Below are 45,177 nucleotides of genomic sequence, written 5' to 3'. Positions count from 1 at the left end.
CGTGGCGGCGGCCCCCCAAATCCCTGTCGGATTACGGGCATACCGAGCCTAGGCGAGGTACCGAGTGTTGGGGCAAGAGCGCTTTGGTTACTTTCGCGCTTTTCGAAAGTAACCCGCCGTAAGGGCGGAACCAATAGCCGACGTTACCCAAATAACGGATATGTACACCACCAACCCCCCACCCCCACATGACAAGATGAACTCCCCTCAGGTTTACTACTCTCTGAGTATGCTTTCACCGGCTCCCCCGGGTCGGCTCATCTAGGTCACGGAATGAACAAATACACCCCCCACACCTGGGAACCCCACGAGCGCCCAAGCCTCCCAGGTTCACCGTCCACCCCGCTGCACCCCACGCACAAGCGTTGGCTGTTCGCGATGGTCGGCGTGCTGGTGGCAATCACCGGGGGCCTGGGTAACGCGCTGGTCATCGCCAACCTGCAATACCTGCAAGGCGCCCTCGGTGCGACCACCGCCGAAATGGCCTGGCTCCCCGCCGCCTACGTCATGACCAACGTCTGCATGAACCTGCTGCTGGTGAAGTTCCGCCAACAGTTCGGCCTGCGCGCCTTCACCGAAGTGTTCCTGGTGCTGTACGCGCTGGTCACCTTCGGCCACTTGTTCGTCAACGACCTCAGCTCGGCCATCGCCGTGCGCGCAGCCCATGGCATGGTCGGCGCGGCGCTGAGTTCGCTGGGCTTGTACTACATGATCCAGGCATTCCCGGCCAAATGGCGCTTAAAGGCGCTCGTGCTGGGCTTGGGCACCGCGCAACTGGCTTTACCCTTGGCACGCCTGTTCTCCGAAGACCTGCTGCAAATCGCCGAGTGGCGTGGCCTGTACCTGTTCGAGCTGGGCATGGCGTTGATCTGCCTGGGTTGCGTATTCCTGCTCAAACTGCCACCCGGCGACCGCTTCAAGACCTTTGAAAAACTCGACTTCCTCACCTTCGCCATCCTCGCCACCGGCGTCGCCTTGCTTTGCGCGGTGTTGTCCCTGGGCCGCATCGACTGGTGGCTGGAAGCGCCCTGGATCGGTATCGCCTCGGCCTGTTCCCTGGTGCTGATCATGGCCGGCCTGGCCATTGAGCATAACCGCGCCAACCCGATGCTGATGACCCGCTGGCTGGGCAGTGGCGTGATGATCCGCCTGGCGCTGGCGGTGATCCTGATTCGCATGGTGCTGTCGGAGCAGTCCACCGGCGCGGTGGGGTTCATGCAGATGTTGAACATGAGCTACCAGCAGATGCACACCCTGTACGTGGTGATGCTCGCCGGGGCGATTGCCGGGCTGGTGGCCAGTGCGTTGACCATCAACCCGGCGCACCTGTTGATGCCGCTGGTGATTTCCCTGGCGCTGATGGCCACCGGCTCGGTGATGGACAGTTTTTCCAGTAATCTCACCCGCCCACAGAACCTGTACATCAGCCAGTTCCTGCTAGGCTTCGGCGGCACGTTCTTCCTCGGCCCCACCATGGTGTTGGGCACCAAGAACGTGCTGACCAACCCGCGCAACCTGGTGAGTTTTTCGGTGATGTTCGGCATCTGCCAGAACCTCGGTGGCCTGATTGGCGCGGCGTTGCTGGGCACGTTCCAGATCGTGCGCGAGAAGTATCACTCCAGCATGATCGTCGAGCACCTGACCCTGCTCGACCCGCGTGTGGCCGCGCGGGTGCAGAGCGGCGGTTCGGCCTATGGCGGTATTGTCGCCGACCCCGAGCTGCGCAACCTGATGGGCATTCGCAGCCTGGCCACGGCGGCGACCCGTGAGGCGAACGTGATGGCCTACAACGATGTCTTCATGTTGATCGCGATCATCGCGATACTCACCATGATCTGGATCTTTATCCGCAGTCTGTGGCTGATGAGCACCACCCGAGCAGCAGCCACTCCCGTTCAACCCAGCGGCGCACCTTCATGACCGAACCTTCGACCACCACGACCACTGCCATCGCCTCCACCCCGGAAGGCAGCACGCCACCCGGCGCGGTGCCCACCGAGCTACGCCCGTTGCGGGTGCGGATCATCTCGTCCCTGGGCTTTGCCGCGATTGCCATCGTCGGCGTGCTGATTGTGCTGTACGCCTGGCAGTTGCCACCCTTCAGCAGCGCGGTGGAAACCACCGAAAATGCGCTGGTGCGCGGGCAGGTCACGATCATCGGGCCGCAGCTCAGCGGTTATGTGTTCGAAGTGCCGGTGCAGGATTTCCAGTACGTGAAGGCCGGCGACTTGCTGGTGCGCCTCGACGACCGCATCTACAAGCAGCGCCTGGACCAGGCGCTGGCGCAACTGGCGGTGCAGAAAGCGTCGTTGGCGAATGTGGTGCAACAGCGCAACAGCGCCGAAGCCACCATCAAGCTGCGCCAGGCCGCCTTGGTGGACAGCCAGGCGCAGGCGCGCAAGAGCACCGCCGATTTGCGCCGCAACGAAGAGCTGATCAGCGATGGCTCGGTGTCCAAGCGCGAGCTGGACGTAACCCGCGCCGCCAACGCACAGACCCTCGCCGCTGTAGCGCAAGCCCAGGCCAGCCTGGAAATCGCCCGCCAAGACCTGCAGACGGTGATCGTCAACCGTGGCTCCCTGGAGGCGGCCGTGGCCAGTGCCGAGGCGGCGGTGGAGTTGGCGCGTATCGACCTGTCCAACACCCGCATTACGGCGCCCCGCGATGGTCAGCTCGGGCAGATTGGTGTGCGGCTCGGGGCCTACGTCAACTCCGGCGCACAGTTGATGGCGCTGGTGCCGCCGCAGTTGTGGGTGATCGCCAATATGAAGGAAACCCAGATGGACAACGTGCAGGTCGGCCAGCCGGTGACTTTCACGGTGGACGCGCTGAACCACCGCAAATTTCGCGGCACGGTGCAGCATATTTCCCCGGCCACCGGCTCGGAATTCAGCCTGTTGCAGGCGGACAATGCCACCGGCAACTTCGTCAAGATCGCCCAGCGCGTGCCGGTGCGAATCATGGTGGACCCGGACCAGGCCGAGAGCGAGCGGTTGCGGCCTGGGTTGTCGGTGGTGGTCAGCATTGATACGGCGGGGCGATTAAAGAACAGCCCGCCCTGACACAGCCTCTCTGTAGGAGCCGGCTTGCCGGCGATAGCGTCCGAAAGTCTGGTGATGATTTTGAGAGCCCCATCGCCGGTAAGCCGGGCTCCTACAGGGGGCGGTATTTCAGGTTGAAAGTGAGGTGAGTTGACTGGCCTTGCTCCAACAGCTTCAGCCCAGGCCGCCCTGGCAGATGATGAGCATTCACCGGATGACTCACCGGTTCTATGCAAAAGAACCCCAGCCCCGGCGGGCAGTACAGCAGGAAGTAATCACTCCCCGTGGCCTGGCATTCCAGCGTGTAGCCCAGCTCTGGCTGCTCGATCAGGCAATGGCCGTCCCAGTCGCAAAAACCGTTGTCGACCAGGCCGTCAGGCAGGCTTTTCAACTGCTGGAAATCCCAAGCGGTGGGCACTGGCGCCAGCTCCGTTGGCAGCTTGGCGGCGTCGCTCATCCACACCTGTGACGCCTTGGCCTGCAACCGGGTACCCGCTGTGCGCGGCAGATAGGGATGTAATCCCAACCCGTGCCACGCGGGTTTGTCCGCCAGGTGGGTCACCCGCAACGTGATGCTCAGCTCACCGTTTTCCAGGCGAAACCGCTGCTCGGCGCGATAGGCGAACGGTGTGTCGCACGCCATTTCCAGGACCACTTCATCCGTCGCTTGGCTGACCACCTGCCACGCCTGTTGCCAGGCAGAGCCGTGAATCGGCAGCGGGTCGGTCAAGCTATTGGGCGTCAGCGCCAGCCAACCGTCGGGGTTGTCGAAACCCCCTTCGGCAATCCGGTTGGACCAGGGCGCCAAGGGATAGCAGCCCAGCTTGCCTGGCAATCCGGTGCTGATCGCGTGGGCATCGCTGGGCCGCAATAACGGCTGGCCGGTGGTGAGCACCGTCCAGTTGACGATGCTGCCTCCCGTGGCCGGCGCGAGGGTAAGGTGGGTCAGGTTGTCTTGCAGTTCAATCAGCATCAGAGCACCACGCTTGGCAGCCACAACGACAGCGCCGGAATGTAGGTCACGGCCATCAGTACCAGGAACAGCACGCCATAGAACGGCAGCAGCGCCTTTACGGTTTTCTCGATGCTGACCTTGCCCACCGCCGCCCCCACGAACAGCACCGCGCCCACCGGCGGCGTGATCAGGCCGATACCGAGGTTGACCAGCATGATCATGCCGAAGTGCACCGGATCGACGCCGATACCCAATACCACCGGCAGCAGGATCGGCGTGAGGATCAAGATCAGCGGTGCCATGTCCATCACCGTGCCGAGCAACAGCAGCATGGCGTTGATGCACATCAGGATCACGTAGCGGTTGTCCGACAGGGTCAGGAACATCGTGGTGATTTTTGCCGGGATCTGCATCAGGGTCATGATGTAGCCGAAGCTGGCAGCGAAGGCGATCAGGATCATCACGATGGAAATGGTCCGCACCGTGCGATGCATCAGCTTGGGCAACTCGCTCCATTTGTAGTCGCGGTAGATGAACATGGTCACGAAGAACGCCCACAGCACCGCAATCGCGGCGGACTCGGTAGCGGTGAAAATCCCCGAGAGGATGCCGCCCAGGATGATCACCATGGCCATCAGGCCCCAGAGCGCATCGGCGCAGATTTTCAGCGCCTGCTTGAGCGGAATCACTTCACCCTTGGGGTAATTGCGCTTTTTCGCGAAGATCAGGCACAGCACCATCAGGCACGCACTCATCAGCAAGCCCGGCACCACACCGGCCATGAACAACGAGGCAATCGACACCGTACCGCCGGCCGCGAGGGAATAGAGCACCGAGTTATGGCTGGGCGGGGTCAGCAGTGCCTGTACCGAACCACTGACGGTCACCGCGGTGGCGAATTCACGCGGGTAGCCACGGCGTTCCATTTCCGGGATGAGCACCGAGCCGACCGAGGCGGTGTCCGCCACCGACGAGCCGGAAATCGCGCCGAAAAACGTCGAGGCCATGATGTTTACCAACGACAGGCCGCCGCGCACGAAACCCACCAGCACCCCGGCAAACGCCACCAGCCGCCGCGACATGCCGCCCTCGGCCATGATCGCGCCAGCCAGCACAAAGAACGGAATCGCCATCAGCGAAAACTTGTTCACCCCACCGGCCACCTGGATCATCAGGGCCTGGAACGGGATGTCGATCCACCACGCGCCGATCAGTGCCGACAACCCCAGGGCATAGGCCACGGGCATGCCGATCAGGATCAAGGCGATAAAGCTGCCCAACAGAATCAATGCGTCCATATCAGGCAGCCCCTTCGCTTTCTTCAACCAGGTCGAAGCGCACGACCCGACGGTTGCTCTGGTCACCGAGCAAGAGTTTTTCCAGCACAAAAACCAGGGTCAGCAGCCCGCCAATCGGGATCGGCATGTAAGTGATGCCCACACGCAGGGTGGGGATGGCACTCATGAACTGGTTCCAGGTGGACAGGCACAGCTTGGTGCCCCAGATCGTCATGAACAGGCAGATGGTGCCCATCAGCAACTGTGAGACGACACCGATGATCTGGCGTTGGCGGGGCAGCAGGCGGTCGGTGATCATTGCTACCGACATATGCGCACCGGCGCGATAACTGGCAGCGGCGCCGATAAAGGTGAATACCAGCATCAGCAGGATGGCGGTAGGCTCCGGCCAACTCGAACCGGTGCCGAGGACGTAGCGGGCGAAGATGCCCCAGGGGATGATCAGCGCGACCCCCAGTACCGAGAGGCCGGCGACCCAGATGCAGGTCATGTAGATACGGTCGTTGATGCGCAGCATTAAATTCTTCATGGCGTTCACCGTAACCGGGCGCGTCGATGCCGACCGCGCCGGGCCTTGCTAGAGAAGGAGGGCGTTACTGAACGGCGTCGATACGCTGGATGATGTCGGCGTAGGCCGCACCGTACTTGGCGCGAACCGGCGCGGTGGCGTCATAGAAGGGTTTTTTGTCGACGGTGATGAACTCGACACCGGCGGCCTTGAGCTTGGTTTCACTGCTGGCGGACTTGGCGTCCCATAACACGCGCTCGTCAGCCTGGGCGGCCTTGGCGGCTTTTTTCACCATGTCCTGTTGCGCGGGGGTGAGTTTGTTCCAGGTGATTTTCGACATCACGATGGGCTCGGGCAAAATCAGGTGTTCGGTGAGGGTGTAGTACTTGGCGTTCTGGAAATGGTTGTGTTCCAAGAGGGTCGGCGGGTTGTTTTCTGCGCCGTCGATGACGCCGGTCTGCAGGGCACTGAAGATCTCGCCGGTGTCCATGGCGATGCCGTTGGCCCCCATTTCATTGAAGGCTTCGATGAACAAGGGGTTGCCTTGTACGCGGATTTTCATGCCTTTGAGGTCTTCGATCTTGCGCACCGGTTTCTTGGTGTAGAGGTTGCGCGTGCCGCCATCCATCCAGGCCAGGGCGACTAGGCCGAATTCGGAGTTGGTGATCTTGGCGAGGATCTCGTCGCCGATCTCGCCGTCGATGACCTTGCGCATATGCGCCTGGTCGCGGAATACGAACGGCAGGTTGAACACGTTCACGTCCGGCACCACCGGGCCGACGATCCCCAGGCTGACACGGGTCATCTGGATGGCACCGACTTGCGCCTGTTCGACCACTTCTTTCTCGGACCCGAGGACACCGCCGGGGAAGTACTTGAAGGTCAGCTCGCCGTTGCTTTCTTTGGTCAGGGCCTTGCCCATGTTCTCTTCGGCCACAACGGTGGGGTAGCCGGCGGGGTGGATGTCGGCGAATTTGATTTCCAGCGCGTGGGCGGCGCTGCTGAGGGTGAAAAGTGCAGCGGCGAGCAAGGTGCGTTTGAAGTCCATGGGGTTTCATTCCTGTCTTGTTATTGTTGTATTCAAGGCACAGCGATGCAGCTAGAGGGTGAAGGTCGGCTCCGGCAATCCGACAACGCCGGGGTTGAGGGCGAACACGCCGCCGGACAGTGACTGTTGACTCTGGTCATCGCGGATCGAGGTGACGAACAGGGTGTCCAGGCGACTGCCGCCAAAAGCGCACATGGTGGGTTTTTTCACTGGGACGGTGAGGGAGCGGTCGAGGCGACCGTCCGGGGTGAAGCGATGGATCAACCCGGCGTCGTTGGCACAGATCCAGTAGCAGCCATCGGCATCCACGGCGGCGCCGTCGGGGCGTCCGAGGTGCTTGTGCATGTCCACGAACACGCGGCGGTTGGACGGCGTGCCGGTGTCGATGTCGTAGTCGAAGGCCCAGATTTGCTGCACCAGCGGATGGGAATCGGAGGCATACATCGTGCGGCCGTCAGGGCTGAACGCCAGGCCGTTCAAGGTGATGAAACCGTCCAGCTGAGCATGGGGCGGCGCACCGGATGCGTAGCGATACAGGGTGCCTTCTGCCGCGTTCAAGCCCATGTCCAGCACCATGCTGCCGGCCCAGAAACGGCCCTGGCGATCACAGCGGCCGTCGTTCAGGCGCATGTCCTGGCGGGGGTGCTCAACAGCCGCCAGCGGCGTGGCATCCAGGCTGCCGTCGTTGTGCGGGGTGAGCTGGAAGAACCCGGTTTCCATGCCGGCGACCCAGTTGCCCGCCTCGGTGCGCGCGATGCAGGCAAGCATCTGCGGAGCGGTCCAGGCCGCCACGTGGCCGCTGGCGGCGCTCCAGCGTTGCAGGCCACCCTTGGGGATATCCACCCAGTACAAGGCGTTTTCCTCGGGGACCCACACCGGGCATTCGCCTACGGCATTGCGGGCGTCGACGATCAATTCAGCGGTCATGGTCAGTCCCCGAAAGGGCCGGCAGCGCAGAATGCCCCGCCCTGGTAGACCTTGGCCGGGTCATCGGCGGCCACGGGTGGCTGGGTTTCGACCTGGGCGCGGAACACTTCGGAGCTGTCTTTGGGCGCAAAGCCCAGGTGGGCGGCGTAGCGGTTGTCCCACCAGGTGTCGAGGTTATCCGACATGCCATAGACCACGGTGTGGCCGACGTTGGGGGTGTACAGCGCGCGCTCGAGCAACTGAGTCAGGTCGTCGAAGCTCAGCCAGGTGTGCATCATGCGGCGGTTCTGCGGTTCCGGGAACGACGAGCCGATGCGGATGCTGACGGTCTCGATGCCGTAGCGGTCAAAGTAGAAACTGGCCATGTCTTCGCCGTAGGATTTGGACAGTCCGTAGTAGCTGTCCGGGCGGCGAGGGGAGTGGGCGTCGAGGGTTTCACCTTGCTTGTAGAAGCCGATCACGTGGTTGGAACTGGCGAAAATCACGCGCTTCACACCGTGGCGGCGCGCGGCTTCATAGATATGGAAAATGCCGCTGATGTTTGCGCCGAGCACTTCTTCGAACGAGCGCTCCACCGAGACGCCGCCGAAGTGCAGGATGGCGTCGACGCCTTCTACCAAGTGGTGCACGGCCTGTTTGTCGGCGAGGTCGCAGGGTTGCACTTCTTCGCACGCGTCGGCAGCCGGGGCCATATTGGCGATGTCCGACAGCCGGAGTACCTGGGCGTAAGGACGCAGGCGCTCGCGCAAGACTTTACCCAGGCCGCCAGCCGCGCCGGTGAGCAGCAGGCGATTGAATGGAACGGGCGTGGTTGTGGTGGTGGTCATGAGGGTTCCATTGTTGTTGTAGGTTGTCGTATGACTATGTCGAAGTATCGTTATTGATTCCCCACGTTGTCAACGTCCTTCCGGTCAGGTGATGGCCAGAATGTGGGAGCGGGCTTGCTCGCGAATACGGTGTGTCAGTCGACTCATCCGGTGCTGATGTACCGCATTCGCGAGCAAGCCCGCTCCCACAGAGGTTGTGTGTCGACTACAAGTTTGCGCTGGGTCCAAAACCCTACAACAGTGAGATCGGGTAGCTGATGAACAGGCGATTTTCATCAAACTCGTTGTTGCTGAAATCCCGACGCATGGTCGAGTTGCGCCAGCGCACGTTCAGGTCCTTCAGCGCACCGCTTTGCACTGTGTAGGCCAGTTCCGACTCACGGCCCCATTCCTTGCCATCGGTGATCGCCCCGGTGTGCACGTTACTGCCGCTGATATAGCGGTTCATCATGGTCAGCCCTGGAATGCCCAGCACCACGAAGTTGAAGTCATGGCGCACCTGCCAGGATTTTTCCTTGGCGTTATCGTAGCTGGCGTTGTAGCTGTCGTTGGCCAAGGTGCCGCCGCTGGTGCCGTTGACGCGCATCCACACGCTGTCGCCGGTGAGTTTCTGCAAACCCACATAGAAGGTGTTGCCGTTGTATTTGGCCGAGATCAGGGCGAAGGCGGTCTTGTTGTCGAGGTCACCGGCCAGGGCGCTGCCGTCCTCCTTGCCGTTGAAGAAGCCGAGGTTGGCGCCCAGGGTCCAGTCGCCCACGGGCTGGCTGTGGGTCAGGTTGAAATATTGCTGCTGGTAGATGTCGGTGAGTTCGGCGTACCACATGCCGACTTGGGTACGTTTGTCGTTGAAGCTGTATTCGCCGCCGCCGAAGTTGAAACGGTCGGAGGTGAAGGCGGCTTTGCCGTTCATGAACATGTCTTCCATGCTCGCGTCATTACGCGGGCTGTTGCCGCGGAACTGGCCGCCGTAGAGGGTCAGGCCGGCGATCTCGTTGGACGTGACCTGGCCACCACGGAACGTCTGGGGCAGGGAGCGGCCGTCGTCGGAGCGCAGGATCGGCAGCACCGGCATCCATTCACCGACCTTCAATTCAGTCTTGGATAACTTGGTTTTCAGCGCCACGCCCAGGCGTCCGAAGTTGTCGGCGGGGCGGCCGTCGCTGTGGATCGGCAGCAACTGAGTACCGCCGGTGCCTTTGCCGCCATCGAGCTTTTGCGAATACAGGCCCAGCACATCAATGCCGAAACCCACGGTGCCTTGGGTGTAGCCGGACTTGGCGTCAAGAATGAAGTTCTGCGTCCACTCTTCGGCCTTGCCCTGGGGGTTGGTCGGGTTGGTGAAGTTGCGGTTGAAGTAGGCGTTGCGCAGGTTGAGCGTGGCCTTGGCATCGTCGACGAAGCCTTCGGCCGAAGCGGCGAGGGGCAGGGTAAAGGCCAGGCTGCCGAGACCGATAAAACCCAGGCGAACGGAGGAATTGCGGGCGAGTGAACTCACAGTGAAGCTCCCTTTCTTTTGTTGTTTTTATTATTTGTCATACGTTGTCGTACAACATTGAGTGGGATATTTGCGAGGTTTTCAAGAGCTGTCAAGCAGAAGTTATACGATGACTCAATGCAACTTGATTAAAAGCGGGCACGGTCAATGTGGGAGCTGGCTTGCCTGCGATGCAGACAACACGGTCTGGCAGGAACACCGCGGCGATGCCATCGCAGGCAAGCCAGCTCCCACATGGAATTGCATTTCAACCGCTTTTTTTAGCCAGCCATGACCATCGGCGGAAGGGTACCCAGCAGCGAAACGGCGGCCACCGCTGCAACACCCAGCAGCCACTCCAGCATTACGCTGGACTTCAAACTGCCCAGGCGTTGTTCACAGCGCTCGATACGCAGGCGGTTCAGCAGCGCCAACGCCAGCATGCCCAGCACCAGAAATACTTTGATCAACAGAATCAGCGCGAACCCGTTGAACAACGGCGTGGGCCAGAATTGCCCGGTCAGCACGCGCACGTTGATCAAGCCGGTCACCAGCAAACCGGCGACCAGCCCATAACCCACGCCGCTGAACCGCCGCAGGATCGGCTCCAGCGCCAAGGCTTGCGCTTGCCTGAGGATCAACACCAGCAACAGCAAGCCGCCGAGCCAGGCACCGACGCACACCAGATGCACCACTTGATTCAGGATCAGCAACTGGCCGCTGAGCCCATCGAGCATGGCGCCATGGCCCACCGGCGCCAAGGTCGCCAGCAGCAGCGCGATGACCGGCAAGCGCAGTGCCCGCCAGGGTTTGATCAGCAAGATCACCAGCGCCAGATTCAGCAGCAGGTGCCACACCCACACCTGGCCAAAGAAGGTCTTGCCCAGCACCAACTGCACGGTGGCCGGTTGCAGCGCCGCGTCCCAACTGCCTGCCATGCTGGCGGTGATCAACAGCAGCCAGGCCACGCCGGAGAACAATCCCAGCCAGGCCAACCCACGGGTGATGCGCTCAAGTTGCCGGTCCAGCGCCGGCTGCGCTTGCGCGCCGAGCAGCCAGGGCCTGAATGCACAGGCCCCGAACATCAGCAGCACGACGATGAAATGCAGGAAGCGGCACAGCACCAGCAGCGTCGCCATGGATTATTGGCCGACTTTGAAGCTGTATTCACCGTTGCTCTTATGAGTGTCGACCGAGACCGCGTTCCACACCACTTTGTAGTTGCCGGCCGCCAGGGGGGTGGCCGGGGTGACGACCAGGACTTTTTTGTCGGCGTCCGGTGTTTCCAGGCCCTTGATGGCGACTTCGGTGCCGTCCTTGCTCAGGGACACCTTGGTGAAGGTGGCCTCGACGCCTTCGCTGAAGGTCAGGCGCAGGTCTTTAGGCGCGGTGACGCTGCTGTCGGCCGCCGGTTCAGCGCTCTTGAGGTGCGCGTGGGCAAATGCAGCGGAGGCGCCCAGCAGCGAGGCAAGCAGGGCGACGGTGGTGAGGCTTTTCTTGATCAACATTGTTCAATACCTTCAGGGTCAGGGAGTCGGTAGAGCCATGTGCAGCAAGGGAAAGGGCTTGCCTTCGCCATCCAGCGGCGAGCGCGCGACCTGGATAAAACCATAATGCAGGTAGAAACCCACGGCCTGGGGGTTTTGTTCGTTCACGTCCACCGTGAGGGTAGCGTGACGGGCGCGGGCGTGGTCCAGCAACTGGCGGCCAATGCCCTGGCCACGGCGGTCGGGCTCGATGAACAGCATTTCCACGTTGTGTCCGCCGGTGCCGATAAAACCGGCGATGCCGTTCCGGTCTTCATACACCCACACCTCCAGTGCGGGCATGGGCAGGTAGGCATCGCGTACCAGGGGCAGCAGGCGTTGAATGTCATCCTCGGGGAGGAAGTCATGGGTGGCCCGCACCGAGCGCTCCCAGAGTGCGCCCAGCACGGGGTCGTCGGTGGCCACGCGGGGTCGAATAGTCATTGCGATGATCCTTCATAGGGACCGCGATCCTAACCAATCCCATTTCCAGGGGAAAGGTTCGCGTCAGAAGTTTCTTTATGGCCTGTCGCCGCGATCTAGAGCCGATGGTAGTCTTTAAGCCAAGTTGTTGTCAGGGAGCCCTTATGGGCAATCACAAGATCGGGATTCGTCGGGTCAACGTCGAGAAAATCCTGCTGGCGGCGGAGAAAATCTTCGCCGAAAAAGGCTACGGCAGCACCGCCATGGCGGATATCGCCGAAGAAGTGCAATTGCCGCGCTCCAACCTGCATTACTACTTCACCACCAAGAGCGAGCTGTACAGCGCCGTGCTGTTCGACCTGCTGGAAGTGTGGAAGCAGGACGCCCTGAGCTTCGAAACCTTCGATGACCCACGGGTGGTACTCAGCAGCTACATCCGCGCCAAGATGCAACGCTCGCGCACCCGGCCCTATGGTTCGAAAGTCTGGGCCAATGAAATCATCCACGGCGCGCCAACGCTCGGTGAGGCGCTGGATGAGAGCCTGTACGACTGGGCCAAGATGAAGGAAGCGAAAATTCGCCAGTGGGTGGAAGACAAACGCATCCTGCCAGTGGAGCCGTCGAGCCTGCTGTACATGATCTGGGCCTCGACCCAGCACTATGCCGACTTTGATCATCAGGTGAAGATCCTGAATGAGCACCAGCCGTTGTCGGACATGCAGTTCGAGAAGGCGATTCAGACGGTGACGAGTGTGATTTTGCGGGGGATTGGGTTGGAGCCTTGAGCCTTATGGTGACGTAGATGGCCTCATCGCAGGCAAGCCAGCTCCCACAGTTCAACGCATTTTGTCTGAAGGAATGCAGTCAAATGTGGGAGCTGGCTTGCCTGCGATAGCTATCTGAAGGGCTACACCGCCTCCCGGTAGGGATTCCTCGGATCCTGCGTCCAATTCAAAAACGGCTTGCCCGTGTCCATCGGCACCATCTCGATACAATCCGCTACCGGGCAGGTGATCTGGCACAGGTTGCAGCCCACGCACTCGTCATCGATCACCTTGTATTTATGCGTCCCATCCGCCTGTTTCAAACTCGAAATGGCCTGGTGCGAGGTGTCCTCACAGGCAATATGGCAACGCCCACAGCCAATGCACGCCTCCTGATCGATCTTCGCAATCACCTGATAGTTGATATCCAGATACTTCCAGTCCGTCGTATTACCCACCGCCCTCCCGGAAAAATCCTGCAGGCTGTTGTAGCCCTGACTGTCCATCCATCGTGACAACCCGTCCTTCATCTCCTCCACAATCCGAAACCCATGCAGCATCGCCGCGGTGCACACCTGCACCGCACCGCAGCCCAGGGCGACAAACTCCGCCGCGTCACGCCAATTGCCGATGCCGCCAATGCCGCAGATCGGCAGGCCCTGGGTCTGCGGGTCGCGGGCGATTTCGGCGACCATGTTCAGCGCGATCGGCTTGACCGCCGAGCCGCAATAACCGCCGTGGGTGCTTTGCGTACCGACGACGGGCAGCGCGACCATGCGTTCCAGGTCGACGCTGGTGATGGAGTTGATGGTGTTGATCAGCGACACCGCATCCGCGCCGCCGCGATACGCCGCCCGCGCCGCCACGCGGATGTCGGTGATATTCGGCGTGAGCTTGACGATCACCGGCAGCGAGCAATAGGTCTTGCACCAGCGTGTCACCTGTTCCACGTACTCAGGCACCTGGCCCACCGCCGCGCCCATGCCGCGTTCGGGCATGCCGTGGGGGCAACCGAAGTTCAGTTCGATACCGTCGCAGCCGGTGGCTTCCACCAGCGGCAGGATGTTTTTCCAGGACTCCTCGACGCACGGCACCATCAGCGACACGATCAGCGCGCGGTCGGGCCAATCCTTTTTCACCTGGGTGATTTCCCGCAGGTTGATCTCCAGCGAGCGGTCGGTGATCAGCTCGATATTGTTGATGCCCAGCACTTCACGGTTGGCGCCGTAGTGCGCCGAGTAGCGCGACGACACGTTGACCGCCGCCGGGTCCTCGCCCAGGGTTTTCCACACCACGCCGCCCCAACCGGCTTCGAAGGCGCGCACCACGTTGTAGGCCTTGTCGGTAGGCGGCGCGGAGGCCAGCCAGAATGGATTGGGGGCTTTGATACCGGCAAACACAATCGAGAGATCGGCCATTACGCAGCCTCCACATTCAGCATGAGTTGGGCATGGATGGCCTCGGCGGCCAGCTTGCCGTGTTGCACGGCTTGCACGGTGAGGTCCTGGCCGAGGCTGACGCAATCGCCGCCCGCGTACACCCCGGGAATGCTGGTGCGCAGCTGTTCATCGACGAAGATCCTCCCGCCGACACGCTGCAGTTGCTGGGCCAGCGGATCGTGCAGTGCCTCGCTGTCGAAGCCCTGGCCAATGGCCTTGAAGATCGCATCGGCCGCCAGTTCGAAGGTTTCGCCAGTGGGGTGCAGGCGACCGTTTTCCATACGCGTACGCAAGAAGCGCATGCCGCGCACATGGCCCTGATCGTCCAGCAGCACTGCCTCCGGCTGGGCCCAGGTCAGCAGGCGGACCTGGTTGGCCTTGGCGATGTCCTGTTCGTGATGAGTGGCGCCCATGTCCGCCAAGCCACGGCGGTACACGAGGTTCACATCGCGGGCACCGAGACGGGCCATCTGCACGGCCATGTCGATGGCGGTGTTGCCGGCGCCGAGCACGATGCAGCGATCGGCCAGGGGCAGTTGGGTGAGGTCATCGGCCTGGCGCAGCTCGCGGATGTAATCGGTGGCGGCGAGCAGGCCGGGGGCGTCTTCATGGGGCAGGCCGAGTTGTTTGCTGGCGGCCAGGCCGAGGCTGAGGAACACCGAGTCGAATTGCTGGTGCAGCTCGCTCAACGTCAGGTTGTCGCCCAGGCGTTGGCCGTGGCGAATCTCGATGCCACCGATCTGCAGGAGGAAATCCAGCTCCTTTTGCGCGAAGTCATCCACCAGCTTGTACTTGGCGATCCCGTATTCATTCAGGCCGCCGGCCTTTTCCCGCGCTTCGAAGATCACCACGTCATGGCCGTGCAAGGCACTGCGGTGGGCACAGGACAGCCCCGCAGGCCCGGCGCCGACCACGGCGATGCGCTTGCCGGTAGCGGCGGCGCGATGGAAGGGGTGTTCGCTGAAGTGCGCATTGTCGACGGCATAACGTTGCAACAGGCCGATCAGCACCGGGGCGCATTCTTCGGCGTTGTTACGCACGCAGGCCTGCTGGCAGAGGATCTCGGTGGGGCAGACCCGGGCGCAACTGCCGCCGAGGATGTTGGCCGAGAGGATTTTCTGCGCGGCGCCTTGTACGTTTTCGGTGTGGATGTTGCGGATGAACGACGGGATGTCGATCTCGCTGGGGCATGCGTTTACGCACGGCGCGTCGTAGCAGTACAAGCAGCGCGAGGCTTCAAGCTGGGCTTGTCGGGCGTTGAGCGGTGGCGCCAGGTCGGTGAAATGGCTGGCGAGCGTCGGTCCATCCTCAGCGGGATGGGGGAGGTGGGTCAGGGTCTGGATCACGGTGTTGGCCTCACGGTTATTGAGGTGCTGCCTCTGATGGGCATTGGTTTTTGTGTTGCCTGTACTGGCCTCATCGCAGGCAAGCCAGCTCCCACATTTGAACTGTGTGAACCCGATCAAATGTGGGAGGGGGCTTGCCCGCGAAGGCGGCTTCAGCGTTTCACAGCCACTGGCTTGGAATGCGCAGCCCGCTTGCTCAACTGCTCAAACACCGGCGGATACGTCGGCCGCTCCACATACCGCCCGGCACCGCGCTCGGCGCGCAGGTCGCCATCGGCCCAGACCAGCTTGCCCTGGCTGATGGTGTGGCTCGGTACGCCGCGCACGGTCTTGCCTTCGAAGATGTTGAAGTCGACTTTCTGGTGATGGGTCTTGGCGGAAATGGTCCGCGTACCCTCGGGATCCCACAGCACCAGGTCGGCATCGGCGCCCACGCGGATCGCGCCTTTGCGCGGGTAGAGGTTGAAGATCTTCGCGGTGTTGGTGGAGGTCAGCGCGACAAATTCCTGCATCGACAGGCGCCCAGTGTTGACCCCTTCATCCCACAGCAGCGCCATGCGGTCTTCGATGCCGGCGGTGCCGTTGGGGATCTTGCTGAAGTCGTCACGGCCAGCGGCTTTCTGCTCGGCGCAGAAGCAGCAGTGATCGGTGGCGGTGGTGTGCAGGTTGCCGGATTGCAGGCCATGCCACAGCGCTTCCTGATGCCCGCGCGGACGGAAAGGCGGGCTCATCACGTAGCCAGCGGCGGTTTGCCAGTCCGGGTGCTGGTAGACGCTGTCGTCCAGCAACAAGTGGCCGGCCAGCACTTCGCCGTAGACCGGCTGGCCTTTGCTGCGGGCGTAGGTGATTTCATCCAACGCTTCCTGGGTCGACACGTGCACCAGGTAGAGCGGCGTGCCGATGGTCTCGGCGATGCGGATGGCGCGGCTGGCTGCTTCGCCTTCGACTTGCGAAGGGCGCGACAGCGGATGCGCCTCGGGCCCGGTAATGCCCTGGGCCATCAGCTTGCGTTGCAGGTGGTACACCAGCTCGCCGTTTTCCGCGTGCACGGTGGGCACCGCGCCCAGTTCCAGGCAGCGTTCGAAACTGGCGACAAGGGTGTCGTCCGCCGCCATGATCGCGTTCTTGTAGGCCATGAAATGCTTGAAGCTGTTGATGCCGTGGTGGCTGACCAGCTCGGCCATTTCCTCACGCACCTGTTCGCTCCACCAGGTGATCGCCACGTGGAAGCCGTAGTCCGAGGCGGATTTTTCCGCCCAGCCACGCCACTGGTGAAACGCTTCCAACAGGGATTGCTGCGGGTTGGGAATCACAAAGTCGATGATCGACGTGGTGCCGCCCGCCAGGCCTGCCGCCGTGCCACTGAAAAAGTCTTCACTGGCCACGGTGCCCATGAAGGGCAGTTGCATATGGGTATGGGGATCGATGCCGCCGGGCATCAGGTATTGGCCGCTGCCATCGAGTATCTCAGTGCCGGCGGGAATATCCAGATTCGTACCAATAGCCCGGATTAGACCGCCTGCGCATAACACATCGGCGCGGTAACTTTCATCATGGGTAATAACGGTGGCGCCACGGATCAACAGCGACATGTCGAGTTCCTCACAGGCTTGACCGGCTTGTGCCAGTTCTAAGTGTTGTAATGCTGCTTGCCGATGGTCAGTTAATTCCTGTCATCGGTGACAGGAATAGAAACTAGCCCGAGTTTTTAGATTGGGCAAGAAGATTTTTCATAAGCTTATATCTTGATTAACTATCTGATTTATATGAATAAAAATTAAAAGTCACCAAAATGTAGCGTGCTATCACCATTTTGACGCACTTGACAGGTTCTTAAATTGAGCAACATTTCTTATTGCAAATCAGACGCTTGAGACTTGCCTCTTGACGGGGCAGGGAAATAAAAATAATTGTGTTGCACCAGATTGAGTCCTGACAGTTCGGGCAACTTTCACGTTATCTAGCCTGAGTAACGTGGCAAGTACCGAAGGCTCACTCGGAAAGCTGATAAACATCAGCACGTTATATAAGCGGTGCGGGTTCAGTAACGGTTGTCGGCACGGATATTGAGTGCAGTGGCGGCTGGCCGGGCCCGTGATGTCATGTTGTTTACGAGGTACTCCGGCCGCCTGCACCCAACCGCAGGCGAGCAAAAATAATTCGAAAAAACCGTGGAGCGGCCATGCAACAGAACAGATCGCAAGTCATTGAACGCAACGGCCTGTACGAACTCGACGCCGGCCCCGACGTCCTCGACAGCCCGCGCTACAACCACGACATGGCACCGACCAAGGTGCACGAACGCACCTGGAACAAGTGGCACATCACCGCGCTGTGGGTCGGCATGTCGATCTGCGTGCCCACCTACACCTTGGGCGGGGTGCTCACCGCGTATTTCGGCTTGTCGGTGGGCGAGGCGCTGATGGCGATCCTGCTGGCGAACATCGTGGTGTTGATCCCGCTCACGCTTAACGCCTTCCCTGGCACCAAGTACGGCATACCGTTTCCGGTGCTGCTGCGCTCATCGTTCGGCATCCTGGGTTCCAACGTGCCGTGCCTGATTCGTGCGCTGGTGGCCTGTGGCTGGTTTGGTATCCAGACGATGTTTGGTGGGCTGGCGATCCACCTGTTCCTCGGCTCGATTTTCGAGGGTTGGAAGTCCCTCGGCGGCACCGGTGAAGTGATCGGCTTCATGATTTTCTGGTGCCTGAACCTATGGGTGGTGCTGCGTGGCGCCGAGTCGATCAAGCGGCTGGAAACCCTGTCGGCGCCGTTGCTGGTGGCGGTGGGTATTGGCCTGCTGGTGTGGGCGATGCCCAACGTGTCGATCAGTGAGTTGATGGCGATCCCGCCGAAACGCCCGGAAGGCGCGAGCCTCACCGGTTACTTCATGGCCGGCCTCACCGCGATGGTGGGCTTCTGGGCCACCCTATCGCTGAATATCCCGGACTTCAGCCGCTACGCCAAAAGCCAGAAGGACCAGATCCTCGGGCAGATCTTCGGCCTGCCGCTGACCATGTTCCTGTTCGCTGCTCTCGGCGTGATCATGACCGCCGCCTCGGTGAAACTGGTGGGCGTCAGCGTGTCCGACCCGGTGACCCTGATCGGGCATATCCAGAGCCCGGTGTGGGTGGCTGTGGCGATGGCATTGATCATCGTCGCGACCTTGTCTACCAACACGGCGGCGAACATTGTCTCGCCCACCAATGACTTCCAGAACATCGCGCCCAAGCTGATCAACCGCACCACGGCCGTGATCCTGACCGGCCTGGTGGGGCTGGCGTTGATGGGCCATGAACTGCTGAAAAAGCTCGGCCTGATCGTGTCCGACGTAAGCCTGGAAACCGTGTATTCCAACTGGTTGCTGGGCTATTCAAGCCTGCTGGGACCCATTGCCGGGATCATGGTGGTGGACTACTTCATCACCCGCAAGCAGCAACTAGACCTCGCCGGGCTGTACCGCGACGACGTGTACCCGGCGTGGAACTGGAGTGGTTTCATCGCGTTTGGCGTGCCGGTGGTGCTGACCTTGCTGTCACTGGGCAGTGATGCGTTCAGCTGGTTCTACAGCTACGGCTGGTTTACCGGTTCGGCGTTGGGCGGCGTGTTGTATTACGGCCTGAATGCCAAACGCGGGATCAGCCCTGTTGCCGTCAATCCATAAGAAAAATCCAGCTTGAGGAGATCAACCATGAATGCTGCCCTCGACGTCCTGCAAATCAACCGCGACCGCCTGTGGCAGTCGCTGATGGACCTGGCCAAGCTCGGCGCCACGCCCAAGGGCGGTGTGTGTCGCCTGGCCCTTACCGACCTGGATCGCAAGGCCCGCGACCTGTTCGTACAGTGGTGTGAAGAGGCCGGTTGCACCGTGACGGTGGATGGCATCGGCAACATTTTCGCCCGTCGTCCGGGGCGCAATCCGAACCTGCCACCGGTGATGACCGGCAGCCATATCGACACCCAGCCCACCGGCGGCAAGTTCGATGGTTGCTTCGGTGTGCTGGCCGGTGTGGAAGTACTGCGTACGCTCAACGACCTGAACGTGGAAACCGAGGCGCCGCTGGAAGTGGTGGTGTGGACCAACGAGGAAGGTTCGCGCTTTCCGCCGTGCATGATGGGCTCCGGGGTGTTTGCCGAGAAATTCACCCTGGCCGATACCTTGGCCAAGGTCGATGTGGACGGCGTCAGCGTGGGCGATGCGCTGAATGCGATTGGCTATGCGGGCTCGCGGCCGGTCAGCGGGCATAAGGTTGGCGCCTATTTCGAGGCGCATATCGAACAGGGACCGATTCTTGAGGATGAGAAAAAAACCATCGGCGTGGTGCTGGGCGCCCTCGGGCAGAAGTGGTTCGACCTGAAGCTGCGCGGTGTTGAGGCTCATGCGGGGCCAACGCCGATGCACCTGCGCAAGGACGCCCTGGTGGGCGCGGCGGCGGTGGTGGCGGCGGTGAATGCTGCGGCGTTGGGGCATCAGCCCCATGCGTGTGGGACGGTGGGTTGCCTGCAGGCATATCCGGGATCGCGCAACGTCATTCCAGGCGAAGTGCGCATGACCTTGGACTTCCGTCACTTGGAGCCGGCGCGACTGGATTCGATGATTGCCGAAGTGCGCAAGGTCATCGACGAGACCTGTGCCAAGCACGGGCTGAGTTTCGAAATGGAGCCTACGGCGGACTTCCCGCCGCTGTATTTCGACAAAGGCTGCGTGGACGCTGTGCGCGATGCGGCAAATAGCCTGGGCCTGTCGAACATGGATATCGTCAGCGGGGCAGGGCACGACGCTATTTTCGTCGCAGAGCTTGGGCCGGCGGGGATGATATTTGTGCCCTGTGAAGGTGGCATCAGCCACAACGAAATCGAGAATGCCGCGCCGGATGATCTGGCAGCGGGGTGCGCGGTGTTGTTAAGGGCAATGGTGGCGGCGTCGGCGGCAATCGCCAGCGGCAAGCTCGCCGCCTAAGCCATCACCGCCCTCCGTAGGAGCCGGCAAGCCGGCTCCTACGGAGAATGGACAGTGTCAGGAAGAGGGTCGCCAGCCGCCACCCAGCGCAGTCACCAGCCCGACACTCGCCTGCAACTGCCGCGTCTGCACCGCCTGCAATGTCCGCTGCGCCTGTAACGCCGCCGTCTGCGCCGTCACCACATCCAGATAACTCACGGCCCCGGCCTGATAGCTGTTCATCGCCAGCGCTTGCGTGTGCTGCGCTGCATCCGCTGCCGCTTGTTCGTCCTGTGCTTCCTGCTGCAGGTCCCGCAATTGCGCCAGGTTGTCCTCGACTTCACGCACGGCTTTCAGCACCTGGCTGCGGTACTGCGCTGACGCCTCTTCAAACTCGGCCTTGGCCTGGCGTTCGTTGGCGCTTAGACGACCGCCGTCGAAGATCGGCAAATTCACCAACGGCCCCAATGCCCAATAGCGATTGCCCGCGGACAGCAGGTTACCGACCCCCTGAGTCTGCCCGCCAATCAACCCCGTCAGACTGAAATCCGGATACCACGCCGCCTTGGCCACGCCGATGTTGGCGTTGGCGGCAAAGACTCGTCGCTCGGCCGCTGCAATATCTGGACGACGTTGCAGCAGGTGGCTAGGCAATTGCGAGGGTATCCCCGGCAAGGCGATCAATTGCGTGCTCGGCGGTAACGAAAAATCGCTGGCTGCCACACCCACTAGTTCTCCTATGGCATGCTCGGTCAGATTGCGCTGCCCGCGCACTTCGTCCCATTGCGCCTTGGCCTCGGCCAGTTGATTCTGCGCGCGCGTGAGGTCCAGCTCCGAAGCAATCTGCCCCTCATACCGGCTACGGGTCAGCTGCAACGCCTGGCCGAAATCCTCCAGCGAACTGTTGAGAATCCGCGCCTGCGCATCCATCCCGTTGAGCTGCACGTACAACGTCGCCAACTGATGTTGCAGGCTCAAGCGCGCCACCGCCAAATCATCGCCGGATGCCTGTGCCTGGGCATCACCGGCCGCCACCTGGTTGCGGATTTTGCCCCACAGGTCCAGGTCGTAGCTCAGTGAAAACCCTGCGGTATTGCTGTTGTAGACCGACGGCTGCGTATCACCTCGCAGCGGGCGCGAGTCCGATTGGCGCTGGCGCAACGGCTGCGCGCTGGCGGTGATCTGCGGGAACAACCCCGCATGCAACTGGCTGGCATAGGCCTGGGACGCGTCGAAGTGCGCCAGCGCCGCCGCCAAATCCGGGTTGGCCTTGAGCAGTTGCTGTTGCAGGTCATTCAGGCGCGAATCGTGGTAGAGCGTCCACCATTCGGGGGCCAGTTGATCGGACGGTTGCGCGCTGTGCCAGGGGCCATCGCTGGTCTGTTCGCGGTAGCCGGCCGGTAAATCAACACTCGGCACCTTGTAGGCCGGCGCCATCGAGCAGCCCTGCAACGCCAGCAGCATCAGCGCTGCCAGGGGTTTAAGCCTTAGGCGCATGCGCACCTCCGGCGGCATCGGCCAGTTGTACCGGGTCGCCTTCACGCAGGGCGTCCGGCGGGTTGTCGACCACGCGGTCGGCGGGTTTCAGGCCTTGGTCGATGACCAGGCGTTCGCCCAGGTCGAGGCCGATGTGAATGTCCTGCAGGTGCACGTGATTCTGCGCATCCAACACCGCCACCTGTGTGCCTTGGGCGCGGAAGATCAATGCGCTGGCCGGGATGCTCACGCCATGGGTATCCGCCGGAATCGGCAGGGTGGCTTCGGCATAGTCGCCGGGCAGCAACTCCCCATTGGGGTTGTCGGCGACGAACTGCGCGAGCAGGGTGCCGGAACGGCGGTCGATGGCGGTGGAATCACCGATCAAGTGCGCCTTGAAGTGTTCGCCGGGGTGCTCGGGCACGGTCAGCTCGGCTTCGAGGCCTGGGTGGATGACCGCCGCGTAGTTCTGCGGCACAGGCACATACAGGCGCAGTTGGTGGGTGTCGGCGATGTTGAACAGTTCCGGATCACTGTCGGTGTCGGCCTTGATCAACTGGCCGATATCGGTGTTGCGCGCGGTGATGGTGCCGGCGAATGGCGCGCGGATCGTCTTGTAGCTTTCCAGTGCGGACAGCCGCGCATAGTCGGCAGCGGCGGCTTCGGCCTTGGCTTTTGCGGCAGCGGCATTGGAGGTTTTTTCATCGGCCTCCTGGCGCGATACCGAATGGCTGGCGAGCAGGTTTTGCCAGCGGGTAGCGGTGGTTTCGGCCAGGCGTGCGTTGGCCTGTTCCTGTACCAGTCGGGCGTGGGTTTGCGCCAGTTGCTGATCCAGGTCGGGGCTGTCGATCTCGGCGAGAGTTTGCCCGGCTTTGACCTGGGTGCCGATGTCGGCTTTCCAGTCCTTCAAGTAGCCGCTGACACGGGCGTGAATCGGCGCCTTGCTCCAGGCTTCCAGGTGCGCCGGCAAGCGCAGGGTATCGCCGGCGACATTCTGCTGCGGTTGGAACACCATCACCTGCGGGATGGCGGCGGTTTCGGTCCAGGCGGTGACCGATTGTTCGTGCAGCGTGCGGGCATGCAGGCCGTTGGCGACCAACAGGGCGGCCAGGGTCAGGCCGCCGACACCCATGAGCATCAGACGCTTGCGCGAGGGTTTGTGATCAGACGACATGAGGCGTTTCTCCAGCAGTGGCGCGAGTAGGGTGACGGCCGTGGACCAGGCTGAAGACCACGGGGACAAACAACAGGGTGGCGGTGGTGGCGAGGATCAAGCCACCGATCACCGCACGGCCGAGCGGGGCGTTCTGCTCCTCGGAAATCGCCAGGGGCAGCATGCCGATGATCATCGCCAGGGCGGTCATGCACACCGGGCGAAAGCGGGTGTAACCGGCTTCCAGCGCGGCCTTGAGCGCATCGCCATGTTCGGCCAGGCGTTCACGGCAGAAGCTCACCACCAGAATCGAGTTGGCGGTTGCCACGCCCATGCACAGGATCGCGCCGGTCAAGGCGGGCACCGACAACGAGGTGCCGCTGAGGAACAGCATCCACACGATCCCTGCCAGCGCCGCAGGCAAGGCGGTGATGATCACGAACGGATCGACCCACGACTGGAAGTTGACCACGATCAGCAGGTAGATCAGCACCACCGCGCCAAGCAAGCCAAAGCTCAAACCGCTGAAGGCTTCGTGCAACGCATCGATCTGCCCGTGCAGGCTGATCACTGCGCCTTTGGGCCGCATGGACGCGGTGTCATCCAGCACTTTCTGCACGTCACGGGCCACGCCGCCGAGGTCGCGGCCTTGCACGTTGGCGTACAGGTCCAGGGTCGGTTCGATGTTGTAATGAGTCACCACCGCCGGGCTTTGCACGCGGGAGATGGTGGCCACGCCGCCAAGGATCTGCGATTGGCCGTCGGCGCCGGTCACCGGCAGCGCTTCCAGCGAAGGCAGGCTGTCGAGGCGATATTGCGGGGTGGCGGCGACGATGGAATAGGACACGCCGTTGGCCGGGTTGAGCCAGAAGGTCGGTGCCACTTGGGAACTGCCGGCGAGGGAGGCGACCATACTGTTGGTCACGTCACGCTCGGTGATGCCCAGGCCATTGGCGCGCAGGCGGTCGACGTTGACCTGCAAGGACGGGTAGCCGGTGGACTGCTGGATGCGCAGGTCGGCGATGCCCGGTACGTGTTGCAGGCGCCGTTCCAGTTCCACCGCATAGGCGCGGTTTTCTTCATCGCTGCGCCCGGAAATTTTCACGTCCAGAGGGGCCGGGGCGCCGAAGTTGAGGATCTGGCTGCTGATGTCTGCCGGCAGGAATGCGAAATGGCTGCCGGGGAAACTTTCTGGCAGGGCTTCGCGCAATTTCTTTACGTAGTCGGCGGTGGGCGCGTGGTCTTTTTTCAGCGTGACCTGGATATCACCGTCCTGCGGGCCGATGGTGCCGCTGCTGCTGTAGGCCATGTCGATACCGCTGAGCGGGATGCCGATGTTATCGACGATGGTGTCGAGTTCTTCGGCGGGAATCACTTCACGAATCCGCGCTTCGATACGGTCGAAGGCGGCGGCGCTTTCTTCGATGCGCGTGCCCAGTGGCAGGCGCACATGCAAAGCCAATGCACCCGCGTCGGTGGCCGGGAAGAAGTCCTGGCCGAGGCTCGGCAGCAACAGGAACGACGCCAGCACACAGGCCAGGAAACCGACGATGAAGCCCTTGCGATTACCCAAGGCCAAGGTCAGCAGGCCATGGTAGGCGTCGCGGATGTTCGAGAAGTGCCGTTCAAAGCCCTGCTGGAAATTCAGCACCGATTGCAGCACGCGATTGCGTGGTTTCTTGTGCTGCTCACCCTCATGATGATTGATGAATGCATCTTCCGGATGATGCCCGGCGCCTGGCTCCGGCGTGTGCGGCTTGAGCAGAAACATCGCCAGGGTCGGCACCAGCGTACGCGAGAGGATGAACGAGCTGGCCATGGCAAAGATCACCGCCAGGGCCATCGGCCGGAACAGGTAACCGGCGATGCCTTGCAGCAAAAACATCGGCACGAACACGATGCAAATACATAGCAGCGAGACGAACGCCGGGCCAACGATCTGTGCGGCGCCGTCGAGGATCGCGGTCTTCACCGCCTTGCCTTGCTCCAGGTGCCAGTTGATGTTTTCGATGGTCACCGTGGCGTCGTCCACCAGGATCCCCACCGCCAACGCCAGCCCGCCGAGGGTCATCACGTTGAGGGTTTGCCCGCTGACCGCCAGCAGCGCGATAGCCGACAGCACCGCCAGGGGAATCGAGGCGGCGATGATCAAGGTGGAGCGCCAACTGCCGAGGAACAGCAGGATCATCGCACTGGTCAGCAGTGCAGCGATGATGCCTTCCTGGGCCACGCTGCCCACTGACTGTTTGACGAACACCGAGGCATCACCCAGCAGCGAGGTCTTCAGCGACGGCGGCAGGGTCTCGTTGATGCGCGGCAGCATCTGGCGAATGCCGTCGATGATCGACAGGGTGGAAATGCTGCCGTTCTTCAGCGCCGGCATGAGGACCGCGCGGTGGCCGTCGACGCGCACGATGTTGGTCTGTGGCGGCGAGCCGTCGCGGACGTGGGCCACTTGACCGATGGTGATCAAGGCTCCATCGACGGTCTTGATCGGCAGGTCATTCAGCTCATCGATAGCCTTGGGGCTGTTGTTGAGCAGGATTGTGTATTCGTTGGGGCCGAGCTTGGCGGTGCCCACCGGGATGATCTGGTTCTGCAGCGCCAAGGCATTGCCGACGTCCTGGGCCGATAAACCTTTGGCGGCCAGCGCCTGCGGGTCGAGGTCCAGGGTGATCTGGCGTTGCTTGCCGCCCATCGGTGTGGGCATGGCCAGGCCGGGCAGGGCGCTCAGGGGCAGGCGAATGTTGTTCTGCACCAGGTCGCGGATCTTGGCTTCCGAGAGGCTGGGGCTGGAGAACGCCATCTGCAAAATCGGCACCGTGGAGGCGCTGTAGTTGAGGATCAGCGGCGGCGTGATGCCCGGTGGCATCTGCTTGAGCACGGTTTGTGATACCGCCGTCACCTGTGCGTTGGCGGTGCGGATATCCACGCCGGGTTGGAAGAAGATCTTGACGATGCCCATGCCGGGCAGGGATTGCGATTCGATATGCTCGATGTCGTTAACCGTAGTGCTCAGGGAGCGTTCATAGGTGTAGATCACCCGACCGGCCATGGCGTCCGGGGACAGGCCGTTGTACTGCCAGACCACGGCGACCACGGGTATGCCAATGTCCGGAAAAACGTCAGTGGGGGTACGCAGGGCCGCCATCGGCCCGATGATGCAGATGAATATGGCCAACACGATAAACGTGTACGGCTTTTGCAGTGCGGTCTTTACCAGCCCGAGCATGCGTGAAACCTCCGGAGGGAGCAGGATTGCAAACCCCGGCAGTCTTGCCCGACCCACCTAACACGCACCTTTCAGCCAGGTGAAGGAACATTTAGGAAGGGGCTGAAGATCGTTTCATCTGTATTCATTTGTTCTACAAAGGGTGGCTCCTCAAGCTTGTAGCCCATTGGACACATCGTCCTTCTTTGGAGCCCTGCCATGTCACTCAAACCTCTGTTATTGATTCCCGCCCTCGGTGCTGTGCTGTTGTTGTCGGCGTGCGCTGGCCCGATTCCCAAGGCCGACCCGAGCGAAGCGTGGATCGGTCTGAAAGAAGAGGCCCCCAACGACCTGATGGCCGAACGCGTGGACGGCAAGCGCGTGGATGACGGACGTTTCTTTGAAGTGACGCCGGGAGACCATCGCCTGGATGTGACGCTGTTTGAAGAGGAGCCAGGCGACGACAACCAGCAGGACTGCCAGGGCCGGGTCGAGTACAAGGATTTCAAGGCAGGTGAGCACTACACCCTGGTGGAGTCGAGCCTGGGCACCACCGTGCGCGCATCCTTGATGGATGGTCACGGCAAGGAGGTCGCGGCGACTCAGGACTTCAATTGCATGCCTGGCTAGGCGTGATGTACCGCCACCTTATGGGGTTTGGCGGGTGCAGCGGGTTTGGCGTGGGGGTGATGGTGCCGACGGGTGATGCGCAACACCCCCCACAACATGGCGCCGGCTACCGCCAGCCAACCGCAGATCAACAGGACAATCGTTGTTGCAAGGCTCATTAGGGCCTCCTTTCGCCCCCAGGGGGCACACACAGTCTTCTCAATGGACAGTCTAGCTACCTGACGGTTGCCTGCTATTGACCAATGGTCGTGTCTGTCCAACTTCTTTGCTATATCCACGACCTTTGTAGGAGCGAGCTTGCTCGCGAAAAACGTCAACGAGAATGCGCGTTATCTGGATTAACACGGCGCCTTCAGGTTTTTCGCGAGCAAGCTCGCTCCTACATAAACGTGATTGGGCTATGATCGGGGCCCTCACCGGCAGTTGATCAAGAGAGTAGAAAATTGCGGTTACGGTCGAACCTGAAAACATCCTTGTTCCTCGCGTGTGCCTTGGGCCTTGCGGCGTGTTCCTCCACTCCGTCGAGACTGGCGGGCCTGCCGGAGCGCGTCGAGCTCAATGGCGTGCCAACCTTTCGCAGCGAGGCTTACCAAGCCGGTCCTACGTCTTTAGCCAGCATGCTGTCGCAACAAGGCATTGTCATGACACCGGGGCTGTTGGATAAACCGTTGCATCTGCCGGACGGCGAAGCGGACCTTGAGCGCAATATGCAGGTGCTGGCGCGTGAGTACGGACTGATGGTGTATCCGCTGGAGGCCAAGCTGACGGCGGTGCTGGCGCAGGTAGCGGCGGGTTATCCGGTGATGGCGCGGATCGGTGGCGGGCTGTGGTCGGACGCGCACTACGTGGTCGTGGTGGGGTTCAATCAGCAGAAAAGTACCGTGTTGTTGCGCTCGGGCATGGATCGACGTTTGCTGATGAGCTTCAGCGACTTTGAGTCCAAATGGAAAAGCGCCGGCAGTTGGGCAATCCTCACCCAGCGCCCGAGCCAGTTGCCGGCGAATGTAGATGCACAACGTTGGCGCGACTCGGCGAATGCGACGGCCCAGGCCGGGCAGGAGCGGGCGGCGGCGCAGGCACTGAAGGTGTTGGCGGAACGCAAATAAAAAAAGGCGCTATCAAAGCGCCTTTTCTATACCGCTTAGCGACGGGCTTCCGCAGCGTTAGAACGATTCTTCAGGTTCTTGTCGGCCTTGTAGCGCAACGCCACATCCGGTACCGAACCGCTCTTGCCGGTCTCGACCCAATTGCGGATACGGCTGGCATCGGCAAAGTGGGTGAATTTGCCGAAGGCATCCAGGATCACCAGCGACACCGGGCGGTTGCCCATGCTGGTCACCAGTACCAGGCAGTGGCCGGCCTGGTTGGTGAAGCCGGTCTTGGTCAGCTTGATGTCCCAGTTGGCGCGGTTGATCAGGTGGTCAGTGTTGGAAAAGCCCAGGGTGTAGTTGGGCTTGCGGAACGACACGGTCTTTTCCTTGGTGGTGCTCAACTGGCTCAGCAACGGGTAGTGACGCGCGGCGGCCAGCAGCTTGCTCAGGTCGCGGGCGGTGGACACGTTGTGGATCGACAGGCCAGTGGGTTCTACATAATGAGTACTGGTCATGCCCAGCGCCTTGGCCTTGGCGTTCATCGCCGCGATGAACGCTGGGTAGCCGCCTGGGTAGTGGTGGGCCAGGCTGGCCGCGGCGCGGTTCTCCGAGGACATCAAAGCGATCAACAGCATTTCTTTGCGCGGCATTTCGCTGCCGATTTTCACGCGGGAGAACACGCCTTTCATTTCCGGCGTGTCCTTGATGTTGATGTCGATGTATTCGTCCATGTTCTGCTTGGCTTCCAGCACGATCAGGCCGGTCATCAACTTGCTCACCGAGGCGATGGGCACCACCACGTCGGGGTTGCTGGAATAGATGACTTTATTGGTCTGCAGGTCCACCAGCATGGCGCTGCCGGAGGCGATTTGCAGTTTGGACGTGTCACGCGGCGCCTGGGTGGTTTCGGCGGCGTGCGCGAAGGTGCCTGTGAAAGCAAAAAATAGGCTGACAATAGAAAGACGAATTTTCACGCGGATGAACTCGCTAAAAGTAAGGAAATACCGCTCGGGAACGGTTTTTTGATAAATGCCGTTACATTTTAGGAGTATGGATCAGAAACTGTCGAATGTTCTTCTAGAACCCGATGAAAGTTCTTAAAAACTAAGAAAAAACAGGATTTATTGCGGACAATAAAAAGCCCTGCGATAAGGCAGGGCTTTTTCAGTACGCCTGGTTATTAGGCGTGCAGGGTCTCTGCGGCGTACAGGGTATTTTCCAGCAGGCAAGCACGCGTCATCGGGCCGACGCCGCCTGGCACTGGCGTGATCCAGCCGGCGCGGGGCAGGGCGGTTTCGTACACCACATCGCCCACCAGCTTGCCGTCGTCCTGGCGATTGATGCCCACGTCGATGACGATGGCGCCTTCCTTGATCCACTCACCCTTGACCAGGCCCGGTTTGCCGGCAGCAACCACGACCAGATCGGCGCGGCCGACGTGGCCGGCGAGGTCCTTGGTGAAGCGGTGGGTGACGGTCACGGTGCAGCCGGCCAGCAACAATTCCATGGCCATCGGGCGGCCGACGATATTGGAGGCACCGACGACTACGGCGTCGAGGCCGTACAGGTCGACACCGGTGCTTTCCAGCAGGGTCATGATGCCTTTCGGCGTGCAGGGGCGCAGCAGCGGGATACGCTGGGCCAGACGACCGACGTTATAAGGGTGGAAACCGTCGACGTCTTTGTCCGGGCGAATGCGCTCCAGCAATTTCGAGGCGTCCAGATGCTCGGGCAATGGCAGTTGCAGCAGGATGCCATCGATCTTCGGGTCGTCGTTGAGGCCGTCGATCAGGTCGGTAAGGGCCTGCTGGGTGGTCTCGGAAGGCAAGTCGTAGGCTTTGGAGATAAAGCCGACCTCTTCACAGTCTTTACGCTTGTGCGAGACATAAACCTGAGAGGCAGGATCGCTGCCGACCAGGATCACCGCGAGGCCAGGCGTGCGCAGGCCTTGCTGGCTGCGCTCGGTGACTCGTTTGGCGATCTGCTGGCGCAGGCTGGCGGCGATTGATTTGCCGTCGATAAGTTGTGCAGTCATTACGCGTGATTAACCATCGAGAGGGGGAAGAAAAGTGCGCGCATTCTCGCATGCCAAGACGTGAGGGCAAAGGCGCTTGGTCTGCAAATTGCCCTAACCCCTTAAATAAAATCAGTTTTTTTCAAAAAAGATTTGACGGGTTTCGAGGGCGTCTATACTATTCGTCGCACTTGTCGGGCACAGCCTAGCACTGGTTAAGAAGGTCGAGCAGAATAGTGTGTTGTTCTGCAAGGCTGGAAGCACTTAGTTTGTAATCCTCCAAGAGTACAGATTAATCAGGCGCCCGTAGCTCAGCTGGATAGAGCATCCGCCTTCTAAGCGGATGGTCGCAGGTTCGAGTCCTGCCGGGTGCGCCATTAGGCAGCTTTGGCACAAGTAGCGCTATATGGTGGGCGTAGCTCAGTTGGTAGAGCACGGGATTGTGACTCCCGTTGTCGAGGGTTCGATCCCCTTCGTCCACCCCATATTTTAAAAGGCGCCAGATTAATCGTCTGGCGCCTTTGCTTTAAGAGCTTCAAGCGCGGATGTGGTGGAATTGGTAGACACACTGGATTTAGGTTCCAGCGCCGCGAGGCGTAAGAGTTCGAGTCTCTTCATCCGCACCAAATAAAGCTTGGTCCCGTCGAAAGGCAGGGCAGGGCTCAACAAAGAAGTGGTTTGGTTTCTTTGTTAACGCAATATGGTGGGCGTAGCTCAGTTGGTAGAGCACGGGATTGTGACTCCCGTTGTCGAGGGTTCGATCCCCTTCGTCCACCCCATATTCGAAAGGCGCCAGATTTAACAGTCTGGCGCCTTTTTTGGTTTCAGCGGTTCGAACTATCCCGCGACTGCCGGTAGCGGGTCGCAACGGCAGGGCGTTTCGTCGTATTTGTGTATCTCGATGATGCCGCGCTGCCTGCCAGTCCCGTTTGAGGGGGTGGCCGTCAGGGAGATGGCTGACGACTTCTTCTATATATAGAAGGGGCGGCGCAGAGCCCTGGCGTGATGGGTTGTATTTGTCACCGGGGCGAGGTGCATCAGTGCCTTCGTACCGATAAATTGCCGGCTGTTTTCGGGCGTATTTGCAGTAGGGTGACTTCTTGAGTTTGACCCACTAGAATGCATGCCCTTGATTGGGGTCGGAAATGGCCGGCTAACGTCTGTGCAACGAGGAATATCCATGCAAGTTTCTGTTGAAAATACTACTGCTATCGAGCGTCGCCTGAGCATCACCGTGCCGGCTGAGCGCATCGAGACTGCGGTCAACAAGCGTCTGCAGCAGACTGCCCAGAAGGCCAAGATCGCTGGTTTCCGTCCAGGCAAAGTGCCAATGAGCGAAATCAAGCGCCGTTTTGGTGCCGATGCGCGCCAGGAAGCTGTGGGTGATGTGATCCAGGCTTCTTTCTACGAAGCCGTCGTTGAGCACAAGCTGAACCCGGCGGGTTCGCCTTCGATCGAGCCTAAGTCCCTGGAAGTGGGCAAGGACCTGGAATACGTTGCCGTATTCGAAGTCTTCCCAGAGTTCGAAGTTGCCGGTTTCGAAGGTATCACCGTAGAGCGCCTGAGCGCTGACGTGGCTGATGCCGACCTGGACAACATGCTGGAAATCCTGCGCAAGCAGAACACCCGTTTTGAAGTGACCGATCGCGCCGCTCAGAACGAAGACCAGCTGAACATCGATTTCGTTGGCAAGGTTGACGGCGAAGTGTTCGCTGGCGGCTCCGCCAAGGGTACTCAGCTGGTGCTGGGCTCCAACCGCATGATCCCAGGTTTCGAAGACGGTCTGGTTGGCGCTAAAGCCGGCGAAGAGCGCGTTCTGAACCTGACTTTCCCTGCTGACTACCAGAACCTGGACCTGGCTGGCAAAGCCGCCGAGTTCACCGTGACCGTCAACAGCGTTTCCGAGCCTAAGCTGCCAGAGCTGAACGAAGAGTTCTTCGCTCAATTCGGCATCAAAGAGACCGGCATCGAAGGCTTCCGCACCGAAGTTCGCAAGAACATGGAGCGCGAACTGCGTCAGGCCATCAAGTCCAAGGTCAAGAACCAGGTCATGGACGGTCTGCTGGCCGCCAACCCGATCGAAGTGCCTAAGGCCCTGCTGTCCAACGAAGTGGACCGCCTGCGCGTTCAAGCTGTTCAGCAGTTTGGTGGCAACATCAAGCCTGACCAACTGCCGGCCGAGCTGTTCGAAGAGCAAGCCAAGCGCCGCGTCGTGCTGGGCCTGATCGTGGCTGAAGTGGTCAAGCAGTTCGACCTCAAGCCAGACGAAGACCGCGTTCGCGAAATGATCCAGGAAATGGCTTCGGCCTACCAGGAGCCTGAGCAGGTCGTGGCTTGGTACTACAAGAACGATCAGCAACTGAACGAAGTGCGTTCGGTTGTGCTGGAAGAACAAGTTGTGGATACTGTTCTGCAGAAGGCTAAGGTGACCGATAAAGCGGTCTCTTACGAAGAAGCAGTCAAACCGGCGGAAGCAGCACAAGCCGACTGATTGTCCAACTCGTTGGAAATACAACCATAAGCCAGCCTCGCGCTGGCTTATGCGTTTTCAAGACATGACTATTTGGGAGTAACTGCAGAGCATGTTCCGTAATTCCTATATTCAGCAGAACTCTGATATCCAGGCCGCTGGCGGCCTGGTCCCGATGGTTGTCGAGCAGTCCGCTCGTGGCGAACGCGCCTACGACATCTACTCGCGCCTGCTCAAGGAGCGAGTGATCTTTCTGGTGGGCCCCGTAGAGGACTACATGGCCAACCTGATCTGTGCGCAACTGCTGTTCCTTGAAGCGGAAAATCCGGACAAGGACATCCATCTCTACATCAACTCCCCAGGCGGCTCGGTGACAGCCGGCATGTCGATCTACGACACCATGCAGTTCATCAAGCCGAACGTGTCGACCACCTGCATTGGCCAGGCCTGCAGCATGGGCGCATTCCTGCTGACCGCCGGTGCCGAAGGCAAGCGTTTCTGCCTGCCGAACTCGCGTGTGATGATTCACCAGCCACTGGGCGGTTTCCAGGGCCAGGCGTCGGACATCGAAATTCACGCCAAGGAAATCCTGTTTATTCGTGAGCGTCTCAACACGCTGATGGCCAAGCACAGCGGGCGCACCCTGGAAGAAATCGAGCGCGACACCAACCGCGACAACTTCATGAGTGCCGAAGCCGCGCGTGACTACGGGCTGATCGACGCCGTGATCGACAAGCGCCCCGCTTAATATCAGCCGCTCAAAATAGGGCTGGTCGGCATGTCCGACCACTGGCGGGCTTGAAAAAGCCCGCATAAGCCTTCATCTTGTGTTGCAAGCCTATCGGATTTGGATCGAACGAATGACTGACACCCGCAACGGCGAGGACAACGGCAAGCTGCTCTATTGCTCCTTCTGTGGCAAAAGCCAGCATGAAGTGCGCAAATTGATTGCCGGCCCCTCGGTCTTTATCTGCGACGAGTGCGTCGACCTGTGCAATGACATCATCCGCGAGGAGGTGCAGGAAGCCCAGGCCGAAAGCAGCGCGCATAAATTGCCTTCGCCTAAAGAAATCAGCGGCATCCTTGACCAGTACGTGATTGGTCAAGAGCGTGCAAAGAAGGTTCTGGCCGTAGCGGTGTACAACCACTACAAGCGCTTGAACCAGCGTGACAAGAAAGGTGACGAAGTTGAACTCGGCAAGAGCAACATCTTGCTGATCGGTCCTACAGGCTCGGGTAAAACCCTGCTGGCAGAGACCCTCGCTCGCCTGCTGAACGTTCCGTTCACCATCGCCGACGCCACCACCCTCACCGAGGCTGGCTATGTGGGGGAAGACGTCGAGAACATCATTCAGAAACTGCTGCAGAAGTGCGACTACGACGTAGAGAAAGCCCAGATGGGTATTGTCTACATCGACGAAATCGACAAGATCTCGCGCAAGTCGGACAATCCGTCGATCACCCGGGACGTTTCCGGTGAAGGCGTGCAGCAGGCCCTGTTGAAACTGATCGAAGGCACGGTCGCTTCCGTACCGCCACAAGGTGGTCGCAAGCATCCGCAGCAGGAATTCCTTCAGGTTGATACGCGTAACATCCTGTTTATCTGTGGTGGTGCGTTCTCCGGTCTGGAAAAAGTCATCCAGCAGCGTTCGACCCGCGGCGGCATCGGCTTCAGTGCCGAAGTGCGCAGCAAGGAAGAAGGCAAGAAGGTTGGCGAGTCCCTGCGTGAAGTCGAGCCTGACGACCTGGTCAAGTTCGGTCTGATCCCGGAATTCGTGGGCCGTCTGCCGGTCCTGGCCACGTTGGACGAGCTGGATGAGGCTGCTCTGATTCAGATCCTCACCGAGCCGAAAAACGCCCTGACCAAGCAATACGCCAAGCTGTTCGAGATGGAAGGTGTGGACCTCGAGTTCCGTACCGACGCCCTCAAATCGGTGGCCAAGCGGGCACTGGAGCGCAAGACCGGTGCACGTGGCCTGCGTTCGATTCTCGAAGGCGTGTTGCTCGACACCATGTATGAGATCCCCTCGCAGTCCGAGGTGAGTAAAGTGGTGATCGACGAAAGCGTTATAGAAGGTAAGTCCAAGCCACTGTACATCTACGAGAACAGTGAGCCGGCTGCCAAGGCTGCGCCCGACGCGTAAGCGTTTCGCAGTGTCGGTATAAACAAGGGGCCTCCAGGGGCCCCTTTGTTTTTGCGGCGTTTTTTGCCCCAAGGCGTTTACTGCGTTTAACTGCTGGCAATAAGCTTGTTTTTTTTGCATGCAGCCCCCATCTTGGTTTCAAGCTTATTTTTCATCTGTCATAGAGGCGAAATCATGAAGACCACCATCGAATTGCCTCTCCTGCCGTTGCGCGATGTCGTCGTCTATCCGCACATGGTTATCCCGCTGTTCGTGGGGCGCGAGAAGTCTATCGAAGCCCTCGAGGCCGCGATGACGGGCGACAAGCAAATCCTGCTGTTGGCCCAGAAGAATCCTGCTGATGATGATCCGGGCGAAGACGCCCTGTATCGCGTCGGTACCATTGCTACAGTACTGCAACTGCTCAAGCTGCCTGATGGCACCGTCAAGGTGCTGGTCGAAGGTGAGCAGCGAGGCGCGGTCGAGCGTTTCATGGAGGTGGACGGCCACCTGCGCGCGGAAGTGGCACTGATCGACGAAGTCGAGGCCCCTGAGCGCGAGTCCGAAGTGTTTGTGCGCAGCCTGCTCTCGCAGTTCGAGCAGTATGTGCAACTGGGCAAGAAAGTCCCGGCTGAAGTCCTGTCTTCCCTCAACAGCATCGATGAGCCAAGCCGCCTGGTCGACACCATGGCCGCGCACATGGCGCTGAAGATCGAGCAGAAGCAAGACATCCTCGAAATCATCGACCTGTCGGCGCGTGTAGAGCACGTGCTGGCACTGTTGGACGCCGAAATCGACCTGTTGCAGGTTGAGAAGCGCATCCGTGGTCGCGTGAAGAAACAAATGGAGCGCAGCCAGCGCGAGTACTACCTGAATGAGCAGATGAAGGCCATTCAGAAAGAACTCGGCGACAGCGAGGAAGGCCACAACGAAATCGAGGAGCTGAAAAAGCGCATCGATGCTGCCGGCCTGCCGAAAGACGCCCTGACCAAGGCCACCGCGGAGCTGAACAAGCTCAAGCAGATGTCGCCGATGTCGGCTGAAGCCACCGTGGTGCGCTCCTACATCGATTGGCTGGTGCAGGTGCCGTGGAAGGCCCAGACCAAAGTGCGCCTGGACCTGGCGCGCGCTGAGGACATCCTCGACGCCGACCACTATGGTCTCGAAGAAGTCAAAGAACGCATCCTCGAATACCTCGCCGTGCAAAAGCGCGTGAAGAAAATCCGTGGCCCGGTGTTGTGCCTTGTCGGTCCGCCTGGCGTGGGTAAAACCTCCCTGGCAGAGTCGATCGCCAATGCTACCAACCGCAAATTCGTGCGCATGGCCCTCGGTGGTGTGCGTGATGAAGCGGAAATTCGTGGTCATCGCCGGACTTACATCGGTTCGATGCCAGGAAGATTGATTCAAAAGATGACAAAAGTGGGCGTGCGCAACCCGCTGTTCCTGCTCGATGAAATCGACAAGATGGGCAGTGACATGCGTGGCGATCCGGCATCGGCGTTGCTCGAAGTGCTCGACCCGGAGCAAAACCACAATTTCAACGACCATTACCTGGAAGTCGACTACGACCTGTCCGACGTAATGTTCCTGTGCACCTCCAACTCCATGAACATCCCGCCGGCACTGCTGGACCGGATGGAAGTGATTCGTCTGCCGGGCTACACCGAAGACGAGAAGATCAACATCGCCGTCAAATACCTCGCGCCCAAGCAGATTTCGGCCAATGGCCTGAAGAAGGGCGAGATCGAATTTGAGGTCGAGACGATCCGCGATATCGTGCGCTACTACACCCGCGAGGCCGGTGTACGGGGCCTGGAGCGCCAGATCGCGAAGATCTGCCGTAAGGCGGTCAAGGAACATGCACTGGAAAAACGCTTCTCGGTGAAGGTCACCGCCGACTCCTTGGAGCACTTCCTGGGCGTGAAGAAATTCCGCTACGGCCTGGCCGAGCAGCAGGATCAGGTAGGGCAGGTGACGGGGCTGGCGTGGACTCAGGTGGGCGGCGAATTGCTGACCATCGAAGCCGCGGTGATCCCTGGCAAGGGCCAACTGATCAAGACCGGTTCCCTGGGTGACGTGATGGTTGAATCCATCACCGCCGCGCAGACCGTGGTGCGCAGCCGTGCCAAGAGCCTGGGGATCCCCCTGGACTTCCACGAGAAGCACGACACCCACATCCACATGCCGGAAGGGGCGACCCCGAAAGACGGCCCTAGCGCTGGCGTAGGCATGTGCACGGCCCTGGTGTCGGCATTGACTGGCATTCCGGTGCGCGCCGATGTCGCCATGACCGGGGAAATCACCCTGCGTGGTCAGGTATTGGCCATCGGTGGTCTGAAAGAGAAATTGCTTGCTGCACACCGGGGTGGTATCAAGACGGTGATCATTCCTGAAGAGAATGTTCGCGACTTGAAGGAAATTCCTGACAACATCAAGCAGGATCTGCAGATTAAACCGGTTAAATGGATTGACGAGGTCCTGCAAATTGCGCTGCAATACGCGCCGGAGCCCTTGCCGGATGTGGCTCCGGAGATAGTTGCCAAGGACGAAAAACGTGAGTCTGATTCCAAGGAAAGAATTAGCACGCATTAATGTGTTAAAGCCTGGGGGCTTCCTTGACAGCTTTTTAGAGCCCTTGTTATAAAGCGGCTCTTAAGTGTCTGTAGGCCATTCAGCACTGGTTTTTGCTTTCACCAAAAAACTTAGAATCATACTCAATAGATATATAAGGGGACTTAGAGTGAACAAGTCGGAACTGATTGATGCTATCGCTGCATCCGCTGATATCCCGAAAGCTGCTGCTGGCCGTGCGCTGGATGCAGTAATCGAATCCGTCACTGGCGCTCTGAAGGCCGGCGACTCCGTGGTACTGGTAGGCTTCGGTACTTTCTCTGTGACTGATCGCCCAGCTCGCACTGGCCGTAACCCACAGACTGGCAAAGCACTGCAGATCGCTGCTGCCAAGAAACCAGGTTTCAAAGCCGGTAAAGCCCTGAAAGAAGCCGTTAACTAAGCTTCGATCCAGCCTTTATCTACCCAGGTCGAACCCAGGTTCAACCTGGGAGCGGAGCGGCAGCAGACCCCTGTATGCATCGGGTCGCCAAGCCGGGGGGAGAACCAAAGCCCCCGTCCGCTCCGCCAGTTGCGAGAAGGCGCATCCTTGGATGCGCCTTTCTTATATCCGTACTCTACCCACGCTCCACGGTTGCCAATTTCTGAAGTTCAACCGTTTCTGGGGGACGCATGCTGCAAAATATCAGGGACAATTCACAAGGCTGGATTGCCAAGACCATTATCGGGATCATCGTCGCATTGATGGCGTTCACCGGTATCGAGGCCATTTTCCAGGCTTCGGGTAACAGTAAGCAGGACGTAGCCAAGGTCAACGGTGAAGAAATCACCCAGACCGAACTGAGCCAGGCCGTCGACATGCAACGTCGCCAGCTGATGCAACAGCTGGGCAAGGATTTCGATGCCTCCCTGCTGGACGAAAAACTGCTGCGCGAAGCGGCCCTCAAGGGTCTGATCGATCGCAAGTTGTTGCTGCAAGGTGCAGCTGACTCCAAGTTTGGCTTCTCTGAAGCTGCGCTGGATCAAGTGATCCTGCAGACACCGGAATTCCAGGTAGACGGCAAGTTCAACGCCGAACGCTTTGACCAGGTGATCCGTCAACTGGGCTACAGCCGTATGCAATTCCGTCAGATGCTGACCCAGGAAATGCTGATCGGCCAGGTTCGCGCAGGTATTGCCGGCAGCGGTTTCGTCACCGATGCCGAAGTGCTGGCATTTGCGCGTCTGGAAAAACAGACCCGCGACTTCGCTACCGTCAACATCAAGGCCAACCCTGCCGCGGTGAAACTCACCGACGACGAGGTCAAGGCTTACTACGACCAGCACGCCAAAGAGTTCATGACCCCGGACCAAGTGGTCATCGACTACCTGGAATTGAAGAAGTCTTCCTTCTTTGACCAGGTCAGCGTGAAGGACGAAGAACTGCAGGCGGCCTATCAGAAAGAAACCGCCAACCTCGCTGAACAGCGTCGTGCGGCGCACATCCTGATTGAAGTCAACGACAAGGTCACCGACGCGCAAGCCAAGGCCAAGATCGAAGAGATCCAGGCACGCCTGGCCAAGGGTGAGAAGTTCGAAGCCCTGGCCAAGGAGTTCTCCCAGGATCCAGGTTCGGCCAACAGTGGCGGCGATCTCGGTTTTGCTGGCCCTGGCGTCTACGACCCGGACTTCGAAACCGCCTTGTACGCGTTGAACAAGGATCAGGTCTCGGCACCGGTGCGCAGTTCCTTCGGTTGGCATCTGATCAAGCTGTTGGGCGTTGAGGCACCGCAAGTGCCGACGTTTGCCAGCCTGAAAGACAAGCTGACCAAAGAGCTGAAGACCCAGCAGGTTGAGCAACGTTTCGTCGAAGCAACCAAGCAATTGGAAGATGCGGCATTCGAAGCCTCCGACCTGGCCCAGCCGGCATCTGACCTGAAGCTGACCGTGCACACCTCCGCGCCATTTGGCCGTGAAGGTGGCGAAGGTGTTGCGGCCAACCGTGCCGTGGTCACCGCTGCGTTCAGCCCGGAAGTGCTGGATGAGGGTGCCAACAGCACCGCCATCGAGCTGGACCCGGAAACCATCATCGTGCTGCGTGCCAAAGAGCACCTGAAGCCTTCGCAACTGCCGCTGGAAAGCGTCAATGCGGCAATTCGCACGCAGATGGCCAAGGAGCGCGCCAGCGCTGCTGCCAAGGCTCATGCTGACGAGCTGATCGCCAGTCTGCGTGATGGCAAGACCCCGCTGAACCAGCCGGTCGACGGCCAGGCGTGGAAGGTCACTGAAGCGGCTACCCGTAGCCAGGACGCGATCGACCCTGCCGTGCTGCAAGCCCTGTTCCGCATGCCCAAGCCCGCGGCCAAGGACAAGCCGACCTTCACCACGGTGACCCTGGCGGACGGTAGCCTGGTGATCGTGCGCTTGAACGGCGTCAACGAAGCCGCGGCCCCAACGGACGAAGAAAAGGCGCAATACCGCCGCTTCCTCGCCTCCCGTGTCGGTCAGCAGGACTTCGCGGCGTACCGCAAACAGTTGGAAACCAAGGCTGACATCAAGAAGTTCTGATGTCGGTTTGAACAAGAAGCCCCCGGCCTGAAAAGACCGGGGGCTTTTTTATGGGCGCTGGAGTGGGCTGCTCGGATGTGAGGCCCCCGCCGTCCTGCTCCTTTTCAGTTTGCCTGCGGCGACTTTTAGCAGACGTTGGAAGTTCGGGCATTGGCCATGGTCAGTCGCGGGGCACTCTGCGGCATGGCGCAATCCAAGGCTCATCGCCTTCAGGCGTTTGATGGTCGCGTCTATGCTGTCGGCCTTGTCCAGCAGCACCTGCCTGTCCACCTGCAAGGCACCCTCGACCGGGAGCATGGTGCGGATCTCGTCCAGGGACAGGCCGCCAGCTTGCCCAAGGGCAATCAGCGCCAACTGATCGAGCACATCGGGTTTGAAGTGCCGTCGTTCACCGGGCGCGCTGGTCGCGGCGATCAATCCGGTCTTTTCATAGAACCGCACGGTGGAAGAGGGTAGTCCGGTACGCCGGGCCACTTCTGAGATATCCATGATGCATCCCTTGACTTGAAGTTGACTTCAACTTCTATCCTGCCTGTGAACGAGAGTCTCATCAATCAGAGGGCAGGCAATGTTGTCGATGGCAGAAGGGGTCAGGTTGGTATTGGTCGGGGTGGGTGCGACCGTGGTGATGGACGTGTGGTCGCTGCTCCTGAAAACCTTGGGGGTTGCGACACTTGACTACGCCATGGTGGGTCGATGGGCGGGTCACCTCTGTCGTGGCACGTTCGCCCATGCCAGTATCGGCAAGGCGACGCCGGTACGGGGGGAAGCCTCCTTGGGGTGGGTGATTCACTATGCCGTCGGCATCGCCTTTGCGGCGCTGCTGGTGGGCCTCTACGGCGTGCAATGGTTGCATGTGCCTACGGGATGGCCTGCGCTGATAGTGGGCACGGTCACGGTGGTGATTCCTTACTTCGTCCTGCAGCCGGCCATGGGCGCGGGTGTGGCGGCGTCTCGCACGGCCACGCCTTGGAGAAATCGCCTGCGAAGCTTGGTGTCCCATGGCGTGTTTGGTGGCGGTTTGTACCTTTCGGCAGCGGCGCTTGCGCAAACAGTGGGGTAGGTGGATGGCCGGGCCAGTTATTGGGGCGCAGTCTTTAGCGCACCGGCAAAGGCCAGCAACATCAACAGCATAACGGCCCAGGCAAATGCGCCGACGCCCCAGCCCTGCAGCAACACCCCGCCTGCCAGGCCGCCGCCCGCTATGCCCAGGTTCCAGACGGTCACCAGCATCGATTGCGCGGCATCGGCCGACTCGCCCGCCGATTGGGCCAGTGCTGTTTGCAGCAATGCAGGCAACCCGCCGAACGCCAAGCCCCATAACGCCACGGCGACGTAGATGACCGCTGGCAGGTTGATCCAGAACGCCAGCGCCAAGGCAATCAGGCCAAACATCGCGCAACTGATCAGCAGCAGCCCGCGCAGCCATCGATCAATCAGCACGCCAGCCAGCCATATGCTCAATAACGCCGCGAGGCCGAACACCAGCAGCACCTGGTCGATATCGGCAGCCATTCCTGCCGGCCCCAGCAGCGGCGCGATGTAGGTGTAGAGAATGTTGTGGGCCAGTACGTAGGTTAAGGTCACCCACAACACCGGACGAATGCCCGGCAACGTCAACACTTGATGCAATCCCAAGCGTTTGCCTGCCGGTTCGCCTGCGAAGTCCGGCAGTTGCCAGCGCGCCCATGCCAACAGCACCAGCGTCAGTCCGGTCATGATCGCAAAGCTCAGGCGCCAGCCAACGGCAGCCCCGAGGAAGGTGCCTGCGGGTACACCCAGCGACAGCGCCAGCGGTGCGCCAAGCATGGCCACTGCAATTGCCCGGCCTTGCAGGTGTGGCGCAACCATCCGGCTGGCATAACCGGCCAGCAGCGCCCACAGCAGGCCGGCAAATACACCGGCAAAGAAGCGCGCCACCAGGGTCAGCCCGTAGTGGCTGGAAACGGCGGTCACGCTGTTGACCAAGGCGAAGCCGCCAATGGCCAGCAGTAGCAAGGGTCGACGTCGCCAGCCTCGGGTCAGCAGCGTCAGTGGAATGGCCGCCAGCAGTGAGCCCAGTGCGTACAGCGTGACCATTTGACCGACCAGCGCGGGCGATACGGCCAGTCCTTCGCCTATTTGCGGTAGGAGCCCGGCGGGCATGGCTTCGGTGAGGATGGTGATGAAGCCGGCGCTGGCCAGGGCAAGCAGACCGCCCAGCGGCAGTGTTTCGGGTCGGGCGTTTACGGGGGAATCGGTGAAGGCAGTCATCGTGCTCTGTCCATGCAAGAGGGCAAGGCGCCAGAGTAGGGGGCTGTGCCTGGTGGAAAAACAGGCTAAGGTTCCGAACTTATCGGACTTGAATGTCCGCAATCATCAAGGGCCCTTTCATGGACAGCCTGGGCAGTCTTTGCGTATTCGTGCAGGTGGCGGAGACCCGCAGCTTCACCGCTGCCGGGCGGGTACTGGGCGTATCGTCTTCGGCCATCGGCAAAAGCATTGCGCGGATGGAAGAGCGCCTGTGTGTGCGGTTGTTTCACCGCAGCACCCGCAGCATCACCTTGACCAGCGAAGGCGCGCTGTTCCTTGAGCGCTCGCGACGCATCCTGGCCGAGGTCGAAGCCGCCGAGCGAGAGTTGAGCGAAGCCAGCGCCACCCCTCGGGGCAAGTTGCGTATCAGCCTGCCGCAAGTGCGTGGCTTGCTGATGCCGGTGCTCAGCGATTTCATGCGCGCCTACCCGGACATCGAGCTGGATGTGGATTTTTCCGACCGCATGGTGGACGTGATCGAGGAAGGGTTCGACGCGGTGATTCGCACCGGCAAGCCAGAAGATTCGCGGCTGATGGCCCGTCATCTGGGGCATTACCAGTTGGTGCTGGTGGGCACGCCGGGCTATTTTCGCGAATATGGCACCCCGCTACAGCCGCAGCACTTGAGCGACCATGCCTGCCTGCGCCACAAGTTCTGCGCGACCGGCAAGCTGGAGCCTTGGCCGTTGCGACTTGCGCCGGGCGCCGCCGAGCCCGTCTTGCGTGCGCCGTTGATCAGTACCACCATTGAGTCCCTCAACCACGTGGTGCACGAAGGCTTGGGCATTGCCTGCCTGCCGGACTACATGGTCAATAAGGCCGTGCGCGAGGGACGCCTGCAAAGGGTGCTGGATGATCACCTGGAGCACCGCGGCAGTTTCTGGATGCTCTGGCCCTCCAGTCGCCACGCCTCGGCCAAACTGCGCGTGTTTATTGATCATATGTGTGCCGGGCTGTTTCCTACGGGCGGCGTCGTGTAAGGCTGTGACGTTTTACCGACAGGAATGCGCGCGCCAAGGCCGTGTTCTGTTGCACAATACCGCCCGGACCGTTTTCCTCAGGATTTTCAATGTCGACATCATTTCACTTGCGTAGCCTCGGGCTGGCGCTGGTGCTGGCGGGCGCCGCGGGCTGCTCGTCACCCAAGACCGCCATTTATGAACATGAAAATTTCGACGACTCCGGTACGTTTTCCCGTGATTACCCGGTCACTGACGTCGCGGCGTGCGAAGCCGCGCGGCGCGCCTTGCTGAGCCAGGGCTACATCATCACCAGCAGCGATCCGAAACTGGTCGTGGGTAACAAGAGCTTCCAGCAGACCGGCGAGACCCACCTGCAGATCAGCTTCAACGTGGTGTGTGCCGATGATGGCAAAGGCACCAACCATTCGACGATGTTCGCCAACGCCTTGCAGGATCGCTACGCGCTGAAGAAGGTCAACAACTCCGCGAGCCTGGGTGTGGGTGTGCTGGGTTCGGTGTCGATGCCGATCGGCTCCACCGATGACTCCATGGTGAAAGTGGCGAGCGAGACCGTGTCCGCGCCGAAGTTCTACGAGCGTTACTTTGCGCTGGTGGATGTGTTCCTGCCGCAAGAGGTAAAGAAGGCCGAGAACATTCCTGAGAAGCCCAAGGCTGAGCTTGGCGTGCCGGAACCTAAAGCCGCGCCCGTCGCCGAGAAGGTCGAGCCGCCGAAGGAAGAGCCCACGGTGTCACAGCCGGTGGCGCCTCCCGTCGAGGCTGCGCCGATTGCGCCGATTGCACCGCAGGCCGAGCCTGCACCTGCGCCAACCAATCCCGAGCTGCCACCGCCGACAGAAGCCATTCCGCCGCTGCCGACGCCTGCGCAGTAACTCAGACTGCTACGGGATTCGCCTTGTCGACGTTGATCCCGTAGCGGCTGATGGCTTCACTGACTTTTTCACGCCCCATCACGCCGTCATCCGCCAATGCCTTCAAGGTCGCGAGTACGATGAAGTGCCGGTCCACTTCAAAGAACGCCCGCAGGGTTTCACGCGTATCCGATTGCCCGAAGCCGTCCGTGCCCAGCGCTACAAAACGCCGACCGGGAATGAAGGCGCGGATCTGATCGGCGAAGAGCTTCATGTAGTCGGTCGCCGCCACCACCGGCCCGGCTTGCCCGGCGAGGCATTGCTCCACATAGCTCATTCGTGGGTCGCTATCCGGGTGTAGCAGGTTCCAGCGCTCCACCTCATGCCCTTCACGGCGCAATTCGGTGAGGCTGGTTGCGCTCCATACATTGCTGCGCACGCCGAAGTCCTTTTCCAGCAGGTCAGCCGCAGCCATCACCTCGCGCAGGATTGAGCCACTGCCCATCAGTTGCACCTGCGCCTGGTTGCTTCCACTCAGCCGGTACATCCCCTTGAGAATGCCGTCTTCCACCCCTTCTGGCATTGCCGGGTGCGGGTAGTTTTCGTTGAGCAGGGTGATGTAGTAGTAGATGTCCTCCTGTTGCACATACATGCGCCGCATGCCCTCGTGAATGATCACTGCCAACTCGTAGGCAAACGTCGGGTCGTAGGACACGCAGCACGGGATAACCGACGACAGGATATGACTGTGCCCATCGTCGTGCTGCAAGCCTTCACCCATCAGCGTGGTGCGTCCGGCCGTAGCGCCCAGCAGGAAGCCACGCGCACGCGCATCGCCTGCCGCCCAGGCGAGGTCGCCGACCCGCTGGAAGCCGAACATCGAATAGAAAATATAGAACGGCACCGTCATCAGGCCGTGGTTGCTGTAGGACGTACTGGCCGCAATCCAGGAGGAAATGGCGCCGGACTCATTCAGGCCTTCCTGCATGATCTGCCCGTCTTTGCTTTCCTTGTAGTAGCTCAGTTGCCCTGCATCCTGTGGGGTATAGAGCTGGCCCACGGCGGAGTGGATACCGATCTGACGGAACAGACTTTCCATCCCAAAGGTGCGTGACTCATCTGGCACGATGGGCACGATCAGTTTGCCCAGCTGTGGATCTTTGAGCAGGGTGCCGAGGATACGCACAAAGGCCATGGTGGTGGAGATCGAGCGCTCGCCCGTGTCCTTGAGCTGGGTAGTAAAGGCGCTCAGC

The 45,177-nt window shown here is 60.5% G+C and carries 38 protein-coding genes and 4 tRNA genes (1 of these 42 running past the window's edge); 20 read left to right on the top strand and 22 right to left on the bottom strand.

Features of this window, described 5'->3' with window-relative positions:
• Positions 1 to 273: 273 nt before the first annotated feature.
• Both HX793_RS01320 and HX793_RS01315 read left to right on the top strand, forming a co-directional pair.
• Positions 274 to 1,920, top strand: a complete 1,647-nt coding sequence (locus HX793_RS01320) for an MFS transporter (RefSeq protein WP_177094207.1) — start codon at positions 274 to 276, stop codon at positions 1,918 to 1,920.
• Positions 1,917 to 3,062: an HlyD family secretion protein gene (locus HX793_RS01315; protein WP_177094209.1), complete on the top strand. Its 1,146-nt coding sequence runs from the start codon at positions 1,917 to 1,919 to the stop codon at positions 3,060 to 3,062. Before HX793_RS01320 ends, HX793_RS01315 begins: the two co-directional genes overlap by 4 nt.
• 91 nt (positions 3,063 to 3,153) lie before the next feature.
• On the opposite strand, the gene HX793_RS01310 is transcribed toward HX793_RS01315, so the two are convergent.
• The 10 genes from HX793_RS01310 to HX793_RS01265 form a co-directional block, all read right to left on the bottom strand.
• The gene (locus HX793_RS01310; RefSeq protein WP_177094259.1) at positions 3,154 to 4,011 is read right to left on the bottom strand and encodes an aldose 1-epimerase; all 858 of its coding nucleotides are present in this window, start codon (positions 4,009 to 4,011) and stop codon (positions 3,154 to 3,156) included.
• A 2-nt stretch (positions 4,012 to 4,013) separates the two neighbouring features.
• The gene (locus tag HX793_RS01305; RefSeq protein WP_033902005.1) at positions 4,014 to 5,294 is read right to left on the bottom strand and encodes a TRAP transporter large permease; all 1,281 of its coding nucleotides are present in this window, start codon (positions 5,292 to 5,294) and stop codon (positions 4,014 to 4,016) included.
• Position 5,295: 1 nt separating this feature from the next.
• Positions 5,296 to 5,823: a TRAP transporter small permease gene (locus HX793_RS01300; protein ID WP_177050773.1), complete on the bottom strand. Its 528-nt coding sequence runs from the start codon at positions 5,821 to 5,823 to the stop codon at positions 5,296 to 5,298.
• A 64-nt stretch (positions 5,824 to 5,887) separates the two neighbouring features.
• A complete protein-coding gene (locus HX793_RS01295) occupies positions 5,888 to 6,850 on the bottom strand; it encodes a TRAP transporter substrate-binding protein (RefSeq protein ID WP_177050771.1) in 963 nt (320 codons plus the stop codon).
• A 51-nt stretch (positions 6,851 to 6,901) separates the two neighbouring features.
• Positions 6,902 to 7,777: an SMP-30/gluconolactonase/LRE family protein gene (locus HX793_RS01290; protein ID WP_177094211.1), complete on the bottom strand. Its 876-nt coding sequence runs from the start codon at positions 7,775 to 7,777 to the stop codon at positions 6,902 to 6,904.
• Between the two features lie 2 nt (positions 7,778 to 7,779).
• On the bottom strand, positions 7,780 to 8,604 hold the full coding sequence (locus HX793_RS01285; RefSeq protein WP_028616954.1) for an NAD-dependent epimerase/dehydratase family protein: 825 nt from the start codon (positions 8,602 to 8,604) through the stop codon (positions 7,780 to 7,782).
• 232 nt (positions 8,605 to 8,836) lie between these two features.
• Positions 8,837 to 10,099, bottom strand: coding sequence for an OprD family porin (locus HX793_RS01280; protein ID WP_177094213.1), 1,263 nt, complete (start codon positions 10,097 to 10,099; stop codon positions 8,837 to 8,839).
• A gap of 260 nt (positions 10,100 to 10,359) precedes the next feature.
• Entirely contained in the window at positions 10,360 to 11,217 is an 858-nt protein-coding gene (copD, locus tag HX793_RS01275) for a copper homeostasis membrane protein CopD (protein ID WP_177060640.1), read from the bottom strand.
• Positions 11,218 to 11,220: 3 nt separating this feature from the next.
• Positions 11,221 to 11,586: a copper homeostasis periplasmic binding protein CopC gene (gene copC / locus HX793_RS01270; RefSeq protein WP_177094215.1), complete on the bottom strand. Its 366-nt coding sequence runs from the start codon at positions 11,584 to 11,586 to the stop codon at positions 11,221 to 11,223.
• 18 nt (positions 11,587 to 11,604) lie between these two features.
• A complete protein-coding gene (locus HX793_RS01265) occupies positions 11,605 to 12,048 on the bottom strand; it encodes a GNAT family N-acetyltransferase (protein ID WP_016978000.1) in 444 nt (147 codons plus the stop codon).
• Positions 12,049 to 12,191: 143 nt separating this feature from the next.
• On the opposite strand from HX793_RS01265, the gene HX793_RS01260 reads away from it, so the two are divergent.
• Positions 12,192 to 12,812: a TetR/AcrR family transcriptional regulator gene (locus HX793_RS01260; RefSeq protein WP_010209389.1), complete on the top strand. Its 621-nt coding sequence runs from the start codon at positions 12,192 to 12,194 to the stop codon at positions 12,810 to 12,812.
• 122 nt (positions 12,813 to 12,934) lie between these two features.
• Here the strand turns inward: HX793_RS01260 and preA are convergent, their stop codons facing one another.
• The 3 genes from preA to hydA all read right to left on the bottom strand — a co-directional run bounded on the left by preA (position 12,935) and on the right by hydA (position 17,168).
• Positions 12,935 to 14,209, bottom strand: a complete 1,275-nt coding sequence (gene preA / locus HX793_RS01255) for an NAD-dependent dihydropyrimidine dehydrogenase subunit PreA (protein WP_177094217.1) — start codon at positions 14,207 to 14,209, stop codon at positions 12,935 to 12,937.
• Complete coding sequence (locus HX793_RS01250; protein ID WP_177094219.1) at positions 14,209 to 15,576, bottom strand: NAD(P)-dependent oxidoreductase; 1,368 nt, start codon at positions 15,574 to 15,576, stop codon at positions 14,209 to 14,211. The genes preA and HX793_RS01250 overlap by 1 nt, the downstream gene beginning before the upstream one ends.
• Positions 15,577 to 15,728: 152 nt before the next feature.
• A complete protein-coding gene (gene hydA, locus HX793_RS01245; protein ID WP_033902017.1) occupies positions 15,729 to 17,168 on the bottom strand; it encodes a dihydropyrimidinase in 1,440 nt (479 codons plus the stop codon).
• A gap of 590 nt (positions 17,169 to 17,758) precedes the next feature.
• Here hydA and HX793_RS01240 point away from each other — a divergent pair.
• Both HX793_RS01240 and HX793_RS01235 read left to right on the top strand, forming a co-directional pair.
• Positions 17,759 to 19,240: an NCS1 family nucleobase:cation symporter-1 gene (locus HX793_RS01240; RefSeq protein ID WP_016978005.1), complete on the top strand. Its 1,482-nt coding sequence runs from the start codon at positions 17,759 to 17,761 to the stop codon at positions 19,238 to 19,240.
• A gap of 27 nt (positions 19,241 to 19,267) precedes the next feature.
• A complete protein-coding gene (locus tag HX793_RS01235) occupies positions 19,268 to 20,536 on the top strand; it encodes a Zn-dependent hydrolase (RefSeq protein WP_016978006.1) in 1,269 nt (422 codons plus the stop codon).
• Positions 20,537 to 20,593: 57 nt separating this feature from the next.
• Here HX793_RS01235 and HX793_RS01230 read toward each other — a convergent pair whose 3' ends face one another.
• From HX793_RS01230 to HX793_RS01220, 3 genes are read right to left on the bottom strand one after another with little or no spacing between them, the layout of a single operon-like run.
• On the bottom strand, positions 20,594 to 22,012 hold the full coding sequence (locus tag HX793_RS01230) for an efflux transporter outer membrane subunit (protein ID WP_177094221.1): 1,419 nt from the start codon (positions 22,010 to 22,012) through the stop codon (positions 20,594 to 20,596).
• Positions 21,996 to 23,165, bottom strand: coding sequence for an efflux RND transporter periplasmic adaptor subunit (locus HX793_RS01225; RefSeq protein WP_177094223.1), 1,170 nt, complete (start codon positions 23,163 to 23,165; stop codon positions 21,996 to 21,998). Before HX793_RS01225 ends, HX793_RS01230 begins: the two co-directional genes overlap by 17 nt.
• Positions 23,155 to 26,376, bottom strand: coding sequence for an efflux RND transporter permease subunit (locus HX793_RS01220; protein ID WP_177050757.1), 3,222 nt, complete (start codon positions 26,374 to 26,376; stop codon positions 23,155 to 23,157). The genes HX793_RS01225 and HX793_RS01220 overlap by 11 nt, the downstream gene beginning before the upstream one ends.
• Before the next feature lie 198 nt (positions 26,377 to 26,574).
• On the opposite strand from HX793_RS01220, the gene HX793_RS01215 reads away from it, so the two are divergent.
• Positions 26,575 to 26,985 (top strand): PA0061/PA0062 family lipoprotein, encoded by a 411-nt coding sequence (locus tag HX793_RS01215; protein WP_016978010.1) that lies wholly within the window; start codon positions 26,575 to 26,577, stop codon positions 26,983 to 26,985.
• Here the strand turns inward: HX793_RS01215 and HX793_RS01210 are convergent.
• Entirely contained in the window at positions 26,982 to 27,143 is a 162-nt protein-coding gene (locus HX793_RS01210; RefSeq protein WP_177094225.1) for a hypothetical protein, read from the bottom strand. The two genes, HX793_RS01215 and HX793_RS01210, sit on opposite strands and share 4 nt — an antisense overlap.
• A 285-nt stretch (positions 27,144 to 27,428) precedes the next feature.
• Between HX793_RS01210 and HX793_RS01205 the strand changes: the two genes are divergently transcribed.
• A complete protein-coding gene (locus tag HX793_RS01205; RefSeq protein ID WP_177050755.1) occupies positions 27,429 to 28,091 on the top strand; it encodes a C39 family peptidase in 663 nt (220 codons plus the stop codon).
• 35 nt (positions 28,092 to 28,126) lie between these two features.
• On the opposite strand, the gene pbpG is transcribed toward HX793_RS01205, so the two are convergent.
• Positions 28,127 to 29,050 (bottom strand): D-alanyl-D-alanine endopeptidase, encoded by a 924-nt coding sequence (pbpG, locus tag HX793_RS01200; protein ID WP_016978013.1) that lies wholly within the window; start codon positions 29,048 to 29,050, stop codon positions 28,127 to 28,129.
• Between the two features lie 206 nt (positions 29,051 to 29,256).
• Complete coding sequence (gene folD / locus HX793_RS01195) at positions 29,257 to 30,111, bottom strand: bifunctional methylenetetrahydrofolate dehydrogenase/methenyltetrahydrofolate cyclohydrolase FolD (protein WP_016978014.1); 855 nt, start codon at positions 30,109 to 30,111, stop codon at positions 29,257 to 29,259.
• A 279-nt stretch (positions 30,112 to 30,390) separates the two neighbouring features.
• On the opposite strand from folD, the gene HX793_RS01190 reads away from it, so the two are divergent.
• The 10 genes from HX793_RS01190 to HX793_RS01145 all read left to right on the top strand — a co-directional run bounded on the left by HX793_RS01190 (position 30,391) and on the right by HX793_RS01145 (position 39,801).
• Positions 30,391 to 30,467, top strand: a tRNA-Arg gene (locus tag HX793_RS01190).
• Between the two features lie 32 nt (positions 30,468 to 30,499).
• Positions 30,500 to 30,575 (top strand) — tRNA-His (locus tag HX793_RS01185).
• Between the two features lie 56 nt (positions 30,576 to 30,631).
• Positions 30,632 to 30,716, top strand: a tRNA-Leu gene (locus HX793_RS01180).
• Between the two features lie 77 nt (positions 30,717 to 30,793).
• Positions 30,794 to 30,869, top strand: a tRNA-His gene (locus HX793_RS01175).
• Positions 30,870 to 31,270: 401 nt separating this feature from the next.
• On the top strand, positions 31,271 to 32,581 hold the full coding sequence (tig, locus tag HX793_RS01170; RefSeq protein ID WP_178905434.1) for a trigger factor: 1,311 nt from the start codon (positions 31,271 to 31,273) through the stop codon (positions 32,579 to 32,581).
• 91 nt (positions 32,582 to 32,672) lie between these two features.
• Positions 32,673 to 33,308, top strand: coding sequence for an ATP-dependent Clp endopeptidase proteolytic subunit ClpP (clpP, locus tag HX793_RS01165; RefSeq protein WP_017736926.1), 636 nt, complete (start codon positions 32,673 to 32,675; stop codon positions 33,306 to 33,308).
• A 112-nt stretch (positions 33,309 to 33,420) separates the two neighbouring features.
• Positions 33,421 to 34,704, top strand: a complete 1,284-nt coding sequence (gene clpX, locus HX793_RS01160; protein WP_010209414.1) for an ATP-dependent Clp protease ATP-binding subunit ClpX — start codon at positions 33,421 to 33,423, stop codon at positions 34,702 to 34,704.
• 174 nt (positions 34,705 to 34,878) lie between these two features.
• Entirely contained in the window at positions 34,879 to 37,275 is a 2,397-nt protein-coding gene (lon, locus tag HX793_RS01155) for an endopeptidase La (RefSeq protein ID WP_016978018.1), read from the top strand.
• A 133-nt stretch (positions 37,276 to 37,408) separates the two neighbouring features.
• Positions 37,409 to 37,696: an HU family DNA-binding protein gene (locus HX793_RS01150; RefSeq protein ID WP_221034285.1), complete on the top strand. Its 288-nt coding sequence runs from the start codon at positions 37,409 to 37,411 to the stop codon at positions 37,694 to 37,696.
• Positions 37,697 to 37,926: 230 nt separating this feature from the next.
• On the top strand, positions 37,927 to 39,801 hold the full coding sequence (locus HX793_RS01145; protein ID WP_177004400.1) for a SurA N-terminal domain-containing protein: 1,875 nt from the start codon (positions 37,927 to 37,929) through the stop codon (positions 39,799 to 39,801).
• 48 nt (positions 39,802 to 39,849) lie between these two features.
• On the opposite strand, the gene HX793_RS01140 is transcribed toward HX793_RS01145, so the two are convergent.
• The gene (locus tag HX793_RS01140) at positions 39,850 to 40,290 is read right to left on the bottom strand and encodes a helix-turn-helix domain-containing protein (protein WP_016978020.1); all 441 of its coding nucleotides are present in this window, start codon (positions 40,288 to 40,290) and stop codon (positions 39,850 to 39,852) included.
• A 79-nt stretch (positions 40,291 to 40,369) separates the two neighbouring features.
• Between HX793_RS01140 and HX793_RS01135 the strand changes: the two genes are divergently transcribed.
• Positions 40,370 to 40,864 carry a DUF2938 domain-containing protein gene (locus HX793_RS01135; protein ID WP_177050753.1) on the top strand — a complete coding sequence of 165 codons (495 nt, stop codon included), beginning with the start codon at positions 40,370 to 40,372 and terminating at the stop codon, positions 40,862 to 40,864.
• Between the two features lie 17 nt (positions 40,865 to 40,881).
• Here the strand turns inward: HX793_RS01135 and HX793_RS01130 are convergent, their stop codons facing one another.
• On the bottom strand, positions 40,882 to 42,054 hold the full coding sequence (locus HX793_RS01130; protein ID WP_177094229.1) for an MFS transporter: 1,173 nt from the start codon (positions 42,052 to 42,054) through the stop codon (positions 40,882 to 40,884).
• Positions 42,055 to 42,173: 119 nt separating this feature from the next.
• Here HX793_RS01130 and HX793_RS01125 point away from each other — a divergent pair, with 119 nt between their 5' ends.
• Both HX793_RS01125 and HX793_RS01120 read left to right on the top strand, forming a co-directional pair.
• Positions 42,174 to 43,073 carry a LysR family transcriptional regulator gene (locus tag HX793_RS01125; RefSeq protein WP_177094261.1) on the top strand — a complete coding sequence of 300 codons (900 nt, stop codon included), beginning with the start codon at positions 42,174 to 42,176 and terminating at the stop codon, positions 43,071 to 43,073.
• Positions 43,074 to 43,162: 89 nt separating this feature from the next.
• Positions 43,163 to 43,945 (top strand): DUF2242 domain-containing protein, encoded by a 783-nt coding sequence (locus HX793_RS01120; protein ID WP_095016800.1) that lies wholly within the window; start codon positions 43,163 to 43,165, stop codon positions 43,943 to 43,945.
• A gap of 1 nt (position 43,946) precedes the next feature.
• Here HX793_RS01120 and aceE read toward each other — a convergent pair whose 3' ends face one another.
• Positions 43,947 to 45,177: the 3' end of a pyruvate dehydrogenase (acetyl-transferring), homodimeric type gene (aceE, locus tag HX793_RS01115; protein WP_177094231.1), read on the bottom strand. 1,430 nt of this gene lie beyond the right edge of the window; the window shows 1,231 of its 2,661 coding nt (coding positions 1,431–2,661); its start codon lies off the right edge, out of view; the stop codon is at positions 43,947 to 43,949.

The organism is Pseudomonas reactans (assembly GCF_013387025.1).
Lineage (GTDB): Bacteria > Pseudomonadota > Gammaproteobacteria > Pseudomonadales > Pseudomonadaceae > Aquipseudomonas > Aquipseudomonas reactans.
This window is presented reverse-complemented; position numbering and strand designations above follow the sequence as displayed.

Bases quoted from the DNA above. Each gene is read 5' to 3' on its own strand.
- HX793_RS01320 (WP_177094207.1), top strand. From the start codon at position 274: ATGAACAAATACACCCCCCACACCTGGGAACCCCACGAGCGCCCAAGC.
- HX793_RS01315 (WP_177094209.1), top strand. From the start codon at position 1,917: ATGACCGAACCTTCGACCACCACGACCACTGCCATCGCCTCCACCCCG.
- HX793_RS01305 (WP_033902005.1), bottom strand. From the start codon at position 5,294: ATGGACGCATTGATTCTGTTGGGCAGCTTTATCGCCTTGATCCTGATC.
- HX793_RS01300 (WP_177050773.1), bottom strand. From the start codon at position 5,823: ATGAAGAATTTAATGCTGCGCATCAACGACCGTATCTACATGACCTGC.
- HX793_RS01295 (WP_177050771.1), bottom strand. From the start codon at position 6,850: ATGGACTTCAAACGCACCTTGCTCGCCGCTGCACTTTTCACCCTCAGC.
- HX793_RS01290 (WP_177094211.1), bottom strand. From the start codon at position 7,777: ATGACCGCTGAATTGATCGTCGACGCCCGCAATGCCGTAGGCGAATGC.
- HX793_RS01285 (WP_028616954.1), bottom strand. From the start codon at position 8,604: ATGACCACCACCACAACCACGCCCGTTCCATTCAATCGCCTGCTGCTC.
- copD (WP_177060640.1), bottom strand. From the start codon at position 11,217: ATGGCGACGCTGCTGGTGCTGTGCCGCTTCCTGCATTTCATCGTCGTG.
- copC (WP_177094215.1), bottom strand. From the start codon at position 11,586: ATGTTGATCAAGAAAAGCCTCACCACCGTCGCCCTGCTTGCCTCGCTG.
- HX793_RS01265 (WP_016978000.1), bottom strand. From the start codon at position 12,048: ATGACTATTCGACCCCGCGTGGCCACCGACGACCCCGTGCTGGGCGCA.
- HX793_RS01260 (WP_010209389.1), top strand. From the start codon at position 12,192: ATGGGCAATCACAAGATCGGGATTCGTCGGGTCAACGTCGAGAAAATC.
- preA (WP_177094217.1), bottom strand. From the start codon at position 14,209: ATGGCCGATCTCTCGATTGTGTTTGCCGGTATCAAAGCCCCCAATCCA.
- hydA (WP_033902017.1), bottom strand. From the start codon at position 17,168: ATGTCGCTGTTGATCCGTGGCGCCACCGTTATTACCCATGATGAAAGT.
- HX793_RS01240 (WP_016978005.1), top strand. From the start codon at position 17,759: ATGCAACAGAACAGATCGCAAGTCATTGAACGCAACGGCCTGTACGAA.
- HX793_RS01235 (WP_016978006.1), top strand. From the start codon at position 19,268: ATGAATGCTGCCCTCGACGTCCTGCAAATCAACCGCGACCGCCTGTGG.
- HX793_RS01230 (WP_177094221.1), bottom strand. From the start codon at position 22,012: ATGCGCCTAAGGCTTAAACCCCTGGCAGCGCTGATGCTGCTGGCGTTG.
- HX793_RS01225 (WP_177094223.1), bottom strand. From the start codon at position 23,165: ATGTCGTCTGATCACAAACCCTCGCGCAAGCGTCTGATGCTCATGGGT.
- HX793_RS01220 (WP_177050757.1), bottom strand. From the start codon at position 26,376: ATGCTCGGGCTGGTAAAGACCGCACTGCAAAAGCCGTACACGTTTATC.
- HX793_RS01215 (WP_016978010.1), top strand. From the start codon at position 26,575: ATGTCACTCAAACCTCTGTTATTGATTCCCGCCCTCGGTGCTGTGCTG.
- HX793_RS01210 (WP_177094225.1), bottom strand. From the start codon at position 27,143: ATGAGCCTTGCAACAACGATTGTCCTGTTGATCTGCGGTTGGCTGGCG.
- folD (WP_016978014.1), bottom strand. From the start codon at position 30,111: ATGACTGCACAACTTATCGACGGCAAATCAATCGCCGCCAGCCTGCGC.
- tig (WP_178905434.1), top strand. From the start codon at position 31,271: ATGCAAGTTTCTGTTGAAAATACTACTGCTATCGAGCGTCGCCTGAGC.
- clpP (WP_017736926.1), top strand. From the start codon at position 32,673: ATGTTCCGTAATTCCTATATTCAGCAGAACTCTGATATCCAGGCCGCT.
- clpX (WP_010209414.1), top strand. From the start codon at position 33,421: ATGACTGACACCCGCAACGGCGAGGACAACGGCAAGCTGCTCTATTGC.
- lon (WP_016978018.1), top strand. From the start codon at position 34,879: ATGAAGACCACCATCGAATTGCCTCTCCTGCCGTTGCGCGATGTCGTC.
- HX793_RS01145 (WP_177004400.1), top strand. From the start codon at position 37,927: ATGCTGCAAAATATCAGGGACAATTCACAAGGCTGGATTGCCAAGACC.
- HX793_RS01140 (WP_016978020.1), bottom strand. From the start codon at position 40,290: ATGGATATCTCAGAAGTGGCCCGGCGTACCGGACTACCCTCTTCCACC.
- HX793_RS01135 (WP_177050753.1), top strand. From the start codon at position 40,370: ATGTTGTCGATGGCAGAAGGGGTCAGGTTGGTATTGGTCGGGGTGGGT.
- HX793_RS01130 (WP_177094229.1), bottom strand. From the start codon at position 42,054: ATGACTGCCTTCACCGATTCCCCCGTAAACGCCCGACCCGAAACACTG.
- HX793_RS01125 (WP_177094261.1), top strand. From the start codon at position 42,174: ATGGACAGCCTGGGCAGTCTTTGCGTATTCGTGCAGGTGGCGGAGACC.
- HX793_RS01120 (WP_095016800.1), top strand. From the start codon at position 43,163: ATGTCGACATCATTTCACTTGCGTAGCCTCGGGCTGGCGCTGGTGCTG.